The organism is Marinobacterium sedimentorum (assembly GCF_024267675.1).
In the GTDB taxonomy this organism is placed as follows: domain Bacteria; phylum Pseudomonadota; class Gammaproteobacteria; order Pseudomonadales; family Balneatricaceae; genus Marinobacterium_A; species Marinobacterium_A sedimentorum.
The window spans coordinates 1-57,671 of sequence record NZ_JALDYX010000027.1; the positions used below are offsets into that span (position 1 = coordinate 1).

Sequence of the window (57,671 nt, forward strand, 5' to 3'; positions counted from 1 at the left end):
GCGCACTTCATTGCGTACGCCACGGCGCAACTGCACGATGTTCGGGCCACCCTCTAGACTGTCAGTTCGATTTCAGTGCTCACAATGGTGGTATATACACTTGTCCGTGTACTCGCCGGGTGAAGAAGGCCTTGCCTTTTGCCTATTTAAAAACACATCAGTCTCGTTGTTTGCTTGTCCAGCGCTCCCGCGCTTTACGTAAGTGCCGGCCGGGGACCTTCAATTCAATGAAGCTGCAAACGTTTTAAAAGGCGGTAAAAATTACTCCGATTCATGCCGAGCTGGCGGGCAGTCTGCGCCTGGTTACCGCTGTTTTGTTCCAATAATGCCTGAATCCAGCGTCGCTGGAATTGGTCGATACCTTCTTTCAGCTTGAGGCCCTGAACATTGGCTAGCGCCACTGTCTCATCCATAGCTTCTTTGCTACCGGCGCGGACATTCGGAGACTCAACTTGATCATGGCTGATATCCAGATGTTCCGGAACAATCGAAATGATCGAATTCTGGTCTGTTCGCTTGTCACCACGAGCCTTAAGGAGCGCCCGGCTGATGCAGTGCTCCAGTTCGCGCACATTACCGGGCCAGGAATAGGTCAGTAATAGCCCCTCGCATTCGGGAGTCAATCTCGACTTGGGCAACCCCATGCGGCGACTGTTGCGTTCCTGAAAGTAACCACACAGCAGCAGGATATCCCGCCCACGATCCCGTAATGGAGGGACCTGAATCGGGTAAACACTCAGGCGGTGATAAAGGTCTGCCCGGAATCGACCGCTGGAAACTTCCGCCTTCAGGTCCCGATTGGTCGCTGCCACCACCCTGACATCCACTGTCAGATGCTTGTCACTGCCAACACGCTGAATTTCCCCGCTCTGCAGTACCCGTAACAACTTGCTCTGGGTTGCCAGCGGAATTTCCCCGATTTCATCCAGCAACAGTGTACCGCCATCCGCCAGTTCGAATTTACCCGACCGTGCTTCCGACGCGCCGGTGAAGGCCCCCTTAACATGACCGAACAATTCGCTTTCCACCAGATTTTCCGGCAGGGCAGCACAATTTACGTAAATTAAGGTGCTGTCCCTGCGGTGGGACTGATCATGGAGCGCCCTGGCCACGAGCTCCTTGCCAACGCCGGTCTCGCCACACACCAGCACCGTCAGATCCGATGCGGCGACTGTGGTAATTTCCTTTTTCAATGCCTTGATCGCAGGGCTGTGGCCTACCATGGACTGCTGGACATTGGCCTGCATTTCCCGCGCAATCAAATGTTCTTGCTGTACCTGGTGTTCCAGCTTCTGGATCAGCTCTGCCGCCTTAACGGTTGCTTCCGCCAGATGGATGAATGCATTCAATTGCACCATGTCCAGGGAGTCGAAGGTACCGGGTTCAAGGGCATCCAGGGTAATCACCCCCCAGGGAAGATCATCAATGTAAAGTGCGCAACCCATACAGTCATGCACATGGAGATTATCCTCTGCCATGGGAATCAGGCCGTCATAGGGATCAGGCAGAGGAGAATTCACCGCAAAGCGTATTGGCTGGCGGCTGCGGAGAATGCCTTCGAGCCGAGGATGATCGGCCATGGCAAATTGCCTGCCCCTGGCTTCCTCTGCCAAGCCGTCGATGGCAAGCGGAATCAACGCATCGCCCTCCAACCGCAACAGCGCCGTGGCATCACAGGGGAAGGTGCTGCGAAAGGTACCTAGCAGTCGCTGGTAGCGATCTTCCGGCGACAAATGCCGGGATAAATCGGCAACAATCTCGACGAAAGGTTCGGCAAACCGGCTTGTTGTCATATTGATACCAGTGTTGTGAAAATGACATCTTATCAGCCGTTGTCATAATTACAACATTGAAATAAAATCTATCAAAAACAATAAGATATAACTTGGCATACCATTTGCTTTAAAGCTGGTAACGCACCTTTGTGCCACACATTGTTGGTTACTCCCACAGGAGACGAAAAAATGGTCAGCCAGAAATCCAAAGACATTATTGCAGCTACCTTACCCGCCGTCAGAGAGAATGCGGTGAACATCACCAGCGCGTTCTACCCCCTGATGTTTGAGCGCTATCCGCAGGTCAAGGCCTATTTCAACGAAAGCCACCAGCGCGAAGGCACACAGCGCCAGGCCCTCGCCAACGCGGTGGTCGCCTACGCCGCCAATCTCGACCGGCTGGAAGTGCTGGGAGACGCGGTTTCTCTGATCGTTCAGAAACACGCTTCCCTGAACATCCTGCCCGAGCATTACCCCATCGTCGGGGAATGCCTGCTGGAAGCAATATCCATTGTCTTTGGCGACGTTGCCACGGACGAAGTGCTGTCTGCCTGGGGAGAAGCCTATCAGCAACTGGCGGATATCCTGATCAACGCCGAAGAAGCTGTGTATCAGGCCAACGAGCAAAAAGAAGGCGGCTGGCGCGGCGAACGGGAGTTTGTACTCAAGCGCAAGGAGAAAGAGAGCGAGGTCATCACCTCATTCTACTTCGAACCTGCCGACGGCGGTCCGGTGGCCGATTTCAAGCCCGGCCAGTATATCGGCATCACTCTGGACGTTGACGGTCAGGAGGTACGCCGCAACTACAGCCTCTCCAATTCACCTGGCGAGCGCTACTACCGGTTGAGTGTCAAACGGGAACATGACGGCAAGGCTTCAGCTTTACTGCACGACAGGTTAAATTTGGGTGACAGCGTCAAACTCACCCAGCCCGCGGGTGATTTTGTACTGGAACAGTCACAACGTCCTTTGATTTTGCTGACCGGCGGCGTCGGCATCACGCCCGCCATCAGCATGCTCGAACCGGCATTGCAAAGTGGTCGTCCGGTCCAGTTTTTCCACTGCGCCATCAACGGTGACCATCACGCGTTCAAGCAACATGTGGATGATCTGGCTGGCCGCTACGACAACCTGTCCGTCACTTACTGCTACAGCGAACCTTCGGCGATCGATAACAGCCACCTCACCGGCTTTATCCAGCAGGACATGATCGCTCCCCTGGTCAATGATTCGGCAGAGACAGATCTCTATTTTCTCGGTCCCAAACCTTTTATGGACAGCTGCCACCGGATAGCAAGCGGTCTTGGTATTCCTGCAGAGCGCGTACGCTATGAATTCTTTGGCCCGCTGCAGACACTGGATGCCAGCGAACTGGCCGCCTGATCCACGCTGTACAAGCGCAACTCACTCTGTGACATCACAGCGTGTGTTGCGCTATTGACCAGGGACGTTCATCTACCTGACTACTGAGGCATGAATGGCTGTAATTGATTGGCCCTCTGCAAACAGAGAATTTTGTAAAAGGAAGTGGCTGTGAAGCATTGGGTTAATACCGCCAGGCTCTACCTTGGTATTGAATCCGGCTCCACCACTCACCTCGAAAAAGCCGTATCCGGTCTCGGTGCATTCGTGGGGGTTTACCTGGTGTACGTCAATGCCGGCTGGACCTTCGGGCAGGGGTTGGCCGGCAATATAGCGACACTGCTGGTAGTCGGCTCCATGGGAGCCACCGCGGTATTGCTGTTTGCCGTGCCCCACGGGGTTTTGTCTCAACCCTGGGCAGTGCTGGGCGGGCACCTGGTGTCGGCATTTATCGGCGTTTCCTGCCACCGCTATGTACCCGCAGGCTATTTCATGCCCGCACTGGCGGTCGGCTTGTCGGTATTAGTCATGTATTACCTGCGGTGCATACATCCCCCAGGTGGCGCGACGGCGCTAACCGCCGTTGTCGGCGGTAACCAGATCACCGATCTGGGCTACGCTTACCTGTTCAACCCGATACTCCTCAACGTTGCGGCCATCCTTCTGGTGGCATTTGCCTTCAACTTTGCATTCAGGTGGCGTCGCTACCCGGCTCACATGGCAAGACGTCGTCACCTGCCGGTGGTACGACAATCGGAGAGGGTTCACGAACTGACCCATGAAGATTTCTCAGCAGCCATCCAGTCTGTCGACTCCTTTATCGACATCAGCGCCGAGGACCTCGCGGAGTTGCTGGAGCGCGCCAAATTTCACGCAGAAACCAATGCCGAGCACCCCGCCAAGATTGTTGAGGGAAAGTGTTACAGCAACGGAAAAATCGGCAACCTGTGGAGCATCCGCCAGGTGATCGATGCCGCCAACCACCCGGATCCCGCAAAAGACAAGGTGATCTACAAAGTCCTCGCCGGCGCCGGCAACTATGCAACAGACATGTGTAACCGCGATGAATTCAGATTGTGGACCCGCTTTGAGGTAGTACAGAAGGGCGCCCACTGGATCAAGCTGGTTGACGAATAAACATCAGGCCGGCAACCGCCTAATCTAACTGAACTGGACACGCTGAAACTGGTTGCTGAGGTGAATGGCGATGTTGTTGCACGGCTAAGGAACCTGCGAATATGTCCCAATGAGGCTCTGGCTTGCAGCGCGGGCCGGAATCGAGGCGCCGTTTCGAAGGCATGCTGGTGGCCTGTCGAGAAGCGGCAACAAAGAGTCCGGTTCGCGCTGCAAGCCCCGAAGGGCGGGCCCTGAAACATGCATCTGCTGTGTTGCAGTGCTTGAAAAGGACTACGGCCTAGGGTATTCCCTGCGCACTGCGCCTTGCAGCTGCACGCTTCAGGGCCCGCAGAGACCAAATGGGACTTGTTCGCAGGTTCCCTAATGGGTGACCCTGTGAACTCCGACCCTGTGAACCCGCGCCAATATGCCAGAATGGCCAGTTCCCCCTTGTGAGCAGAGAATTGCTCCTGCATTTTCTGGCGACCGGCCATCCATGGCCGTATGCCGGCGAGCACTGAGGGCATTGTGCGATCAGGCCCGAAGGGGCGATACAGGGACTGTATCGACGCCGATTAGCACATGGATGTGCCGGCTCTTCACCTTGAGGGCCGGCCGCCCTGAGCGCGATAGATAATTCCGTTAACCACCTGTAGGAGCCCACTCTGTGGGCGAATAATGCCATGCCGACCTCGATTCGCCCGGAGACCGAGCTCCTACAATGCTCCCGCCTGATCCGGCCTGGCCATGTATTCGCATGTCGTCCCTCATTTCAGCTGAAACATCAGAACGGCTCCGATCCCCCTATGAGCAGAAAATTGCTCCTGCATTTTCTGGCTACCGGCCATCCATGGCCATATGCCGGCGAGCACTGAGGTCATTCGGCGATCAGGCCCGAAGGGGCGCAACAGGGACTGATGCGCCTGCGATGAGGTACATGGATGTACCGTCAGCGCAGCCCGCCGAATGATCTCAGAGCGCAGCAAAAAGGCTCCATTGGGGCGCATTCTTCAAGGTAGAGAGCCTTTGCTTACTTTACTTCGGCCGTTCGAAGAAAAGTGAGTCGCCCAAGAGGGCGAAACCAGGATTATCCGACAACGGTAACACTCCATTAACTCGACATCTTTGAAAGAAGGCAGTGCACCCCTGCTGTTGGGTTACGACCCTTCGGATCTTCAACCTGCCCAGCTTTCAGCTTTCAGCTTCCGGCTTCCGGCTTCCGGCTTTCAGTGCCAAGCTTCCAACTTCCAGCTCTGCAGCGCTCAATCCCGTTCATAACACCGCAATAGCCGCGATAGCCCGATAGTCCGAATGCGGGATGCCGGCTGATGCCTGTTCTCTAAAATGGACCTTTGCACCGGCCGTCTAACGGCCGTTGCTGCATCATCCTCGACACTTCCGACAGCCGGAGAACAGCAATGACAATCACGGGTCGACAGACACTGACGCTGATGCTCGCGGCGAGCTTCGCGTCCACCATCGGCGGCCTGCCGTTCAATTCGCTGCCCATCCTGCTGGGTGCCCTGACAGACAGTTTCGGCTTCAGCGCCCAGCAGGCCGGCTTTCTGGGCTCAGCCTGCTTTGCCGGGTTCTTTGCCGGTACCCTGGCGGCGGTGTTTGTTATCGACCGGCTGTCCTGGCGGTTGCTGACGGCGATGGCCGCGATTGCGGCCTCGGCGGCGCTGCTGCTGTCCTCCCGTATGCCGGCGGCGGCGCAGCTGCCGCTCTGGGCGCTGATCGGCTTCTTCGCCGCGCTCATGACCTGCCTGGGGCTGCGCATCATGGGGGACATGGCCAACAAGGAGCGGGCACTGGGGTTGCGCCAGGGGATAGAGCTAGGTGTCACCGCGCTGGTGCTCTTCATCCTGCCGGCCTTCGTGATTGCCCGCTATCAGTACACCGGTGCGGCGATCACGCTGAGCCTGATCATCCTGCTGCTCAGCCTCAGTGCCTTTGCGCTGCCGCGCCGCAGCCTGGCGACAGCGCAGGCACCGCAGTTGTCCCTGGCGCAGCAACTCAGGTTGCCGGCGATTGCCTGGGGCGGGCTGTGCGTGTTCTTCCTGTTTCTTGTCGGTCAGATCGGGCTCTGGGCCTTTCTGGAGCGGATGGGGCACGCGCTGGAACTGCAACCGGCCGAGCTTGGCACTGTGTTCGCGGTGCTGAAACTGCTCGGCGGCGCTGCAGCCCTGGTGCTGGCGATTGTCGGCGACCGCCTGGGGCTGCGGCTGCCGCAGCTGATTGTCTTCGCCGTGATCTGCACCGGCTTGTTGCTGCTGTACCGCGCCGATGGTTTCCTGTCCTATGCCTTTGGTGCCTGGGTCTGGGAGGTGGGCTTCACCTGGGGCTGTGTCTTCCAGAGTGCGATGATCGCCCGACTCGATTCCCGGGGGCGCGCCATCATGCTGATTCCGGCGGCCTTTGCGGCCAGCTCGATGGTGGGGCCGGCGCTGGCCGGCACCCTGGTTGCCGAGGGTTTTGAGTCCCTGCTGTTGCTGGCGCTGGTCTGCGCTGCCACCGGTGCCGCCGCATTCGGCGTCTATATAGCGCGACGCGCCACTGCAGCTGCGCCCGAACAGGGTTCCGCTGGCATAGCGGTGGCCAGCCTGTCCTGAGGAGGCTTGTCGTGTAGCCGGTCGCCTTCGAATGATCCTGTGCCTTTAACCCCGCCTTTGCGGGGTTTTTTTCATGTTAAGCCGTGTGAGGTCTTCGGCACTCTGGGGCTGATCGCCACCCAGAGCGAAGAGCAGCATCTGGATGGGGAACTCGGATGGGAAACTCGGCAGGTGGCCCGAATTCCTGCGCAGGGCTTATTAACCCAGCGATGCATCAGCACCCTTGATGCTTGCCCCAGGCTTCTCGCTGGCGGCGCTAAACGGCCTGGATTATCGGTCTGGCTACTTGTGCCGGACATGGCTTGCTTTATATTTTTTGCAGGGTATGATTCATTTTAAATATTCATTCTTTGGCGATGCTGAATATGTATTTATTTTCCGCGAAAAATATCACCTTCCTGACTTAAGCCGGAGAATAAAAACTCTCCGGCTGATTTACAGCGTTTATCATCTCGGAGGGTTTGATGTGAGCTGTTTTGTTCCTGCATCCTTTAAAAGTATTTCTGAGCGTTTAAGTTACTGTTTTCTGACCGAAGAAGGCTTCAGTTATACGAGCCCTCTGAACCTATTGGTTGCTCTCAGCAGGCTAGAACAGCTTGACCATGGGGAGTCAGGGCAGGTGTCATCTGTACGCCCAGGTGCAAAACTTTTGGTAAAGCTGCTGCAAACAGGGGATAAAACCACGCTGCTGCTGGTAGATCCTGCGGATCCTGCAGAGGCTGGCATTTCGGTACACCGAATCTCGGTATTGTCGCCCTTAGGGTCGGCCTTGCTTGGCAGGGTCCCGGGAGAAGTTTTTAAAGTTCGTATTTTCTGGGCGGTACTTGACTTTGAACTGCTTTCAATTCTGTATTAATTAATATTGGGAGGATATTGCTTTGAAGACTTTCTGATGCCTTGTGCATCTCTCCTTGTAAATATATGGCGGATTACCGGTGGGCGAATTTTTCGTGCAGTCGATAGTGTCTATTTTTTAAATTAACGGAGAAACTGAAATGAGCAAAGGCAAGGATAAAAAACAGGCAAGCAAGACGTTAAAGGAAAAACGTCGCGAGAAGCGTGACAAGAAAAAAGATAACGCTTAAGCGCTTTTATTAACCCTGCGGATACTAACCCGCGGGGTTAATTTCTAGCCCGCATTTTTACACAGACACCCCTCTGGCGCTACGGCGCCCTGGGTGGCTGTCCGACAACACTTAGCCTACTGTACCTACTGTTGAGAGCAGCGCAGTATTTTCGCTTGTCTATTTACCGGGGACTATGCTTTCCCAACTGGATTTTCACGTGAACAAGGTCACAGTTGTGTTGAGATGGCGCGAACTGTCTCCAGCAGGAGGGTCGTAATTTTCTCAAACTCGTTGTCCGAGTAGCGATACTTTGGTGTACTGACGCTGATTGCGCCTACCGGTTCACCGTCGCTATCCGTAATAGCCGCGCCGAAGCAGCGAATTTCGGCCTCATTTTCCTCATCACCGATGGCATAACCCCTTTGCCGGCATAGGTCCAGCTCTCGTCTGAATGTTGGGAAGTCGGTGATCGTGTGTTCTGTTTGAGGGGTGAGATCCAGTCGGTCGAGTATTTTTTCACACTCGGCTGTACTTAATGTGGCCAGATAGGCTTTACCGACCGCAGTGGAGTGCAGCTGAATCCGTGTGCCAATTCGGGACACCATACGCACGGCCTGAGGACTCTCTATTTTATCGATGAATGTCATTTCTGCGCCATTGTATATCGCGAGATGGATGGTTTCACCGGTCTTGTCCCGCAGGTCTATCAGGTAGCGCTGTGCCACCAGCCTTAGGTCTTGCTGCTCCAGCGCGCTCTTGGCCAGGCTGATCAGCCGTGGTCCGAGGGTAAAAGCGCCTTTGTGCTTGTCTTCTGCGATCAACCCTTCAGCAACCAGTGCGGCAGTCAGTCGGTAGATTGTCGAACGGGGGTAAGACACGCGTTTGCACAGCTGTGCGATATCGATTTCGGGGGTGTCAGAAATGGCCTCCAATACGTTGATGAATTTGGAAAAGGCGGCGGTGCCTTGTACCTGGGGTTTGGCATCACATTTCGTAGTGGACATACGCTCTCCTGGCCCTTCGCGCGATTCCGCTCGGGTGCTTTTCTATCTTTGCTTACCGAATTATACCGACCAGAGCAGGCACCGTTACAGGGTTTCAGCTCTTTGGCGGGTCGCTCAATGGTAATTAAATCTTGAATCTTCCCGTCATCATCTCTTGACAGGCGGGATAGATCTGCGCAAATATTATTCCACATTGTGACTTTGTTGTCCACATTGTGGATACTAATTAAATGCTTTGTATTAAAACGGTGGATTCGAGCAGGGCGCGTTACCGCTCTTCCGGCCGCGTCTGAGCAACAAAAGCAATCTACAGCAGTACCAAATCGAGGTCAGTGTATGAAATACGCTTTAGTAACGGGGGGGACGCGTGGCATCGGCGCAGGTGTTGTCAGGTCTTTGGTGCGCGCAGGTTATCGAGTGGTGGCGACAGGTGTGAGCGATGAAGAGGTGGCTGAGTTCACGCCGATGGACGGTGTTCAGGCGTGCAAGCTGGATGTCAGCTCTCAGGCTGAAATCGACGCGCTGGTTGCATCCATGGAACAAATTGATGCGGTGGTCAACTGCGCCGGGATGGTAGTGCGAGGGGAGGGGGAGTTTGACCCCGTGAACTTCGCCCGCACTGTAGATGTGAACCTCACAGGCTCCATGCGGGTATGCGTCGCCGCTAAAGAGAAATTGGCGAGTGGTAGTGGTGCAATCGTGAATACCGCCTCGATGCTTTCCATTTTCGGGTCCGCGACAGTTCCTGGTTACTCGGCATCCAAAGGTGGTGTGTCCCAGCTGACCAAGAGTCTTGCCGCAGCCTGGGCGCAGGACGGTATCCGCGTTAACGCCGTCGCGCCGGGCTGGATAGCCACCGAGTTAACTCGATCACTTGTTAACGATGAGGAGCGCTCAGGCGCCATTTTTGCTCGAACGCCGATGGCGCGCTGGGGCGAACCGGATGAAGTCGGTGATGTGGTGGCCTTTCTGCTTTCTCACCAGGCACGTTTTGTGACTGGTGTTGTGCTTCCCGTAGATGGCGGCTATTCCGTCGTCTGATAATCATCAGCTCACAACAGGGCCAGGAAAAATGAGTAACGTAGGTCTAGAAATGTTGAACAGTGAAAAGTGGCAACCCTACCGGCACGCACAACCGGCCGAGGCGGCGAAGGAGCTGGTCATTCCCAATGCCATGCCCGACGACGAACGGGTCTGGGTGCCCGTCGATGACAATGTTTGCTTCCGCCCCCTGTGCCTCTCGGCGTCCAGCGGATACTGGGTGAACCTGCTTCGAGTACGCAAGGCCGGCGTGCTGTCCAGGCACCGTCACCCGCAAGCCGTACACGGCTTCGTACTCAAAGGAGAATGGCGCTATCTCGAACATGACTGGGTGGCGCGTGAAGGGGGCTATGTCTATGAGGCGCCCGGCGAAACCCACACCCTGGTGGTGGATCCCCATGTCGAGGAAATGATCACCCTTTTCCAGGTCAATGGCGCCATGATCTATGTCGATCCGGATGGTAACAACGTCGGCTACGACGATGTCTTCACCCGCATCGCCAAGTGCCGCGCCCACTACGAGGAAAACGGCTTAGGTGGTGGCTATATCGATCAATTCATCCGCTGATACGGAATGATTGACCACCCGGCGACTTGCGCGCTGGGATGAATACCCTAATAAATAGAATGAAGGACAAATGCACAATGACTAATAATAAAATTGTAAAAGCTGTATCAACTTCCATGTTCATGCTGGCTCTGGGTGCCGGGGCGGCACAGGCCGGATACCCGGAAAAGCCGATTCAGCTCATCGTGCCCTGGTCCGCCGGCGGCGGCACGGATGCGGTCGCGCGCCAGATGGCTGCAGGGCTAGAGCAGGAACTGGGGCAGCCTGTTAACGTCGTCAACCGTACTGGTGGTGGCGGTATCGTCGGCCACACTGTCATGACGATGGCGCGTCCTGATGGCTATACCCTGGGCCTGGCAACGGCCGAGATCGGGACATTTCGTCATATCGGATCGGCCTCGATCAGCTACGAGGACCTGACCCCCATCGCGTTGATCAACTTTGACTCAGCTTCAATTAACGTCAATGCCGACTCCAAGTGGAAAACTCTTGATCAGGCGATGAGTGATATCAAGGCTCACTCGGGCGAATACACCATGTCTGGTACCACCGCCGGTAGTGCTTATCATCTCGCCTTTGCAGGTTTCCTCAGTAGCGAAGGTATCGATCCCAACTCAGTCAGACTGGTACCGAGTGAAGGCGCCGCTCCAGCGATGCAGGAGCTGGCCGCCGGTGGTGTCGATATTGTCTACAACTCACTGCCGGAATCGGAGTCCATGGTTAAGGCCGGGCACGTACGCTCGCTGGGAGTCTTCGCCGAACAGCGTCTGGATGCCTTCCCGAACGTTCCCGCTACCATAGAGGTTACGGGCAATAAATGGGCTGCCGGTACTTGGCGCGGGCTGGCGGGACCCAAAGGGTTACCCGATGAAGTCGTCCAGAAAGTGTCTCAAGCCGCTAAAAGGGTCTGGGAGTCTAACGAGTTTCAGTCTTTCATGGCCAGCCGGGGCTTCGGTACTCAGTGGAAAGGGCCGTCTGATTTTGGCGCTTTCATGGCGGAAAGCGACGCAAATAACGGTGTCATCATCGAAAAACTGGGACTGGCTCAGTAAGCCAATCTCAGCAACCCCGTAGCAGGAGTTTTTCGATGCGTATCAATGATTGGTTCCTGGGGCTGCTTCTAGCAGCCCTGGGCGTCGCCACCCTGGTGGCGGCTCAAGCGTTTCCTACTATTCCCCGGCAAGAGTACGGAGCAGGGACTTTTCCCGCCATTATCGGCAGCTTGATGACGGCACTTGGCAGTCTGCTGGTACTCAGCGGTTGCCGTCAGCATATGCCCTTTTTTTCCTGGCATAGCAAGGTGTCGCTGTCGCGATCATTCGCGTGTTTTGCTGCGGTTATCGCATTTGTTCTGGCTTACCTATTGCTCACACCCTTACTTGGCTTTCCCATTGTGGCGCCGGTGCTACTGGCGTTGATGATCGGATGGTTGAGTGGAGGGCGCTGGGTTATGGCTGTATCTGTGGCCACGGTGATGTCCGCCATGGTCTGGCTCGCATTCGCTGAACTTTTGCATGTTCCTCTCTCATTGGGTGTTCTAGAGGAGGTGATCTACTGATGTCTGAATTACTCACTGCACTAGGAATGGTCTTCAGTTGGGATGTGATTCTGGTGGTTCTCGGAGCCTCACTGTTTGGTCTCTTTATCGGTGCAATTCCGGGGCTGTCGGCAACTATGGCCACGGCGCTGCTGGTCCCACTGACGTTCTTTATGGATCCCCTACCTGCTGTGGCGTCCATTGTCGCCGCGACGGCCATGGCGATCGTGGCGGGTGATATACCCGGTGCTTTGCTGCGAATACCGGGTACTCCGGCTTCTGCTGCCTATACGGAAGAGGCCTACCAAATGGGCCAGAAGGGGTTCCTGGGTCAGGCACTGGGGGTCAATCTGCTGTGTTCAGCTACGGGCGGTCTGATTGGTGTTGCGGTGCTGGCGGGGTTTGCACCCCTTATTGCTGAGTTTGCACTGAGTTTTACCAGTGACGAATATTTCTGGCTGGCACTGTTGGGGTTGTCCTGTGCCGTGCTGGTTTCCGGTGGGGTGCCGCTGAAAGGTGCGCTGTCGATGCTGCTTGGTCTGATGATCTCGATGGTGGGCATGGACTCTGTGTCGGGACAGGTTCGTTTCACCTTCGGGGTATCAGAGCTGATCGGAGGGGTTTCTATTCTACCGGTCCTGATCGGTCTATTTGCGGTCACCGAGATCCTGCGGCGCCTGCCGGAGATAGGTCGGGACGTCATACCCCAGGTACCCGAGGTTGGCAATCCTTTCAGGGGCGCCTGCTCTCTGATGTGGAAATACAAGGGCGGTGTGGTGCGCGGCGGTCTGCTGGGAACTGTAATAGGTGCTCTACCGGGTGCGGGGGCGGATATTGCGTCCTGGGTCAGCTATGCGCTGGCGCGGCGCTTTTCACGCACGCCGGAGAAGTTTGGCACCGGTCATCCGGAAGGGTTGGTTGCTGCCAGTTCGGCCAACAATGCGGCCCTGGCCGGGGCCTATGTGCCCGCGTTGGTATTCGGTATTCCGGGGGACACCATAACCGCAATTATCATTGGCGTGTTAATGATGAAAGGGATAACGCCAGGGCCCGATGTCTTTACCACCGATAGTACATTGGTTATGGCAATCTTCCTCGTTTTCCTGCTGGCCAACTTATTGCTGCTGCCGCTGGGGCTGTTGGCCGTGAAGAGTACCCGGCACCTGCTCGCACTGCCGACATCAGTGCTTTATCCGTTGATCCTCCTGTTCTGCATTGTCGGCGCCTATGCCGCTAATAACAGCTTGCTCGACGTGGGCTTGATGCTCGTGCTGGGATTGCTGGCATATGTCATGACGGAGAATGGCTTTCCGATCGGCCCGATGATACTCGCGGTCATCCTTGGGCCTGTGGTTGAGAGCAATTTCATGCGATCGATGATCAAGAGTAATGGTGATCTCTCGATGTTGTTCGATCGCCCTATTGCGGCGGCATTGGGGGCACTAGCGTTATTAGTGTGGGGCAGCATCATTCTTGGCAGTGTCAGGAGCGCGTTAAGCCAGCGCAAAAATGGATCGGGTGACGGGAAGGCTGGCGTATGCTCGCAATAATGCGACGAACCGGGCCAGTTAGGCATGTTGTCTGTACCTGCAGCCATGGGCCTGGCGGAACTCCTTGCCATCCATGAAATAGAGGCTCACCGCATTTAAGTGTCCACGGTGGAAGCTTGGGAGAGAGCCACATCTGTGTGGTCTGGAGCCGCATGCTAGTTATCCCATTGTTTAACCAAAGCGGTGTACTAACCCAACCCGGTTAATACATGAAGCAGGGACGCTTCATCATTGGCCGCAGGCCAATGCTAACGCCATCTTTTCGCTTTAATAATGCCAGCAAGTCTACGCACTAATGCCCATTCTTTTAGGCTAAATAGTTATGGCATGACGGATAAGTAGGGCGGGAGCCTATTTTTCTACCAAGTTATTAACCCGTCGAGTTAATACATGAAGAATGGACGCTTCATCATTGGCCGCAGGTTAATACCAGTCATAAAAATGTGTCTGAGGATCATGCGAGCAGGGGTTGGTATAGGTGATAGCACTGTTCAGCAGTGCATCAATGAACCTGTGACTCTGAATGTATTACACAAAGAGGCGGCAGCTCGCCGCAAGTATTCAACATTAATAGGAAGCGAAGAATGAATTACGATCGTAAAATCATCAATCCCCGTCCGACAGTGAATAATGATTTGGTAGCGCGCTGTCGTGAAATGAGTTCTGTCTTGAGTGTGTCGGCGGTATTCAGCGATGCCCAGAAACGGGATGGCGTCATGGATCATGAGATCAAGTTCCGCAGCATCAATAAGCCGTTTATCGGCACCGCTCTGACCGTGAAGCTGAAGCCCGGTGACATCGTCGATTGCCTGCCGATTTTCGATATTGCCCAGCCGGGTGATGTGATAGTGATCGATGCTGACGGCACGCCCAATACCTCAATTTGGGGTGGCCTTATGTCCGGGCTTGCCCGCGCAGCGGGGGTGGCGGGTGCGGTGATCGACGGATCGGCGCGGGATACTGACGAATCGAAACTGCTGGAATTTCCCATCGCTTCCCGTTCCGTTTCGCCGCGTTCGGCACACTCGGCCGAGTCCGGCCGCACGACGCCGATCGAGATCAATGTGCCCGTCGTGTGCGGGGGGCAAATCGTGAATCCGGGAGACCTGGTCGTTGCCGATGAGATCGGTGTAACCGTTGTGGCGCAGGATAATTTGGAGGTTGTCTACGAAAGAGCCCGACAACTAGCCGCCAATGAGGAAAAAGTGCGGGAAGATATCCTCTCTGGGGCGACTGTTGAGCAGCTATTGGCCAAGTATGGGCGAATATGAACGCTGTCTGAGAACCAACCCCGTCAGTGACTCTGGAGGGAGGAGCCTGTCTGGAGCGCTCCCGCGTCGGGATCCTCCTGTGCTGCATCCTTGTGGCACCGGATCTATTTGATATTGGAGAGTCAAAGTGAAAGCACTTGTCTATACCGGCCCGAAATCCGTCGAGCTTCGCGAGGTCGCTGAGCCGGAGGCCGCTCCGGGTGAGGTAATGCTTAAGATGCGACTATGCGGTGTTTGCGGTACGGATATCGGCATCTTTGGGGGTACACACCCACGCGCTGTCGCCCCCTTGATCATGGGGCACGAGTTCGTTGGTGAGATTGTCGGGGAGTCCAGTCGTTTTGCCAAAGGTCAGCGTGTCGTGGCCTATCCTTTGATCTCCTGTGGCGACTGCCATCCTTGCCGCACGGGCCAGCCGCATGTCTGCGCCAAACTCAGGTTGATCGGGATCGATGGCGCGGGCGCCATGACTGAGTATGTAGCGGTCGCCGAGAATGTGCTTTTTCCTGTGCCTGAGGATATGGATGACCGCATCGCTGCTTTGGTGGAACCTCTGGCGGTTGCTGTACGAGTGGTCGAGCAATCCGGTATGAGCATCTCCGATCGCGTGGTTGTGCTTGGAGCTGGCCCGATAGGGCTTCTGACTGCAATCGTTGCGCGTCATGCTGGAGCTGAACGGATACTGATCTCCGATATCGACCCAGCGCGGCTGAAGCTTGCTGCCGACCTGGGTTTTACTGCGATCAACGTAGGAAAAGAAGATCTCGATCAGTGGGTTATGACGGTGACAGACGGCGACGGTGCCGACGTAGTGTTTGAATGCTCTGGTGCGCCTGTCGCAGCTCTGGATATGACTCGGATCGCAAGGCCGGGAGCTACTATCTGTCTTGCCTCAATGCACAAGCAGTCGAATCCTGTGGCGTTGCTGGATATAGCGTTCAAGGAGCTTTCCGTGATTGGATCTCGAGTCTATACCCGCGAGCAGTTCGGTCGTAGCATCGAACTGGCTCAGGTCCTCGCTGAGCCACTTCAACGATTGATTACCCTGACCTTACCGCTGAGTGCTGCGGGAGATGTATTCAATATTATCCAGGACCCTGCAAGAAACGACGTCAAAATCCTTATCGATTGCACCGAGTAAAGAGGCGAGACAGTGCAGGTCAGGGCCCAGTTGCGAGGCATCCTCATACTGGGACCCCGTTCGTGCGCTGTGCCATACGGACCCAGTTTTTAGATTGGCATAGATTAATGGCCGGTAGTCGAAGGCGGCAGTGCTCAAAAATCTTTCAAAGAGGCCTGTTGCGTCCGACTACTGATCCAGTTCGAGATCGGATTCAACAAGCGCGGGTTAGTAACGCCTAGCGTTCTCGCGCAAAAAGTCCTCATTGATGCTGAAGCCGTGCCCATATCCTTGGGGCAGAGTCACAATACCCTGGCATTGCTCTATCGGCTTGGTGACGAGATCTGAGCGAAACGGGTGTGATGAGGTGTCGTACTCGAATATAGGCCCCTCGGCGCAAAGCGTGGGGTTAACCAAAGGCGTTGCCGCAATTGCATGGAGCGAGGCATACTGCCCGATTGCGGTTCCCCAGACATGCGGGTTTACCTGAATGCCATTGGCCAATGCCAGCGTGGTGATATGTTGCATCGCCGTCAGCCCGCCCGCCATGGCCACATCTGGTTGCGCTATATCGATGCAGCGGCTGCTAACCAATTCGCGAAAACCGTACATTGTGAACTCGGCCTCGCCCGCTGCGAGCGGAATTAGAGTCTTCTGGCGCAACAAGCGAAACCCTTCCTTGTCGTCCGGATTAACCGGTTCCTCGAGCCAACGAAGCTTGAAGGATTTGAGCCCGTCCGCCAGACGCGCTGCTTCGCTGGCCGTATAGGCATGGTTCACGTCTACCATTAGTTCAATATCCTCGCCAACTGCATCGCGGATATCGGTCATGACACGGACGTCATGGTCTATGCCGAATCCCAGCTTGACCTTCATCTTGCTGAATCCCGCTTCTACATGACGCTTGGCCTCGTCGACCAGCGCCTCGGTGTCGCGATCCAGGCTTGTTCTGAAAAAGCCCGTTGCGTATGCCTTGATTTCGCTTCGAAATGCACCGCCCAACAGAGCGTAGGTGGGTTGTTGGGCATATTTGCCTTTCAGATCCCACAGGGCGATGTCGATCGCGCTAATAGCAGCGATCACCACACCCTTCCTTCCATAGTCGCGAGTGTGATTGTAGAGCGTATGCCATAGCACTTCGGTCTCGAACACATTGCGACCGATAAGCAGAGGCGTCAGAACATGCTTGATGACCGATGCAGCGAGCTCGGGTTCGAGCAGTCCGGCGCATAGCGCTTCTCCCCACCCGCTGACACCGTCTTCAGTAACCACTTGCACAATGGTTGCCGAACGCCGCTTCACCCACTGCTGGGAAAAGGCAAAGGACTGCGGTAGTTCAGATTTCATGGTATAGATATGGATGTCTTTTATAATCATAAAAAATCCCCTCGTGAGTTAATTTTTTGATCTTTAGGCTTACGCGAATTTTATTTAATAGCGATTGTTACATATCGAATTACGTTGAGGTAAATCGAAATGACGTATAGTGTTTTTACGCCTCCGGCTTAGGTGTTCGTGTATTCAGCGTATTAACACAACAGATGTGGAACTCTTCGCGCCTAAATAAAATGGGGCTACATTGCGTGTTCGAAATTAAATATGAAATCCTGGCGGGTCTTTAGTGACGCGTCCGCCATCAATACTCATAAAAATAAAGGGCGGCTTACGCCGCCCTTGGCTCTACAGGATTATTGCGCTTCTTTAATAGCGGTCATCCAGCTATCATAGATATCAGAGCCAACTTTATCTCGATAGGATTCGCGAACAGATTCAGTATTTTCGACGAACAGGTTTAGTTCCTCAGGGGAAAGAGTATTTACTTTCACACCAGCTTTCTTGATTTCATCGAGTTGTGAAGCCTCTTCCGCATTTATCAGATCTTGCTGATAGCTTTCGGCGGTCTTGATAGCTTTTCTGAAAATATCCTGGTCGCCCTCTGAAAGCGTATTCCAGAAATCCAAACTAACAACCGGGATATAAAATGTAAATACATGCCCGGTCAGGCTCATATAATCTTGAACTTCGAAAAAGCGTTGAGAGAAAATATGAGCTATAGGGTTTTCTTGCCCGTCAATGACACCTTGCTGAAGACCTGAATACACTTCGCCAAAGTTCATTGGCGTCGCATTTGCCCCTAGCGTGTTGAACGTTTCAACGTGCGCAGGGACTTTCATCGTACGAATCTTAATTCCATCAAGATCCTTTGGTTCGTGGATAGGACGCTTGCTATTCGTAACATGCCTAACACCATTTTCAAACCATCCCAATCCTACGAGGTTAAGGTCAGCCAATCGTTCTAACATCTTGTCGCCAGCTTGACCATGCACTGTGTTAAGTGCTACTTCTTTGCTAGGATATATGAACGGCAGTTCGATTACGTCAAAAGCTTTATCCCAATAAGTATAGAATGAAGATGGAGATACAGCCATCTGCAAGACTCCAGACTGTACACTTTCAATCATTTCACGATCAGGACCAAGCTGGGATGAAGGGTAAATATTGATATCGAACCGACCTTCTGTTTTACTTCCCACCTCGTCCTTGAACTTTTCAAGCGCTCTGTGTAAGTGGTAATTCTCATTAGCGCCGTGACCGATACTGAAAGTAGTAGCAGCGCTAACAGCCATGGACGATACCATCATGGCACATCCCATGGCGGTGATAACTTTTTTAATAGATTTCATTATGTTAAATCCCATAATTATTAATTTATTTTTGGTTCACAAAACAAGGTTCTATTTTTAGTGTGCTCCTTTATCGTCTTTTAAACTATATTAATATTGTATGTTAATTTTTTCTTCACATAGAGACAAATTAATTTGTCATTTCCCCTGAACGAGTCCAGAAATCAAACCGGATTTTTTTGCCACAGCAATCGCCCCCGTGCCGGAAAGAGGCTTGTCTTCCTCATAAACATGCCTGCTGATTGAAGCGTTTTTGAATGTATCCTTTAAGCAAAGATAAAGAGCATCACTGAAAACACCATGTCCCGCTACCACTATACTAAAGCTCTCAGAGTCTCTCTGTTCATATTTTCCTAGCAATGCCTGTACATCAGAAGCAATTACTACACCTAAGGAAAAGCTGGTAAGTTCTTCAATCGCTTCTCCAGCTTGAATATCAAGAGCCCTTACAGCGAAAAGGGATCTTGAAACTCCGAATTCCATAGACATCCGAAAGCCTTTTAATAAAGATTCTTTGCGGAGGTCCGAGCAAAATGATTTTTCTAATGAGCTTGATAGAATCGTATTAGTCGTTACAACTTCCAGAATCTCACCGGCCATAGTAGTAAAACATGAGACGATACGACCTTTTCGGTCGATTTCGACGTATTTGCTGTGTGAGCCAGGAAGCGCAATAATTGTCTGATTATCAACACTTATCTGCGGAATCATTCCAATCACCTCGACCTCTTCACCCCGCATAAAGTCATTGCGATGTAAATTGACGGAGTCAAAAAAATCTATGTTTTTCACGCCAGGAATAAAGTATATAGGATTCGATCTGGATATTAGATCAAACCTTTTAGATGTTATCGATTTTGAAAACTCATCAAGGCCGACAGGAGCCACCAGATGCGGAAGATCAACCAACCCCAAGTTAGACGTGATCATTCCAGAGGCAAGGATTAAATCTACATCAGAATCATGCAGATTATTTCGATCAATTAATTCAGAATACGCAGATCCAATGGCAGAAATAATTTTATTATTATTTCCATCAATACTTGTGTTTCGAACTCCAACAGATCGCTTCTCGTGATCTAAGCATAGGTCATCTCTCCATAGATAAACTCGTGTATTTGTTGTGCCTGTATCAATCGTAATTATATTCATAGGAAAATACGTACGGTAATTAAATGGGTTCTGATAAATTATTCATTTGCTATAAAATAATCTGAAGTGTCAATGAGCAAACCGCAATAGACACATCCTTGTGTACTAATGAAGAGGCGGTATGAAAATCTAACCTAGATACGACCGAATTTCTCAAGTAACTCGGCTACTGTAGCCCCGGAAAGAATTTCTTTTCGGACTTTCTCTTCATTACTGGCGAGCTCTATAGCTGCTTCATAAACTGCCTCCAAATTCTCATATTTGACGACAGTTACTCCGATTTCATCGGCAACGATAAGATCACCAGGATTCACGATCTGGCCGCCACAAACTACTGGTACATTAATCTCGATAGGCGTGGTACGTCCAGACTCAGCCGAGTGTGCAGCTCGTGGTGACACAGAACGGGACGCGATGGGAAAATCAAGTAGCTTAGACTCATCGGTGTCCCTAGCTGAACCGTCGATTACAGCGCCTGCAACTCCAGCAGCTCTCGCTAGACCAGACATAAGTCCTCCCCAAATTGAGGTATTGGCAGTGCCATTAGCATCAATAACCACGACATCCCCTGGTTGAGCAATATCGAAGATGGGCAGACAATCTACGATATCTCCTGGGCTCAGCTTTACGGTTAGTGCTGTTCCAATAAATGGCTTATTTACACTCCTGAATTTTATTTCATGGTCCATAACCCCGTCTCGTTTCTGAGCATCGCTAAAAACTGCAGATGCACTCATCACTCCAACCATTTCACGACATTTTTTCACCAGGTTGTCATCAATTGATGGACGATTATTAATAATTTTACGATTGTATTCCATTTTTATACCTATTACTTTTCGATAGAGTTAATGAGTAGTTCAGCTCGATTCTTTATTTCGATAAAATCTAAAGTTTCATTTATTTTTGAATCAACCAGGCTGGCACCTATACCTAAAGCGAAAGCGCCGCTTTCAAGGTATTCAACAGCATTCAAGTGAGATATCCCACCTGTAGCTACAAGTTTTATAGTAGGGAAAATTTTTTTTAATGTGGAAATATACTTAGCACCCATACTATCAGCGGGGAATATTTTTATACAATGCGCACCAGAATTATGACCCCTCATGACTTCACTAGGAGTCATAGCCCCAGGAATAGAAACGAGGCCACTGCTAACAGAAAATTCAATAACCTTTTCGTCGGTATTTGGCGAAACAATAAATTCACCACCGACATCCTTGACCGCATTCACCTGGGTTAACGTTGTTACTGTTCCTGCACCAACAGTGACAATATCACCAAACTCCTCGCGAATAAGTCGGATAGATTTTATTGTATTTTCTAGCTCATCTTTGGATCGAAATGTTACTTCAAGTAAATTTACGCCACCTAAAACTAGATTTTCTGTTACACGAAGAACATTGTCAGCTTTAATTCCTCTCAATATCGCAAAGAATTTCTTTTTCTCAATGTCCGAAATAACTTTCTCGACAGAGCTCATAAATAATTCTCAATTAACAGGATTTATTGGATTGTTACCCAGTAATACTGCTTTCGCATTCTCGGCAGCTACTCGACGACACTCGGAAAACGCCTCAGATGATACGTATGCAACATGTGGTGTGATTAAACAGTTATCAAGACCAAAAAGTGGGTTTTGATCAGGAGACCAATTATCTAACTTTGCGGGTTCTTCCTCGGGATCATCCAATCCGGCCGCGAAAATCCCTCCGGAGCTTAAAGCATCAAACAAAGCTTTATTATCAATTAGCTTACCGCGAGCACCATTTATGAGAATAGAATCATTTTTCATTAACTGAAGTTCTTCTTGCCCTATAAGACGATCAGTTTCTGGTGTGTGAGGACACATCAGATTTACGACATCACTTGTTTCTAATAGCTCATGTAAAGTTACTTTTTCAACACCAAAAGTTCCAGCTAAAGATTTTGATACATAGGGATCAAAAGTAATGACCTTAAATCCAAACGCTTGGAGCTTTCGCGCTATATTTTGTGAAATTCGCCCAAAGCCAACAAGTCCCCAAACACAACTTCTAAAGCGCTTCGGAAGCACACAGCCGATATTCCAGTGCCAATTTCCACTTGCTGCAGCAGTGTTATACATCGGTACTTTTCGAAGAAGAGTAAAACCTAGAGCGATCGAGTGGTCCGCTACTTCATCGAGGCAATAATCAGGAACATTACTAACGGCCACACCAAATTCTTTACAAGCTTTCAGGTCAAGGATGTCGGTCCCAATACCATAACGACAAATTACCTTGCAGGATTTCAATTTAGAAATTGTATCACGGTCGATTTTTGCGTACTGCTGTAATATAGCGTCAGCATCATAAGCAAGGTCCCCTAGGCCTTCGCCACTTTTGCACTGGAGGCCAATAACTTGCGCCCCAATTGGCTCAAGAATACTGCGTTCAATTTCTAGATCAGGATAATCGTAATCACTGATGTAGACCTTAAATTTATAACCGGAGCTACTAGATTCCATATTTTCCTCGCAAATTAACAATACAACCGCGCACAAAGGATAGCTTCATCAGAATACCTGCATTTAACGGTGCTACAGAGAGCAATCCTGGAAGGTTGCTGGCAGCTGATATCTTAGATCTCATGCTAATAAAGTGGGCTTTGAAACGCAACATGATGGCAGAAAAAAAATCGAATGTTTTACATAAATGAACTTAACATATTGATAATTAATGTAAAAATATTACTTTTTTGTTTTGGTTTTCATGTCTTGAATCTAAGATTCTAGTGATGTATAGTTCTGTAATCGCAAGAAGAATAAGAGGGTGTTTGTATGATTTTGCTTTTAAGGTGGTTTGATAGAAATATCGAAGCGGCCGCTATAGCGATACTTTTATCACTGATAGTTGGATCGATACTTCTACAGATTTTCATGCGCTATGTTTTACAAGACTCATTTTCTTGGACAGAAGAGCTCACTCTTTGGCTCTTTGCCTGGTTCATCTGGATAGGAATTAGCTACGGATTTAAAACGCAGCAGCATATTAGTATTTCATTCTTTCAAAATTTATTTAGTGAAAAAATCGGGCGATTTATACAGTTAACCATCAACATGTTGATTCTGGTTTTTTTTGCCATACTGATTTATCAATGCGTAGATATGATTACTATGCCATACATTCTTAAACAGAAGTCCGTAGTGTTGCAGCTACCTATATCATATCTATATTCTTCTGCTCCTGTAGGAGCCACGTTGTGTTGTTTGCGAATTTTTCAAAATAGTAAAATTTTGTTAAACGATTTTAGTAAACCTAATCTGGCTAAGGTAGGGAACTCAAAATGAGTACTTATATCCTATTTTTTGTTCTAGCTTTTCTCTTGGTTTTTGGGGTGCCTATCGCACTTTGTCTCGGAATTGCTTCAATGGCGGTTCTTCTTTTTGTGGATGGTGCCCCTCCTTTAAATCTGCTTTCCAGATCAGTTGTTACGGGTGTCGACTCCTTTCCACTTGTAGCCGTTCCGCTTTTTATTCTGGCTGGCGATCTTATGCAGAAGGGCGGGCTATCAAAGAGAATTATTGGTTTTACTGCTTCTCTAGTCGGGCATATTAGGGCCTCACTCACATATATAAACGTATTGGCTTCAATGTTTTTTGCTGCTATATCGGGATCGGCCCCTGCGACAGTAGCAGCGATTGGATCAAACCTGATACCTGAAATGAAAAAAGAAGGGTATCCCAAGGATTTTAGTGCAGCTCTTACAGCTTCTGCTGGAATTATTGGTGTACTTATACCGCCTAGCATTCCCTTCATTATTTATGGAGTTACCGCAGAGGTCTCAATTGGTAAACTTTTTCTTGCTGGTGTAGTACCAGGGGTTTTTCTTGGGTTGATTTTTATGGTTTTGGCAAGAGTCATGTCGAGAAAGTTTTTACTTAATGAAAATAAAAAGGAAAGTTTTTCAGCTCAGAAAGTTATTTATTCATTTAGGGAGTCTTTTTGGGCGCTGTTAATCCCAGTGATAATTCTCGGAGGAATCTATGGTGGAATATTTACTCCGACTGAAGCTGGTGCTGTAGCGGTGCTTTACTCAGCTATCTGCGGGCTGTTCATTTATAAAGATATTAAGATTGGCGATTTTAAAGAGATTCTTATAAAAAGCTCCCTTACTGCTTCAACTGTATTAGTCCTTGTTGTTTTCTCTACAGCATTCGGTCGAATTATCACTATTGAACAGATTCCTAGCCAACTAGCAGAAATTATGCTTAGCCTGTCAGACAACCCTATTGTAATCCTGCTCTTTGTTAATGCGTTATTGCTCGTTGTTGGTATGTTTATGGAAACTATTTCATCTATAATTATTCTAACGCCAATACTTCTACCTGTGATGGTGACTTTAGGTGTTGATCCTATACTCTTCGGGGTAATCATGACCGTCAATCTTGCTATCGGATTTTGTACGCCCCCTCTAGGCGTTAATATATTCGTTGCAAGTCAGATATCAAACACACCTATTGAAACTATATCAAAGAGAATAATTCCATTTGTAATCTCAATGTTGATGGTTTTGATGCTTGTGACATTCGTCCCAAGTTTTTCACTGGCGCTTCCAAATCTAATAAATTAATAATATCGCACATGCCCCTATTTTAAAGTAGGGGTTTTGTTATTTTCTGTAAATTTTGATTGTATTTTAATTAATAAAATTATAGAACGCCATTGTGATATCTGATATTCTATGAGGGTAGTCTATCCTTAAATTGGCATATTTTTTTTAATAGTTGAATTTAATTGGCGTATAAGAATCATGACCACTTCAAAAGTCGAGAAGATAAAACGACCGAAATCATTAGCAGAAATAGTTACAGATCAGCTCAGAACGGAAATAATGGAAGGGAATCTAGAGTTAGGTAAGGCTCTCTCTGAAATAAAGCTAGCCGATAAATATGGTGTAAGCAAAACGCCTGTTCGGGAAGCTTTTTTTAGGTTGAAACAAGAGGGAATTGTAGACATTATTCCGCAGAAGGGAAGTTTTGTTTATTATCCAACTTCTGAAGAAGTTAGCCAGCTTTGCGACTTTAGGGCATATATTGAACCCCTTGCTTTTCGTGAGTCCTATGTATATGGGAATATAGAGTTCTTAGACCAGTTAGAGATTGTTGTTACAAAAATGCGTCGAGTTTTGGTACGTGAAGATTACGTTGAGTACTTAAGGTTGGATTCGCAGTTTCACCAAGCATTTTTTGACTATTGTAAAAATAGGCACCTGAAAGAATCATACATGCTAATCTCCGCAAAAGTTGCCGCGCTGCGAAGCCATATGTCTATGAATAAAGCTAAAGCAGAAGATTCCAATTCGCAGCATATTCAAATTGTAGACCTCCTGAATGATAAAAAAATAGATGAGGCTGTGCTTCTCCTAAAGAAACACATACTTGATATAAAAGATGCTTACGTTTCTTGTATCTAAAGATGTAAGGAGTAAGTGTTTCTATTTTGATACCTCCAGAACGAACACATCAATTAGCCCTATAATTTCTGGGGGTAGCGTTGCTTCGATTTTGCTTTTTAGTTCCCGGGCGCTTCTGATACCGTTTTTTTAAGCCGCGCAACTTTTTCGTCCGCGCCGCGCCTGGGTATCTCAGGCAAAAACCAGCACCAACCAAAGCGTCAGTGCCAGCATTGTCACCAGGCTGTCGCGGCATCGGATGTACTTAAGCCGAGCAAGACGCGGACTTTGGCGGCGCGCTGGCAGCCTCCGCCGTCGGCACCGCCATCACCCCCGCGTCAGTCAGTGCCTGGCATTGCGCTTCGTCATAGCCGGCCTGCAGCAGTATTTCAGGGCCGTGTTCGCCCAGTGCCGGCACCTGCGCCAGCCCCGGTTGCGGTACCGTATCGGCAAAACCGAACGGCAACCCGGGCACCTGAACCTCGCCACCGACGCCGTCCAGTACCGACTTGAAGATGCCGCAGGCACGCACATCAGCACTGGCCTGGACCTGGGCATAATCGCGCACTACGCCGACGACGACGCCGAAAGATTCCAGGCGTGCCCGCACTTCCTCACCGGCGAGTTCTCCGAGAGCGGCATGCAGGATGGCGATCAGCTCAGGACGGTGCTGTACCCGCTGGTTACTGCTGGCAAAGCGCGCATCGGTCGCCAATTCCGGCTGGCCAATGGCCGCACAAAGGCGCTTCCAGTGATCCTCCATATAGGCCGACAGCACGATGTAGCCGTCTTTGACTTCGATCAGGTCAGCCGCCGGCGCGACCAGTGGCTGGGCATTGCCGACCCGTTGCGGCAACCGATGGGAGCAGCCGTATTCTGCCCAGATCTGTGCCTGCAGCGCGATGGCAACCGACAGCAGCGAGGTTTCGATCGTGGCACCCTCGCCACGGCGGGCATGGCGGAAGAGTGCCGCCAGAATCGCATTGGCCGTCGCCGTCGCCGTCGCGGCATCCACCACGGCAAAACCGGTCTTGAGGGGCGATCCACCCGCTTCCCCCGTCAGTGACATCATGCCGCTTTCGGCCTGGGCGGCGATATCCAGCCCCGGTCTTGCGCTGGAGGGGCCGGCGGTGCCAAAACCCGAGATGGAGGCGTAGATCAGCGCCGGCTTTTCCTGGCGCAGGGTGGCAGCATCCAGCCCTATGGATGCCATCACACCGACGCGGGTATTCTGCACCACCACGTCCGCTCCCAACGCGAGCTTGCGGGCAACGGCAACACCTTGGGCGCAACGCAGATCCAGCGCGATGGAGCGCTTGCCGCGGTTATAGGCGATAAACATGCCGCTGCGTCCCTTGCTGGCGTCATTGACCCCGAAGCGACGACCGTTGTCGCCGTTGGGGCTTTCAATCTTGATGACATCGGCGCCAAGATCAGCAAGGATCTGGGTTGCCCCCGGGCCTGCTATAAATTGGCCGAATTCCACCACCCGGATACCGGCCAGCGGCCTGTTATCTTGTATTGTCTGCATGACTCGCCTCTTGCAATGTTGCTATGCCCTGTCAGGCACGCAGGCAGCCGCCATCGCAGGCCGCCTCGTACAGGGTGTTAATTCAGGTTTTTCGGTCAGCGGCCTTTTCGGGCAGCAGCCTTTTCGGTAAGTATCAGTGCCGGTATTGGCGCTTCTGACCGTCGTTAGTCGCCCGAGACCGGGTGACCATGGGTGCCGCTGCGCCGGCGGCCGCGCCACCAGCCATAGAGTGGCCAGAGCAGAAACAGTCCGGTCAGCAGGAACAGCACCGCCGCAATAGGACTGGCGCCAAAAGCCCAGAAATTGTCACCGGTCAAGATCATGCCCTGGCGCAGACTGCCTTCAATCATCGGGCTCAGCACGAAGCCGATAACGACCGGTGCCAGCGGGAACGCCAACCAGCGCAGAACAAATCCCGCCAGTCCGGCCAGCAGTACGATGCCCAGATCGAAGGCGCTGCTGTTAACCGAATAGGTGCCGACGGTCACCAGCACCACCACCGACGCCATCAAGAGCGGTTCGGGCAGTTTCAGCAGCCGGCTGAACGCGGGCGCCAGCAAGGCCCCCAGAACGAACATCGCCAGGTTGACGGCAATCAGCGCCAGGAACAGGTAGGTCACCAGGTCGCCGTTCTCACTGAACAGGCGTGGACCCGGCGTGATGTTCTGGATCGTCAGCGCCCCCAGCATCACCGCCGTCACCGGATCACCAGGAACCCCCAGGGACAGCGTCGGCACCAGGGCGCCGGCCGTGACCGCATTGTTGGCAGATTCCGACGCCACTATGCCGTCGGGCTCGCCGCGACCGAAGCCTTCCTTTCGTGGCGACGTGCGCTTGGCTTCGGCATAGCTGACCAGGGAGGCTGCCGTGGCACCGATACCCGGCAGCGTACCGATGCCGGTACCAATCAGGGAGGATTTGACCATCAGCCAGAACCGCAGCCGTAGTTCGCCAAAACCCGGCAACTCAAACCCGGCTTTCATGATGCTGGCGCCCCCGGGTTCGGCGGGGCCGGCAATACGCCAGAGCACTTCCGATACCGCGAACAGCCCCACCAGCAAGGGCACCAGGGAAATACCGGCGCTCAGCTCGAAAGAACCATAGTCAAAGCGCATGGCGCCGGTCACGGGATCCTGACCCACGGTCGCCAGAAAGAGGCCGAACAGGCCGGCCAGCAACCCCTTGAGCAGACTTTCCCGGGCCACCGAAACGATACAGCTCAGTGCAAACAGCCCCAGGGCAAAATACTCTATCGGGCCAAAACGCAAACCAAAGCGCGCCAGCGCAGGCGCCGCCACAATCAGGATGCCGCAGGCCAGAAGGCCACCGAAGGTAGAAGCGACCGTCGCCCAACCCAGGGCCAGGGCCGGACGGCCGCTACGGGCCATGGGATAGCCATCCAGCACCGTTGCCGCGGACTGCGGCGTGCCCGGTGTATTGATCAGGATGGCGGAAATGCTGCCACCGTAAACGGAACCGCAATAAGTGCCCAGCAGCAGGGCGATACTGGTGGTCTGATCCAGCATATAGGTAAAGGGCAGGATGACGGTGATGCCCAGTACCGAACCCAGGCCAGGCAAGGCCCCGACCAGGATTCCGAACAGGGTGCCCCCCATGACCGCCATCAGCGCTGCCGGCGTCGCCAGCATCATAAGCGCGGTAATTAAGCTATCCATAGGACCTCCTACAGGTTATCGACGTGCCAGTGCCGACCTTAAAAGGGCCAGTCCCGCAGCGGAATGTGCAGCAGCTGGGTGAACACCAGCCAGACCAGTGACGTGACGATCAGTGTCACCAATGCCACCTCAACGGGCTTGCGATGGCCCAGGCCCCAGCTCAGCGCCGGGATAAACAGCAGCGTTGCTGCCCAGTAGCCGACAAACCAGAAACCGGCCACGTAAAGGCAGATGGCCAGCAGGCCTGCGCCCATGCGTGCGGGTCTCACTCCCGCCGATACATTGCTGCTGCCGGTGCGGCTCAGCAGTGCCGAGGCGATCAGCCCCAGCCCGCAGATCATTGCCATTACCAGCAACAGCCAGGGATACCAGGCCGGATTCATGGCGATAGACGTCGCCATGCCATCCGTTTTCGGCAGGCCCGTGGTATAGAGCAGTGCCGCCAGTAGCAGCACTACTGCGCCTATCCAGAGGTCAATGAATCTTTTCATGGCCGCCACCCTTACTGGGCCAGGCCCAGCTTATTGATTAGCCGGGCATTGGTCGCCGACATTGTGTGCACATAGTCCTGGAAGGCCTCCGCGTCACGGTAAGCGACATTGGTCCCCAGCGATTTGAGCTGCGCCCTGAAGGCTTCGCTAACGGCCACCGTATGACAGGCCTCTGCCAGGCGGGCCTTGTGTTCCGGCGCCAGCCCCCTGGGCGCAATCAGGCCACCCCACAGATCGGCGTTCAGCTCATAGCCCTGCTCGGTGGCGGTAGCCAGATCCGGCAGTCCCTCGATACGGCTATCGGCAAATGCAGCGACCGCGGGCAGCTCTTTCTCAGACACTACGGTTCCCGTTGCCAGGTAGAGATCGATATGCCCGCCCATCAGCGCCGTGACACCCGGCGCGTCACCCGTAAAGGGCACATGGCGCAGCTGCAGATCAAGCACATCCAGTAACTGTTCCATTGCCAGATGCGGCAATGTGCCCGGCCCCGGTGTGCCATAGGACAGTTCACCGGGATGCGCCCGGGCATAGTCGACCACCTCATTCAGCGTCCTGAACGGCGAATCCGGTTTGGTCGCCAGCACCAGCGGGCTGCTGAACAGCTGGCAGATGTAGTCAAACGAATCCGCATCATAGGGCAGTCGACGCAGGTTTGGCTGGTTCACCAGCGGCGCCGCCGGTACCACCGCAACGGTGTAGCCATCGGCCTTGGACTTGGCAATCTGCGCCATACCGATGGTGCCGGCTCCGCCCTGCTTGTTGGTAACGACGACATTGGCCCCCAGCACCTCGCCCAGCTGCCTTGCGGTGGCCCGGCCCAGGGTGTCGGTCACGCCGCCGGCTGGAAAGGGGATGACCATGGTCATCGGTCTTGAGGGGTAGCTCTCGGCCTGGGCCAGTGTCGCGGTGGCGCTCAGCACCAACCCGGCGATCAGCGTGCGAAGGCTTCGTTTGAAGGTTGTATTGATCATTGGATCACTCCGATATTGTTGTTATGGGATTATCTATCCTGGCCGGGGGCTTGATGGCTCCCGGCACTGCACAGCCCCTGCAACCGCCGGGGCTAGATGTACTCAGGCGGCGCTGCTTGCTTCGGCGCTGCGCAAAAGATGTTTGGCAATATTGATCTGATGCATCTGACTGGTTCCCTCGTAGAGGCGAAACAGCCGGACATCGCGATACAGACGCTCGATGCAGCTGTAGTTGGCGACATAACCGGACCCACCAAATACCTGCACCGCCCGATCCGCCACGCGCCCGCACATTTCCGATGCGAAGTATTTGCAGATTGACGCCTCCTTGGAGACATCCTCGCCGCGGTCACGCTTGCGCGCTGTTTCAAGGATCAGTGCCCGCGCCGCCTGGATTTCGGTTTCGCTGTCGGCAAGCATGGCCTGCACCAGTTGAAAGTCCGCCAGGCGTTCACCGAACTGGCGCCTTTGCACGGCGTGCGTGATCGCCTCATCCAGCATGCGGATGGCTGGCCCGGTGCACAGTGCCGCCAGATGAAGACGCTGCTTGTTCAGCACCTTCATGGCGGTACGAAAGCCCTGACCTTCAACATCACCGATCAGGTTGGCCGCCGGTACCCTGCAGTTTTCAAAATAGACCTCGGAGACTGGCGATCCGGCCTGGCCCATCATCTGGTAGGGCTCGCCCGTGCTCAGCCCGGGTGTACCGCGCTCCACCAGAAAGGCACTGATGCCCCGGTGACTCGGATCATTCGGGTTGGTGCGGGCAAGCACCGTAAACAGGTCGGCAATGGGTGCATTGGTAATAAAGCACTTGGCCCCGTTGAGCACGTAACTGTCGCCATCGCGAACAGCCGAAGTCTGCAATGCCGTGGCGTCGGACCCGGCTTCCTTTTCGGTCAGCGCAAAACAGCCGGTCCATTCGCCCGATGCCAGTTTCGGCAGATAGGCGCTCTTTTGCGCCTCGGTGCCATCGGCGACCAGTGCTTCTGAACCGATGCCGGTGTTGGTGCCGACCCTTGCCCGGAAAGCCACCGAACACTGTGACAATTCCAGTGCCGCCTGTATCAGCTCCTCGGTGGTCAGCCCGCGACCGCCATAGGCCGCTGGAATACTCCAGCCAAAAAAACCACGCCGGCGCATGTCCTCGACGAGTTCCGCCGGTATCGCAGCATCGCGCGCCACCCGATCTTCGTTGGGAATCGCCACAGTGCGCACCCAGTCACGTACATCGGCAAGCAAGTCCTGCTGACGCTGTTCATCACAAATCATGGTTGTCTCCTCTGAACTTTGACGCATGGCTAACTGCCGGCATCAGCCCGATAACCGGCATCGGCCAGAGTGCGACGCAACTGCGTTGCCATCTTTTCCAACTGCGCACGGTCGGTACGAAACGCCGGCAAAACGATACTGATGGCGGCTACAAGCTGCCCCTGGGGCCCGCAAATGGGTACTGCAACACCGGCGGCGCCCTCGACGCGTTCACCCATGCTAATGGCGTAGCCATCGTGACGAATTCGGTTGAGCATCGGTTGGATGCTGCTCGCCTCAGGCACGTAATCCGTATTGGGCACCAGGTCGGCCTGATCCAGATAGCGGCGGGCATCGGCTGCCGGCATGTAGGCCAGCGCAACCTTGCCCGCTGCACCGAGGTATAACGGGAAAGAACTGCCGACGCCCAGGACGTAACGAATGGGCTGGGGGCTTGGCAGCGACACCACCACCGTCTGGCGCTCGCCACTGATACGATAAAGCAGGACCGTCTCGCGGGTTTCGCGCCGCAGGGTTTCCATCAACGGTTGCAGATTCGCTGCCAGATCGTCCTGTGCGATCAGCGGTGACGCCAGCGCCAGGCAGCCATGGGCCAAACGCCAGTAGCCATCGCGCGATTCCTCGATCACGCCCTCGCTGCACAGTGCCTGCAGCTGACCTGCCAGATCCAGCGCCTGACAGCCAGACTGACTGGCCAGTTCAACCGTCGACAGACTCCCAGGGTAAATATCGCCCAGGGTTCGCAGGGTCACGACGGCACGCAGTACTGCGGCACTGTCATCCTGCGGCTGCATCAGGGCGCCATAGGTCTTGCCGGTCAGGTCCTGACGAATCTGTCCGCAGGCCTCCAGGGTTTTCAGAATGCGAAAAATGACCGTGGTCGGCTCACCGAGTTGACGGGACAGCTCCGACAGCGTCATGCCCGCCGATGCGGACTTCAGCAAGGCCAGTACTTCCAGTCCGCGTCCGAGTGTCTTGAGCTGATAGTTGTCTTTGTTGGTCATATTGTTGTCCTCTGAACGTGATCTTCCCTCTGGCGCCAAATGGGGTCAAAGGTGTTTTTCCGATTTTTGTAAATTTTTCCTATTATAGGAAAAATAGGTGATTTACACCCCGATCAAGACGCCTTCTGCGCGATTCAGCGGTATCCGGATCCCGGGTATTCAGATCGAACTAGCTCAAGCGAGGAGGGCAGAACGAGGGGGAGTCCGACAGGCGGGCCGGGTTCCTGCGCCGGCATTCGGTACCCGGCGATGCATCAGCACCACAGGCGCACATCAGCATCTGGCGGCAAGTCTGTTCCGGAGCATGAACGCTTAGAAGCGTGATGGGGACACTGATGGCGTATAAGGTTTACAAGGGGAAGTGACGCGGTCTGCTGAATTGGAACCTGCGCGGCTTGGCAAGCCTGTGAATGGCCCGCTTTTTAAGGGCAGCCTTTTGAGCGGTGAAGCATAACGGAGCCCGGGCGGGCTCCATTTGAGGGCGCCGTTGGATGGTTAGACGGCGATTGCGGCCTGCATGGCGGAGCGCAGGGCCCCTTCGATGTAGGCGACGTCGTTGCCGTCACCGATATTGACCACCGCTACTCCGCTGGCCGCGAGGCGGTCGGCGAGGTCGTGGTTGGTTTCGGCACCGGTGGCCAGCACCACCGAGTCGGCGGCCACCTCGTGGCTGTTGCCCTCGGCGTCCGTGTAACGGACGCTCTTTTTGCCAATGTCCGTGATGCGGGCATTTTTCTCGATCGCGACGCTGTGCTCCCCAAGATTATGCAGCACCCGCCAGCGGCGCACGATCGCAAGCTCCGCACCCAGGTCCGGACCCGGTTCCAGCACCTGCACTTCACGGCCGCGCTCGACCAGAAACTCCGCCAGCTCCAGCCCCACCAGACCACCGCCGATGATGGTGACCTTCTTGCCCAGTGGCATCCACAGCTTGGACAGGCTCTGGATGGCTTCAGTGCTGTTGGTGGCGCCGACCAGCGAGCCGGACTTCATCATCAGGCGCTGGGTAACGCTGAGCTTCTGTTTGGCGATATCGGCGCCTTCACCGGTCATCAGCAGGCGCAGCTCGTCGCCGGACCAGACGTGTTTCTGGTCGGCACCCGGGAGGTCGGGCTTGCTGCGCCGTGCGCCGACCGCGAGGATCACCTGGTCGGGCTTGAGTGTATCGATCAGGGCCGCATCGGCGTCGGTCTTGAGGCGTACCTCGATCGGCAGTTCCCGCACCTGCTTGATCAGGTAGTCGAGCAGCGGGCCGTTTTCGGGGTAGGCGAGGGCGGCGAAAAACAGCGTACCGCCCAGGCGCGCACTGCGCTCGACCAGGGTGACCCTGTGGCCGCGCAGGGCACTGATGCGTGCCGCTTCCAGGCCCGCCGGGCCGCCACCGATCACCAGCACATGGCGCGGCCGGTCCGAGGTGATGATCCGCAGTTCGGACTCATGGCCGGTCTGGGGGTTCACGGCGCATTTCACGCGCTCGTTGATGAAGATCTGGCTGACGCAGGCGTAGCAGTAGATGCAGGGGCGCACATCGGTGGCGCGGTTTTCCATCAGCTTGTTGGGCAGTTCCGGGTCTGCCAGCAGCTTGCGGCCCATGGCGACGAAGTCGCACTTGCCGTCGCGGATCGCCTTGTCGGCAATGTCCGGGTCCAGCCGGCCTGCGCTGGTAACCGGGATGTCCAGGTGCTTGCGAAAATGCGCCGCCCAGTCGAGAAAGCCGGCCGGCTTGTGGACGATGGGCGCTTCGGTGAAGGCGTCACCGCTGGTGATATTGGCGTAGGCGGACACGCTGACGGCATCGATACCCGCCTGCTGGGCCAGCTGTGCGGTGCGGGTGGCATCTTCCAGGCAGATGCCGCCGGGCAGTTTCAGTTCCAGCGCATCGAGGCGCAGCCAGACCGGGAAGTCCCGGCCCACCCGCTCGCGTATCGCCTGGATGACCTCCAGCAGAATGCGGGCGCGGTTTTCCAGCGGGCCGCCGTATTCGTCGTCACGCTGGTTGTAGTAGGGCGACAGGAAGCCGGCGAGGATGTAGGTGTGGCCGGCGTGAATCTCGACGCCATCGAATCCGGCGCGCTGGGCGCGCTCGGCGGCGGCGGCGAACCATTCGATCATCTGTTCGATGTCTGCCTTGTCCATCACGCGGATGCGCACGCCGCTTTTTTCGCGCCCCTTGGAGGAGCTGATAAAGCGCCCGAGCTCGGACTGAGTCAGTGATGCGAACAGGTCGGTCTTGACCGCTGGCGGCATCGACGGCACCCAGAGCTCGCGCCCCTCGGCGAGATCGCGCACCGAGGTCTTGCCGGCGTGCTGCAGCTGGATGGCGATTTTGGCGCCGTGCCTGTGAACGCGGTCGGTGAGCTGCTTGAGGCCGGGGATGAAGTCATCGGATGAAATACCGACCTGGTAGGGCTCGGCGGTACCGGCGGGGTAGGCGATGGAGCCGACCCCCATGGTCAGCAAACCGGCACCGCCTTTGGCGCGGGCTTCGTAGAACGCCTGGATACGCTCGCCGCACTGGCCGTCGGCTTCGGCAAAGTTGGAGCCCATTGGCGCCATCAGTATGCGGTTGCGCAGTTCCAGCGAGCCGATACGCCCCGGTGAAAGAAGATGTGGATAGGCTGCCATAGGGCATGTCTCCTGAGTCTGGTCAGAGTATGAGGCCTTAGAGCCTGTTTACAATCGATAGGCAATAGATCGTAAACAGGCTCTTAGCCCCGCTGCAGAAAGTCGAGGCAGCTGCGGTTGAACAGATCGGTGTGCTCGACCTGCACCCAGTGGCCGCAGCGGTTCAGCATCAGGAAGCGGGCCTGGGGCGCATGCTGCAGAAACTTGAACATGCCGGCCGGCGGGTTGAAGCGGTCGTTGCTGCCCCAGAAACCGAGAATCGGGCAGCGCAGTTCGCCCAGGCGCTCGGTCATGTTGGGCACCAGCATGGTGGAAAAGAGGTTGGCAGGCTGGGTGGCCGCCACGGCGGCGCGTTCGGCCAGCAGGCTGTCCTGGAGCTGGGAGGCATCAAACAGCTGCAGCTGCATGATCTGGCGCATCTCCTCAACGCCCATCGGGCCCTGGCTGTAAACCTCAACCATGCGCTTGATGCCTTCCATCTGGAAGTAGGTTTCGCGTTCCTCAACGCCACCCGGCGCCATCAGGATCAGCCGCTCGACGGTATCGGGATAGGCCAGCGCCTGCCCCAGCGCAATGGCGCCGCCCAGCGAGTTGCCCAGCAGGGTGCAGCGCTCGATACCGGTGGTCTCGAGGAACTGGTTCAGGCATTCGACAAAGAACTCGAGGCGGTACTCGATATCATCGGGCTTGTCCGAGCGGCCGAAGCCCGGCAGGTCGAGGATGATGTTGCGATAGCCGGCCTCGACAAATGCCGGGTAGTTGGTCTTGAAGTTGCTGTATCCACTGGCGCCCGGGCCACTGCCGTGCAGCCAGATCACCACCGGGCCTGTGCCCTCATCCAGATAATGCAGCCGTATGCCGTTGTTCAGATCGGCGTACTGGCCGACCGGGAGTGACAGGTCCTGCTGATTCATTTTCTTCTCCTTGTTCTGGGTGCTGGATTCTGGGTGCTGGATGGCCGCGCCCGACCGGGCCGCCACCATGACATGATCTCGCATGAATCCTCCTATTCCAGGCCGCCAGGAGCATCGTCCGTTCAGACCAGAGCTCAGTATTAGTCTTGATGGACGATGCCGGCCTTGCGTGGCTCATCGAAGATGGTCACACAACAAAAACCGGACAGCCTGCGCGCCAGGCACGGGAGGGTTAGAAATGAAACATCAGGACCAGGTTGTATTTGTCACCGGTGCAGGGCAGGGCATGGGGCGCGCCGTCGTGCAGTGCTTTGCCGCCCGGGGCGCCAAAGTTGTGGCGGTGGATATCAACCAGGCAGCGGCGCAGGCCACCGCAGAGTCGGCTGAGGGCGAAGTGATCGCCATCGGCTGCGACATCGCCAACAGCGAATCGGTCCGGGGGGCCATGGCGCAGGTGAAGGAGGTCTTCGGGCGTCTGGATGTGCTGATCAACAATGCCGGCATCGGCTCTGTAGACGCCTTCCTGGATACGCCGGACGAGAACTGGGCCCGCGTCATCAACGTCAACCTGACCGGCACTTTCCTGTGCTGTCGCGAGGGTGCGCGTCTGATGAAGGAAAACGGCGGCGGGGTGGTGATCAATGTGTCCAGCTCCGCCGTGTACTCCGGGGAAGGGCCCAGTCATTACGTGGCGTCCAAGGCAGGCGTGATGGGCCTGACCCGCAGCATGGCCCGCGAGCTGGCGCCCGAGGGCATCCGCGTCAACACCTTGGTGCCGGGGCCGACGAACACGCCGATGATGGCGGGTATCCCGGACGACTGGATGGGGCAGATGATCAAGGCCATTCCGCTGGGCCGTATGTGCGAGCCCGAAGAGGTGGCCCGCGTCGCCTCCTTCCTCGCCAGCGAGGATGCCGGTTTCATCACCGGCCAGAACATTGCCGTGAATGGCGGCATGGTCTTTGTCTGAGGTGCATATGGCTGAATTAACACTGGAACAGCGCATCGACCGCCTGGAGTCGACCGACGCCATCCGCCAGCTGGCGGGCAAGTACTCGCTGTCGCTGGATATGCGCGATCTGGACGCCCACGTCGGCCTGTTCGCGCCGGATATCCGCGTCGGCCGTGACAAGGTCGGCCGCGAGCACCTCAAGGTCTGGGCCGATAGCACGCTGCGCGATCAGTTCACCGGCACCTCGCACCATCTGGGCCAGCACATCATCGAATTTGTCGACCCGGACCATGCGATTGGCGTCGTCTACTCCAAGAACGAGCATGAAACCGGTGCCGAGTGGGTGATCATGCAGATGCTGTACTGGGACGACTATGAGCGCATAGACGGCCGCTGGTACTTCCGGCGCCGTCTGCCGTGCTACTGGTACGCGACGGATCTGAACAAGCCCCCCATCGGCGACATGAAGATGCGCTGGCCGGGCCGCGAGCCCTATGAGGGCACCTTCCACGGCCTGTTCCCATCCTGGAAATCCTTCTGGAACCATCGTCCCGATCCGTCCGTGCTGCCCGAAGTGGCGGCGCCGACGCCTATCGATCAGTTTCTCGTCACCATGCGCGGTGACACGCCGGCCCCCAGGATACGGGTGCGCTGAGTGTCTGCGACAACTCAACCGAAAGATAAGGAATGAGCGCATGAGTTCACAATTGTCCACTTCGCCGCAGGTCGCGGTCACGCGCGAGGAAACCCAGCGTCGGCTGGACCTGCGTGCCCGGGCGGCGGGGCTGATCAAGCCTCTGGATCACTACACCCTGGCCGACCGGCTGGAAGAAAAGGCCGCCAGCCAGGGCGGGCATACCTTTCTGATTTACGGCGATCAGCGTTTGAGCTACGCCGAGGTTGATGCGCGCGCCAATCAGGTGGCGCACGCCGCACTGGCGTCGGGTCTCAAGGCGGGTGATGTCTGTGGCCTCGCCATGGAGAACCGGCCGGCATTTTTCCATACCTGGTTCGGCCTGACCAAGATCGGTGTGGTGGTTGCCTTTATCAACACCCAGGTCAGTGGCCGAGCGCTTGAGCACGCCATCGAAGCGACCAGGGCCCGGGCAGTGATCGTGGGTGAAGAGTGTGCGCACAACTTTGCCCAGACCCAGGGCCTGACGGTTCCTCTGTGGCTTATGGCCGATGCCGAAAATCCGGCACAGGCGCAGGACCTTGGCTGTCTCGACAGTTGTTTTGCCGAACAGCTCGAACAGGCGCCGCGCACGGCGTTGGGCCCCGGTCTGCGCGCAGGCATTACCGCGGAAGCGCCGACCCTGCTGATCTTTACATCGGGCACCACCGGTTTGCCCAAGGCGGCGATCTACAGCCACATGCGCTGGCTGTGCTCGGGCGATGTCATGGAGGTGACCATCGGCGCCACGGCGGATGATGTGTTCTACTGCTGCCTGCCGCTATACCACGGTGCAGCCGCCACCTCGGTAACATCGACCGCCCTGAAGGCGGGGGCGGCTATTCTGATTCGGCGCAAGTTCAGTGTCAGCCGCTTCTGGCAGGATGTCGGGACTCATGGCGTGACCGTCTGCCAGTATATCGGCGAGATTTGCCGCTATCTGCTGAACCAGGATGGTGACCCCGGCGCGCACCGGCTGCGCTGTATGATGGGCGCAGGCCTGACGGCCGAATCCTGGCGTCGCTGGGTCGAACGTTTTGGCGAAATGGAAATCTACGAGGGGTGGGGCTCCACCGAGGCCAATACCAACCTGATCAATGTTGATAACCATATCGGCTCCTGCGGCCGGGTGCCGGACTGGAGCAGGACCAACTTCCGCCTGATCCGCTACGATGTCGAATCCGATACCCATCTGCGCGATGCACAGGGGCGCAGCATTCAGTGTGGCCCGGGCGAGGTCGGTGAGGGCATCGGCATGATCATCAATCATCCCGAGATCGGTGGCGGACGTTTCGAGGGCTATACCTCGAAGGAGGCATCCGAGCAGAAAATCCTGCGTGATGTGTTCGTTAAGGGTGATGCCTACTGGCGCTCCGGTGACCTGCTGCGCTACGACGACGAGGGTTACTTCTACTTTGTCGACCGTATCGGGGATACCTTCCGCTGGAAAAGCGAAAACGTCTCGACCCAGGAGGTGGCCAATGCGCTGGCGGACTACAGCGGTGCCGAGCTGATCAATATCTACGGCGTGCAGGTGCCCCGGCACGAGGGGCGGGCCGGCATGGCCGCGATCGTGATGCAGCCGGGGCACTGTTTCGACCCCGATGCCTTCTACGCTTTAACCGATGAGCGGGTACCGCGTTATGCCGCGCCGCTGTTCGTGCGGGTCAGTGCCGCGGCTGACATGACCTCCACCTTCAAGCTGCGCAAGGTGGATCTGCAGCGCCAGGGCTATGATCCGGTGAACTGCGCCGATCCGCTCTTTGTGCGTGACGACAGGGTCGCTAGCTACAGGCCCTATTCAGCCGAGGTACTGGCTGAGGCTGGGCTGCCGCCTTTTGAGTATCAGTGATAGTGACCGGGGGAATGATATGGGATTAAGAGGAGAGGCCGCGATCGTTGGAGCGGCACAGTACAAGCCGGAAAAATACGCCACCGCACCGCAGATGTTTCATCTGGAGCAGGTCGCCGATCTGGCGGCCCGGGCGCTGGAGGATGCCGGCCTCAAGGCCAGTGACCTGGATGGCCTGGTGATCAACGGGCCGCAGTTTCACGAAGCCTCGGTGTTCGTGCCGGCCATGGCCGCCGAGTACCTGGGCATTGAGGTGAACTTTGCCGAGGTCGTCGACCTGGGCGGCTGCACCTCGGTGGGCATGATCTGGCGCGCCGCGGCGGCCATCGAACTGGGCCTGTGCGAGGCGGTGCTGTGCGTGATTCCGATGCGCATGGCACCCTTTGCCCCGAACGAAGACCCGGCCTGGATGGCGCAGGCCATGCGCTTTGGTGGCCACAGTACCGCCTTCGGGGCACCGGAAGCCGAGTTCGATCTGCCCTACGGCCATCTGGGCCAGAACACCGGCTATGCCATGATCGCCCAGCGCTACGCGGCGCAGTATGGCTACGATCAGGCGGCGATGGCGAAGATCGCCGTCGATCAGCGCACCAATGCGCAGTACAACCCCGAGGCGATGTTCTGCGGCAAGCCGCTGAGTATCGAGGATGTGCTGGGCAGCAAGATGGTGGCGGACCCGCTGCATGTACTGGAGATCGTCATGCCGGTGGCCGGTGGCGCGGCGGTGATCGTGACCTCGAAAGAGGTGGCGGCGCGCAGCAGGAACCGCCCGGCCTTCGTCAAGGGCTTCGGCGAGCGGCTGTCGTTCAAGTCGCCGTCCTATGCCAAGGACATGACGGTAACGCCGCTGGCGGAAGCCGCCAGGCGAGCCTTCGCCATGGCCGGCGTCAAGCCCGGCGACATGGACGCGGCACAGATCTACGACTGCTACACCATCACAGTGCTGCTGTCGCTGGAGGATGCCGGTTTCTGCCCCAAGGGCGAGGGGATGCGCTTCGTGCGCGAAAACGACCTGACCTGGAAGGGCAACTTTCCGCTCAACACCCATGGCGGCCAGCTCAGTTTCGGGCAGTCCGGCAGTGCCGGCGGCATGTCGCAGGTGATCGAGGCCTTTGATCAGATTGCCGGCAATGCGGGCGCGCGTCAGCTTAAGCGGTGTGACCAGGTGTTCGTCTCCGGTACCGGCGGCGTGATGAGTGAACAGGGCGCATTGATTCTGCAGGGGGGCTAAGCATGGCAAGTCTGAAACCGATGCCAGTGATGACCGAGATTTCCAGGCCCTTCTGGCAGGGCCTTAACGACGGCGAGATCCGTATCCAGCAGTGCAACCAGTGCGAGGGCTGGGTGTTTTTCCCGCGCCGCCACTGCAGTCACTGCCTGGCGCATGATCTGGCGTGGCGCAAGGTCGACGGCAGGGGCACGCTGTACAGCTATACCCTGACCCGCATCCCGACGCTGCCGGAGTTTGCCGACGAGATGCCGCAGGCGCTGGCCGTGGTCGAGCTGGAGCAGGGCGTGCGCATCAACAGCACGCTGGTGGGGCTTGACGAAGACGAGATCCGAGTCGGCATGGCCGTGAAGGCGGTGCTCGATCGGGTCGATGCCAGGGGCAATACCCTGCTGCGCTTTACCGGGGCCGACAAGGCGCTGGAGTCCCTGCCCTATGTCGACCCGCTGGCTGAACTGCCGCGCAACGACAAGGGCCAGGTGCAGGTGCCTGTGACAAATCCGGCGGCGCTGCAGGCGCTGGTCAGTGATGAGTTTACCGGCTGGAGCGCGCCGATCGAGGTGAACCAGGCGCTGATCGACGCCTTCGCCGAGCTGTCCGGCGACGACTACTGGATCCACACGGATCCCGAACGCGCCGCCAAAGAGAGTCCCTTCGGTAGCACCATTGCGCACGGATCGCTGGTGCAGGTGCTGCAGTCGCGGCTCAACTTCGCGCTGCCGTTCGACATCACGGGCTTCTCGACCATGGTCAATTACGGCTCCGACCGGCTGCGCTTTCCGGCACCGGTTCCGGCCGGGTCCCGCATTCACGCCAGGGCGCGGGTCAAGTCGGTGCAGCAGTCCCGCAAGGGCACAGTGCTGACGCTGGAGGTCAATATCCACGTGCTAGGCAGTGAGCGCCCGTCGGTCATCAACGACCTGGTTATCCTGTACCGCTGATACGCACCTTTTTACATTTATATGCACCCTTCGTCGCCTCCAGCACTCGCTTGAGGCGGCTTTTTTTGTGTGCGGGAACATTGTGGGAGCCCGGTCTCCGGGCGAATTGAGGTCGGCATGGCATTATTCGCCCACAGAGTGGGCTCCTACAGGTGGTTAACGGACATATCTATCGCGCTCAGTGCGGACGCCATTGTGCGGGTGCCGACCTTCAAGGTTAAAGCCAGCACATCCTGTACATAATCGGGGGGTCGGCAGTCCCTGCCTCACCCCTTTGGGTCTGATCGGAACATAATCCCGGTGCTCGCCGGCTGCTGAGGGGATTGAGGCCGTTCTGATGTTTTGGTGGCGATTTTTCCGCACGACTGCCAGCCACTGATAACCTTTCGAGGGTGTTCGCTGATAAGCCTCCGGCTTTGCCGGAGGTTATTTCACTTGCTACCGGTCAGTAACCGGCTGTGGTATCCACAACCCCCTGCAGCGTTTCTCCCTCCAGCCAGCGATGTAGATTGGCAAAGAAGGCATGCAGCATTCGTTCATGGCTGAGTGGCGCATTCCATGAGGTGTGAGGGCTCAGCTTGACACGTGGGTGCGTATAGAGCCAATGCTCCCGCGGGAGTGGTTCCGGATTCACAACATCCAAAGACGCCCTGGCAATCTGTCCTTTATCAAGCACCTCCAGCAACGCAATATGGTCAATCAATATTGCACGGGAAATGTTGACCAGGTGGCTGCCTGCCTTCATCTCAGATAAACGACGAGCATCGAGTAGCCCTGCGCTCTGCGCAGTTGCCGGCAGTGCAAGAACCAGATGATCTGCCCTGGGAATCAGATCATCTATATTCTCCAGTAACTCCACCCCTGGCATACAGGATGGGCGGAAGCTGCGTACCGTAGCCAAAACCTTCATATCGAACGCCAGTGCACGCTTGGCAATGGCCTGGCCAATCTCGCCAAACCCGATGATTCCAAGAGTCTTGCCTTCAAGTGAGTCGAAATCGGCCATAAACCACTGTGCTGGAGGCTTATCAATCCAGCTACCCGGTAATCGCTTGGCATGTGCCAGGATCATCGCCATTACCCACTCGGCAATGGGGGGCGCTGTTGCCCCTTTGGAGCAGGTAACCAACCTCCCGGCCAACAGCTCCATTGGGTAGTCATCAACCCCGGTACCCAGAATATGTATCCACTGAAGCTGCGGGGACACCTCAAGCAAGCGCGCCAGTTGTTCACTGCCGCCCGGCGTGGCCAGCACCACGTCTACCGGGCCAATGTGTTCCAGTGGAGTATCTGGAGTGAGGATTACTACATCTGCCTGTGGCGCAACCTCGAGAATGCCATCCAGGAGAGTGGGTAGCTCGAATTGCAGTGCGATGCGCATCCGTTATTCCTCCAGCAATACCCGGCCCAATTGATGATCACCTTTAATGGTTGTGCGATTGATCCGCCGACGGACCCCAACCGGGGTTCCTGTGGCACAGTGCATCGCGCGCCAGTTATCCCATAACACCAGGTCACCAGGCTGCCACTGATGGAAGTAGTGGAACCCTGGATCACGGGTATGTGCTACAAGACGTTCCAAAAGCTCAATAGACTCATCGTTGGAGAGCCCCGCTTTATAGGGGGTAGATATGCGGTCAAGAAACTGTTCTACAACGCCCAGCACCTTGGCCCCCGTTACCGGGTGGGTCATGGCCGCGGGATAGACCGACTCTGGAAAGTCGGGGAATCTAACATCAGAGGGCTTTTTGGGGCTGTAAGGCCCAGGCTCATACCCTACCAGATCGACATAGCGCATATGGCGGCGCTGCATGCTGAATGCGTAGACAACTTCGATTTTGTCCAACAGTGTTTTGGTGTCTTCATCTAGCGCATCATATGCTTTGGCGAGATCCCCAAAGCCCGTCAAGCCACCTTCACCGGCTACCTCAACAGCGGTCAACACTGCGCCATGGTTGGGCTTGCCCGTATAGTGCAAATCGAAGTGCCAATCGAGACGACCAACAACCGTTTCGCCTTTGTAGGACGCAGTCATCGGTTTATCCTTTTCGCCCCCGCTTTCCACCTCAAACAATTCCGGATTAGCCGCCGAAACTGTTGCTTTAAGCGGATGCATCTCTAGCGGGCCAAAGATCCGGCTGAACTCAATCTGGCGCTCAGGCGTGACGTCCTGATTGCGCAATAGCACTACCCCGTGCTCATACCAAATCGAACGCAGCTGTTCTTTCAGTTCATCGGTATAGGGCTGGCAAATATCAAACCCCAGTAGTTCTACACCAATATTTTCAAGTGGCTTAATAGTAAGTGACATGCCTGGTTGCTCCTGATCAGTTCAGTACCGTTGGGTCACGTCGAAGTTCACGACGCGCCATCGCTTCCCACAGGAACGGGAATCCATTCGGATCAGGCAGACCCACCTGGTTGACAACCTCATCGGCAAGCGGCTGCGCCCCTCCGGCCAAACGCACTTCATAAGCTCTGCGGCAACGCCATTCCAGGGTTGCTGCACGTAGATGGGCCTGACGGAGGTCACGGCCAAGAACCAGCGCACCGTGATGGGCCAATAGCGCCCATTTTGCATCACCAATGCTTTCCACTGCTGTTAGGCTGGCACCTTCATCCTCGAAAGTACCCAGGTATTCGTTATAAATCGGTAACTCTAATCCACAATAGGCACCCGCCTGATCATAGATGGGAGGAATCTCCTGCAGGTTGGCCCAGATGCCACTCCATTTCGGGTGGTTGTGTATGACTACATTGACGTCTGGGCGAGCTTCATGAAGTTGTAGGTGGAGGCCTATCGCAGGCGTGGTGTTCCAGTCGCTATCGAGGATATTGCCCTTTTCATCCAGCGTAATGATGTCACTAGCGGTCACTTCATCCCAGGTTAGTTCCCAGGGGTTTGTCAGGATGGTTCCATCGGGCTGGCGCACAGTGATGTGTCCGGCAATATGATCATTCCATCCTTCGGCAAACAACATGCGACACATTAGTGCGACTTGAGCTTTTGGGGTTATTTCTGGGAGCAGCGCTCTGCTGCCTGGGCGAGGTGCAAACTTTGATAACATTTCAACATTGACGTAGTCAGTCTTCAACACGATTTTAATCCTTATTTTGCTGCAGTGTTGAGTCATGGTACCTCTGCCGAATAGTGATGAATTGGATAATGAGGCCAATAAACAGGCCTATACGGACAACTTGGTGGTTAAAAAAGAGGGCACTTCGAAAACCTCGCCGGTTGGCATAGGGATCAGTCCGATGGAATAAATCTTTATTCAGAATGGAATTAAAGTAAGGAATTAAATCGACTCCCATTGCTGTGACTGGCTCGGTTTCTCGATTTGGCGTCAATTACGGGGTTATCTAGCAGCCTGTCGGACTTACCACTGATCTACTGCAAAAAAGCCGATTTTGGTCATTTTTCGTCCTCTTTTTTGTTAAATAGAACCATTATTTGCCTCAAAATAGCTCAAAAACTGCCTCAAAACGGACTTTCCCTCGCTACGATCGGCCAAGTCCGATAGGCTGCTGGGGGCCCCAGAGTTTGGTGCGAAAATCAGTGGGTGTAAGCCCCGTCCATTTTTTGAATGCCTTAAGAAATCCAGAATGATCAGAATAGCCTAGCTGCAATGCAACTTGCGTAACCGATAGGGTAGGATCACTCAATACCCGGCTGGCATGAATCTCTCTAATCTGATCAATCAGCTGCTGATACTGCCATCCCTCGGACTGTAGCTTGCGGTGAAGTGTACGAGTGCTGCAGCACAGCGCCTGCGCTGCATCCGTCATATCAGGTGGGTTGGCAGGATCTTTGACTATTAACTGCCATAGTCGCCAGGCTACATTCCCCCCCTGGCGAGCAATGCTCTTCTCTTCACACACGGACGCATAGAGTCGTGCACTTTGAGGGCTGGCATTGGGAAGAGGTTGGTCGAGTATTGCTGCATCAAAAAATAACTGAATCACGGGTGTGTCAAATTGCATCGGGCAGTTAAATATTGCTCGATAGTCTTCTACATGGGGTGGCTCGGGATAGTCGCAACGCAATTGTGTCACTGGCAGTGGTTGGCCAAGAACCCATCGCGCGGTAGTCATGATATTGCTGAGCAGGTCTTCAACTGCCAGCAGCCTGAGCTCCTCCAGGTCTTCTTTTACGCTGACCTGATAACAGCCCTGACCGTCAATTTCACTGAAGGTTGTAATAATCGCATTGCCGGAAAAACGGCCGGGATAATTCTGGTACTTCAGGCCCTTCTCAGTGGCCTCTCGCAAGGTTGCGCAGCTCATTATCAGGTAAGCCAATTGATCATAGGTGGCTAGTGATCGTTGATACCCAAGTTTAAGCCCAAGCCCGCTTTCACCCGTCAACTGCAGCGCATCCGATAAGAGCGCTCTATGAGTTGCACCACTAATCGAAATATCGAGACGTTCAAGATCGGTCAGTTGGTGGATTCTGGACAATGATTCTATATCGACTCCCTTTCTAGCGAGAAAGTCGAGTAGCCAGATGATATAGCGGCTATCGGTATTGATTGGATGTACTCCATTCAAAAAATAATAGAGAACGTAAAACTAAGCGATGCAGCAGACACTAAGGAAAGCCAGCTACATTTAATGATGAAAGCAACCGAAACAATCAAGCTGGTGTGGCCTTCATAAATTCTCTTAGTATTTATTGAATATAATTGCTCGCCCGGTCAGAAAGGGCATCGTCCAAACGGACCATATGGTCATTCCGAATATGTACTCAATACGATCTATGCCACTGGCGCAAGGTTAACCCTGTGGGTTAATAGATGAAGCAGGGGTGCTCATCCCTGGTCTTTCGTTGAAACGAAGTACCCATGTGAGCGTCATCTCTTCTCCCCCCAGGAAGGCCAGGAAGGCCAGGAAGTGCAGCAAATGCAGCAAGTGCAGCAAGTGCAGCAAGTGCAGGTACCTGCGTCCCCGGTGCCAGTTGGAATCTAGGTTGGATGCAGCCCCGAAGGGGCGTAACCCAGCAATGAACCGCCGATTGATGGGTTCCCCGTCTCTTTCCCCGATTCTGTTTAGTCTCAATGGACGATGAGGTGCTGGCCGCCCGTTCCCATAATGGCTGTTAAAGAACAAGCCCCGGGAGGGATGTGATGATCGATATTCGTGAGTTGGGCTACTTTGTGGCCCAGGCCGAAAGCCTCGAGGAATGGCGGCACTATGCCGAGCAGGTGCTGGGGATGATGACCTCGAGCGCCCCGGATGGCGGTCTGTACATCAAGATGGATGAGCGCCCCTTCCGCATGCTCGTCGTCGAGGGCCCGGACAGCCGTTACCTGGCGTCGGGCTGGGAACTGGCCTCGGAAGAGGCCTTCGCCGCCGCCACCGCCGACCTGGATCAGCGTGGCATCGCCTGGGAGCAGGGCGATGCTGCGCTGTGTGATCAGCGCGGCGTGCAGGCGCTGGCCATGGTCAAGGACCCGTCCGGCAACCGTCACGAACTCTACTGGGGACATCGTTCCGACTGCCAGCCCTTTGTGTCACCCCAGGGCGTGCCGCGTTTTGTCACCGGCACCATGGGGCTGGGTCACACCGTGCTGCCAGCACCGAATTTCGATGAAACCCGCACCTTCCTGAAAGATGTACTGGGTTTTGGTCTGTCCGATGCCTTCAATCACCGCCCGGCCCCAGACGCAGATCCGCTGCGCATCCACTTCATGCACTGCAACAACCCGCGCCACCACAGCCTGGCGATCGCCGAGTTTCCGGTGTCGACCGGCTGCGTGCATGTGATGGTCGAGGTTGACTCCATGACCGAGGTGGGCCGTGCCCATGACCGTCACCAGGCGCAGGGCATCAAGCTGTCGGCGACCCTGGGCCAGCACCTGAACGATGAGATGACCTCGTTCTACATGAAGACCCCGTCGGGCTTTGATCTTGAATACGGCTACGGCGGTTTGCAACTGGACTGGGAACAGCACAGCGCCTTCGAATTCACCCGTGTCAGCCTCTGGGGGCATGACTTTTCGGTTGGCCAGCCACAAGGAGCAAACGATGAATAAGCAGATCACGGCCGCCGAGGCGGTCGCACAGTTGCGCGATGGCATGACCATCGGCTTTGGCGGCTGGGGCCCGCGCCGCAAACCCATGGCCATCGTGCGCGAAATTCTGCGCAGCGACGTGAAAGACCTGACGCTGGTGTCCTATGGCGGCCCAGAGGTCGGCATGCTCTGTGCGGCCGGCAAGGTGAAAAAGCTGGTGTTCGGCTTCGCCACCCTGGATGCGATCCCGCTCGAGCCCTGGTTCCGCAAGGTGCGTCAGGCCGGCGAGATCGAAGTCATGGAGCTGGATGAGGGCATGTTCCAGTGGGGCCTGCGCGCCGCCGGCATGCGCATGCCGTTTTTGCCGACCCGCTGTGGTCTGGCAACCGATGTAATCCGCCACAACAACCTCAAGACCATTCGCTCGCCCTACGACGATGGCGAAGAGCTGCTGGCCATGCCGGCGCTGAATCTGGATCTGGCCTTTGTGCACGTCAATGTCGCCGATCAGCTGGGCAATAGCCTGATCACCGGTACCGATCCCTATTTCGATCACCTTTTTGCCCGTGCGGCCAAGCGCTGCATCCTGTCCGCCGAACAGGTGGTGGAGCGTCTGCAGCTGGATGCCGACAGTGCCCGTGACAATACCTTTGAGCGCTACCTGGTGCAGGGCGTGGTTCACGCCCCCCTGGGTGCGCACCCGACGACCTGCGCGCCTGCTTATGGCTGGGACATGCAGCACCTCAAACGCTATGTCGACAGCGCCAGCCAGGACGGCGGCTGGGACATCTACATGAACGAGTTCATCCGTTCCGGCGAAGCAGGTTACCAGGCCGCCAACGGCGGCGCTGATGCGATGGGCAGCCTGCCGCTGCCGACATTTTAAGGAGAGGCACAATGACGACCAACAGTGATTTTACGCTGGCCGAACTGATGATTGTGGCCGCTTCCGAAGCTTTCCGCGGCGATGGCGAAATCCTGGCCTCCGGCCTGGGCATCATCCCGCGCCTGGGCGCCAGCCTGGCCAAGATGACCCACGCTCCGGAACTGCTGATGACCGACAGCGAAACGCTGCTGGTGGAGGAGCCGATCCCGGTCGGCCCGCGCGGTGACTATGTACCCAAGTACTCAGGCTACATGTCCTTTGAGCGTGTATTCGAGTGTGTCTGGGGCGGCCGGCGTCACGCCATGATAGGCCCGACCCAGATCGACCGCTTTGGCCAGACCAACCTGTCCTGCATCGGCGACTACGACAAGCCCAAGGTGGCGATGCTGGGCGTGCGCGGCCTGCCCGGCAACAGCATCAACCATATCAATTCGCTGTTCGTGCCCGCGCACAACACGCGGGTATTCGTGGCAGGCGAGGTCGATATGGTCTCCGGCGTCGGCTACAACCCGGCGCGCTGGATCGAGCACATGCGCCAGGACCTGATGGAGATCCGCCACATCGTGACCAATCTCTGCGTGATGGATTTCGAAGGGCCGGAGCATGCCATCCGTGTGCGCTCGCTGCATCCGGGCGTGACCTTTGAGGAGGTGCAGGCCAGCACCGGCTTTGAGCTGCTGCAGGCACCGGATATGGGCGAGACCGCGCAGCCGACAGATGAGCAGCTGGCGCTGATTCGCAAGCTGGACCCGCACAACCTCCGTGCCCGTCAGCTCAAGGACAATCCGCCGGGCGTTCGCGCTGCGACCACCGGCCAGTAAACGGGAGCCTGTCATGACTGCAGCCAATCAACCGCAGGACTTTGTTCAGCGTGAAGACAAGGCGGTTTACGAGACCGACGCGCCGGTGCTGTACCGGGCCGAGGCCGGTATTGCCACCATCACCATGAACCGCCCGGGCTTCAACAACGCGCAGAACTCGCAGATGACCTACGCCCTGGATGATGCCTTTCGCCAGGCCGTGGACGATGACAGCGTCAAGGTGATTGTGCTGCGCGGTGAAGGCAAGCACTTCTCGGCCGGTCATGACATCGGCACGCCGGGGCGGGATATCAACAAGGAATTCAAGCGTCGCCAGCTGTGGTGGGATCACACCAACAAGCCCGGCGGCGAGTACCTCTACGCCCGTGAGCAGGAAGTGTATTTGGGCATGTGTCGGCGCTGGCGCGAGCTGCCCAAGCCGACCATTGCCATGGTGCAGGGCGCCTGTGTGGCCGGTGGTCTGATGCTGGCCTGGGTCTGCGATCTGATCGTCGCCAGCGATGATGCCTTCTTCCAGGATCCGGTGGTGCGCATGGGCATTCCGGGGGTGGAGTATTTTGCCCATCCCTTCGAGCTGAACCCGCGCGTGGCCAAGGAGTTCCTGTTCCTGGGAGATCGCATGAGTGCCCAGCGTGGCTACGAGATGGGCATGGTAAACCGTGTCGTGTCCCGCGAGGCCCTGGCCGACACCACTTACGAGATGGCGGCCAAGATTGCCCGCCAGCCGCGCATGGGCCTGGCGCTGACCAAGCAGGTCATCAATCACATTGAAGACCTGCAGGGCAAGCGCACCGGCATGGAAGCGGCCTTCGCCTGGCACCACTTCGCCCATGTGCACAATGAGCAGGTCTCCGGAGACCTGCTCGGCGGTTACGACGCCAAGGGGATGGCCCGGGCCAACAAGGCCGAGGCAAAAGACCGGGGAGAGCCGGCATGAGCCGCGTAAAAGCCCTGCTGCAGACCGAGCTGACCCGCCGGCTGGGCTGTCGCTACCCGATTGTGCAGACCGCCATGGGCTGGGTGTCGGATGCCAATCTGGTGATCGCCACCACCAAGGGCGGCGGCTTCGGCTTTCTGGCCGGCGCCACCATTGAGCCCGCCCAGCTGGAAGGCGAGATCCGCAAGGTGATCGATGCCACCGGCGGCAGCAACTTTGGCCTGAACTTTCACATGTTCCAGGAAAATGCGCTGCAGTGCGTCGAGCTGGCGATCCAGTACCGGCTCAAAGCCGTGAGCTATGGCCGCGGCCCCGACCAGGAAACCATTGGCCGGCTCAAGGCCGCCAAGGTGCTCTGTATCCCCACGGTAGGTGCGCTCAAGCACGCGATCAAGGCGGTGGAGCTGGGCGCGGACATGATCACGATTCAGGGTAGTGAGGGCGGCGGCCATACCGGCGCCGTGCCCACCAGCATCCTGCTGCCCCAGGTGCTGGATGGCGTGGATGTGCCGGTCATCGCGGCCGGCGGCTATTCCACCGGCCGTGGCCTGGCTGCAGCACTGGCCGCCGGTGCCTGCGGCATCGCCATGGGCACCCGCTTCATGATGACCACCGACTCACCAACGCCGGAGCAGACCCTGGCGCGCTACCTGGCGGTGCAGGATACCCAGAAGATCCGCGTGACCACGGCGGTGGACGGCATGCGCCACCGCATGGTCGAGAACGTCTTCATTCGCAAGCTCGAGGGCGCGAGCCCGATGCGCAAGCTGTGGATCGCGCTCAGCAGCGCGCGCCAGTGGAAGCGCGAGACCGGCATGACCTTCGGCCACATGCTGAAGGTGTTTTTCAGGGCGGTGAAGGAGGACCCGGCGCAGATGTCGCAGGTGGTGATGTCGGCCAACCAGCCGGTGCTGCTGCAGCGCTCCATGGTCCAGGGGATTCCGGACGAGGGCATTCTGCCCAGCGGTCAGGTGGCCGCCGCAATCAATGAATTAGTCAGTGCACCGCAGCTGATCGCAACGATCGCCGGTGACGCTGAAAACTGTCTGGAGGCACTGTGCAGCCGTATCGCCTGTGCGCAGACACTGGAGGAGGCATCCTGATATGAGCAGAGCCCATTCGATACAGATAGAAAACGGCATCGCCGAACTGGTGATCGACAAAGCCCCGGTCAACGCCCTCGATAGCCGTGAGTGGTTCGAGCTGGCGCAGGGCATCGATGCCCTGGGCAGTAATCCGGATGTTCGTGTCGTCGTGATCCGCGCCCAGGGGCGGGGTTTCTGCGCCGGCGTGGATATCAAGGAGCTGGATCAGCATCCCGAGCGCATCATCGAGGTCAACGCCGGCAACTACGCCACCTTCAAGGCGGTACACCGCTGTGCCGTACCGGTGATCGTGGCCGTGCACGGCTATGTGCTCGGCGGTGGTATCGGTATCACCGGGGCGGCTGACATAGTGCTGGCCTCCGACTGCGCCACCTTTGCCCTGCCGGAGGTGGACCGCGGCGCCATGGGCGGGGGCGCTCACCTGCAGCGCCTGTTCCCGGTACAGAAGGTGCGCCACATGTTCTTCACCGGCGAAACGGTGACTGCGCTCCAGGCGGATCGCTATGGCTTTATCGAACGCATCCTTCCCAAGGCGCAGCTGCGCGAAGCGGCACTGGAGATTGCCGCCAAAATCGCGGCCAAGAGCCCGGCCATGATCCGAATTGCCAAGGAGGCGCTGAACGGCATCGAGGATGGCAATCTGGAAGACAAGTACCGCTGGGAGCAGGGTTTCACGCTGCAGGCCTACACCAGTCCGGACTCGGCCGAAACCCGCCGGGCCTTTGTCGAAAAACGTGACGCAACCTTCTGAGGCGCGATATGGATCTGACCTATACCCCCCGACAGCAAGCCTTTCGTGCCGAAGTGCGGGCCTGGCTGGCGGCCAATCTGCCGGCTGAAAAGCTGGCCAGTTACGACACCCGCGAAGGCTTCGAGCAGCACCGCGAGTGGGAGCGCAAGCTGTTTGATGCGCGCCTGTCGATGGTGATGTGGCCCCAGGAACTGGGCGGTCGCGGCTGCGACCTGACCGAGTGGCTGATTTTTGAAGAGGAATACTACGCCGCCGATGCGCCTATGCGTGTCAACCAGAATGGCCAGCTGCTGCTGGGCCCCACGCTGATGGAATTTGGCACCGAGGCGCAGAAAAAGCGCTTTCTGCCGCGCATGGCGGCCAGTGACGACATGTGGGCCCAGGGCTGGTCCGAACCCAACGCCGGCTCCGACATGGCCGCCGTCTCCAGCAAGGCGATCCGTGACGGGGATCACTATGTAATCAACGGCCAGAAGACCTGGTCCACCCGTGCCAGCTTCGCCGACTGGGTGTTCGGGCTGTTCCGCAGCGATCCCGGCTCCAGCCGTCATCACGGTCTGTCCTACCTGCTGGTGCCGCTGGATGCCGAGGGCGTAACCATTCGTCCGATCAAGGCCCTGAACGGCAAGGATGCCTTTGCCGAGATCTTTTTCGACGACGTGCGGGTGCCGGTGGAGAACCGCATCGGCGACGAGGGGCAGGGCTGGAAGGTGGCGATGGCGACGGCCGGTTTTGAGCGTGGCCTGCTGCTGCGCTCACCGGCCCGTTTCCAGCAGCCGGTACGCAAGCTGATCGAGCTGTACAAGGCGCATCAGACCGAGGCGGATCGTGATCCCGGCATCCGTGATGCGGTGCTGGAAGCCTGGGCCGGCGCCGAGGCCTATGCGCTGTCCGCCTACCACACCGTGGGACGCATCGCCCGCGGCGACAAGATTGGTGCCGAGTCCAGCATCAACAAGATTGTCTGGTCGGAGCTGGATCTGAAAATCCATGAAACCGCCATGCGGATTCTGGGCGCGCGCGGCGAGCTGCTGGCCGGTGCGCCGCAGAGCGGCGATGCCGACGGCTGGCTGGAGGGCTTCCTGTTTGCCCAGGCCGGCCCGATTTACGCCGGCGCCAACGAGATTCAACGCAACATAATCGCTGAGCGCATGCTCGGCCTGCCAAAAGCCTGAGGTTCGCCATGGATTTCACTTTTACTGATGACGAGCTCAGCTTCCGGGAAGCGATCAGCCGCTTCCTCATGACCGAGGCCGCGCCCGAAACGCTGCGCGAAATCTGGGAAACCGACTCCGGCCGCTCGCCGGACCTGCGCCACAAGATCGCCGAGCAGGGGCTCACGGCGCTGTCGATCCCCGAAGAGGCCGGTGGCCTGGGGATGGGGGATGTGGCCTGGTCGCTGATGACCCAGGAGCTGGGCTACTACGGCATTCCCGATTCCCTGGCCGATACCGCCTATGTCAGCGCCGGCCTGATCAGTGCGCTGCCAGACAGCGTGAGCGACCGCCAGGGCTGGCTGGAGCAGATCGCCGAGGGCAGTCTGCGCATCGCCATCGGTCATCCGGTCAATCCGCTGGTGGCCGATGCTCACCTGGCGGATTTCACGCTGCTCAATCACGCCGGCGAGATTCACGCCGTGCCGCGCTCGCTGATCGATGTCGAGCACAACCCCAGCATCGACTCGTCACGCCGCCTGTGCCGCGTGATGTGGGAACCGGGCAGCGCGACCCGTATTGCCGATGCCGCTACCGGTCAGCCGATCTGGGATCAGGCACTGAACCGCGGTGCGCTGTCGGTGGCGGGGCAGCTGCTGGGGCTGGCGCAGCGGATGCTGGATCTGTCGGTCGATTATGCCGCCCAGCGCAAGCAGTTCGGCAAACCGATTGGCAGCTTCCAGGCCGTGAAACATCATCTGGCCGATGTGGCCGGAAAAATCGAATTCGCCAAGCCCGTGCTCTACCGCGCGGCCTACTCGCTGCAGCACGGCGATGTCGATGCTCCGCTGCATGTGTCGCTGGCGCACCAGGCCTGCGCTGAGGCCGCGCATCTGGCGGCCCGCCATGGCATCCAGGTACACGGCGCCATGGGGTACACCTGGGAGGTGGACCTGCAGATGTTCATGAAGCGCAGCTGGGCACTGGAATCCGCCTGGGGTGGTCGTATTTTCCACAAGGCCCGCATCAGTGCGGCGGTATTGAGCGATGGTGCCGCCCTGGGCCCCGGTCATGTATTCGGGAGGTCGTGATGGCTGAAGCTTATATAGTCGATGCCCTGCGCACGCCCACCGGGCGGCGCAAGGGCGGTTTGTCCCATGTGCATGCCATCGACCTGGGAGCGCACGCGCTCAGGGCGCTGGTGGAACGTAACGTCATACCGGCCGACGAGTACGACGATGTGATTTTCGGCTGTGTCGATACCATCGGCTCCCAGGCCGGCGATATCGCCCGCACCAGCTGGCTGGCGGCCGGTTTGCCGCTGAATGTGGCCGGCACTACGGTGGACCGCCAGTGCGGTTCCTCGCAGCAGGCGCTGCACTTCGCGGCCCAGGCGGTGATGAGCGGTACCCAGGATGTGATCGCCGTCGGCGGCGTGCAGACCATGACCCAGATCCCCATTGCCTCGGCGATGCTGGCTGGTCAGCCGCTGGGCTTCAGCGATCCCTTCTCCGGCAGCAAGGGCTGGCAGGCGCGCTTTGGCGATGCGCCGGTGAACCAGTTCTATGCCGCCCAGCGCATTGCCGATCACTGGGGTATCAGCCGCGCCGATATGGAGGTCTTCGCGCTGGAAAGTCACCGCCGTGCACTGGCGGCGATCGAGGCCGGCTACTTCGAGCGCGAGATCGTGTCGCTGGAAGGCGTCAGCCGCGATGAAACCCCGCGTCAGACCACGCTGGCAAAGATGGCGGAGCTGGAGCCGGTGGCACCGGAGTACCCGTCCATCACGGCCGCCGTGTCGAGCCAGACCTGCGATGCCTCGGCCGCCATGCTGGTGGTGTCCGAAGCCGCGCTCAAACGTTACAAGCTGAGGCCGCGCGCGCGTATTCACCATATCAGCGTCTGCGGCGACGACCCCATCTGGCACCTGCGGGCGCCGATTCCGGCCACCGCTGCGGCGCTGAAAAAGGCCGGCATGCACCTCGATGAGATCGACCTGGTCGAGATCAACGAGGCCTTCGCCTCGGTGGTCATGGCCTGGCAGCGGGAAACCGGCTACAGCCCTGATCGCATTAACGTCAATGGCGGCGCCATCGCCCTGGGGCATCCGCTGGGTGCGACCGGCGTGCGCCTGATGACCGGGCTGCTGCATGAACTGGAGCGCCGTCAGGGCCGCTTCGGCCTGCAGACCATGTGCGAAGGTGGCGGCCAGGCCAACGTGACGATTATCGAGCGGCTGGGCTAAAGCCGAATCGTACCGGTGTGAGTTCTGTGCAACGGGCACATTCGAGCCGAATTCATGGCCTGCGCCGCCGGTGCGGGTCATTGCAAGTTTAGGGGGAAACTATGTCTATTTTACAAGGTCGAGTGGCCATTATTACCGGTGCTGGCGGCGGTCTGGGCGCGGCCCACGCAAAAGTGTTTGCGGCACAAGGCTGTGCCGTGGTCGTCAACGATATCAATGCAGCTGCGGCGCAAGCCGTCGTGGATGACATCACTGCGGCAGGCGGCCAGGCGGTGGTCAACACCTCCGATATCACACACTACCAAGACAGCGCCCGGGCGGTGCAACAGGCCATCGATACCTTTGGTGACCTGCATGTGGTGCTGAACAATGCCGGCGTCAATCGCGACCGCATGTTTGCCTCCATGACCGAAGCGGACTGGGACAGCATCATGGCGGTCCATCTGAAAGGCCACTTCTGCATCAGCTCCCACGCCGTGCAGTACTGGCGTGACCAGTCCAAAGCCGGCAAGGCGGTCAATGCCCGCATTATCAACACTACTTCCGGTGCCGGTTTGCAGGGCTCCATCGGCCAGTCCAACTATGCCGCCGCCAAGGCCGGTATTGCTGCGCTGACCCTGAACCAGGCGGCAGAACTGGGCCGTTACGGCATTACCGCCAACGCGGTGGCGCCAGCAGCGCGCACCGGCATGACTACGGCGGTGGAATCGATGGCGACCCGCATGGCCAAACCCAACGATGGCAGCTTTGATTACTGGGCGCCGGAAAATGTCTCCGCTGTGCTGGCCTGGCTGGCGACGGAGGAGGCCGGGGACGTGACCGGCAAGGTGTTTGAATCGGAAGGCGGAAAAATCTCCATCTGTGACGGTTGGCGCTCGACTCAGGGCGTCGACAAGGGCGCAGCCTGGAAGCCCGAAGACGTCGGGGATGCGGTATACAAATTGATTGCACAAGCCGTACCGGCACAGAAAGTCTGGGGCAGCTGAGGAGCACGATTGTGAGTAATAGCATGAGCAAGATTCCCGCATACGTTGAAGGTCATGGCCTGCTCAAGGGCAAGTCGGTTCTTATTACCGCTGCCGCCGGTGCCGGTATCGGCTTTTCCGCCGCCCGCCGTGCCGCCGAAGAGGGCTGTCGGGCGCTGATGATTTCCGATATCCATCCGCGCCGACTGGAAGAGGCGGTGGCGGCGCTGAAACAGCAAACCGGGCTGGATGAGATCTACGGTCAGCTGTGCAACGTCACCAAAGAAGAGGAGGTGCAGGCACTGGTTGCTGCGGCCGAAGCGCAGCTGGGCGGAGTCGATGTGCTGATCAACAACGCAGGCCTTGGCGGCCAGAAAAAGATCGTCGACATGAGCGACGACGAATGGCACCGGGTACTGGACATCACCCTGACCGGCACCTTTCGCATGACCCGCGCCATGCTGGTGCACATGCAGGCCCGCGGTCGCGGCACCATCGTCAACAACGCCTCGGTGCTGGGCTGGCGCGCGCAGAAGGAACAGGCGCACTACGCCGCGGCCAAGGCCGGTGTGATGGCGCTGACCCGCTGCAGTGCGCTGGAAGCGGCCGAGCATGGCGTGCGCATCAATGCGGTATCGCCGTCGATCGCCCTGCACGACTTCCTGAAAAAGGCCTCCAGTGAAGAGCTGCTGGCGCAGTTGTCCAGCCGTGAAGCCTTTGGCCGTGCCGCCGAGGTCTGGGAAGTGGCCAACGTAATGATGTTCCTGGCCAGTGATTACGCCTCCTACATGACCGGCGAAGTCGTCTCGGTCTCATCGCAGCAAGCCTGAGGACACTGTTATGGCTAATGACATCACTGTGACCGGGGTCAGTAGCGCTGGCCGTGACGCCAGCAACTATGTTCCTCCCTTTAGCATGACCGGCGAAGTCGTCTCGGTCAGTTCCCAGCAGGCTTAAGGAGATCGAGATGGCGAACCAAACCTTTGCCAGTGCCCAGGCACTGCTGGCGGCGCAGGGCATGGACCTGGGCTTTACCGACTGGCTGGAGATCACCCAGCAGCGGATCGATCTTTTTGCCGAGGCCACCGGTGATCACCAGTGGATTCACGTTGATCCGGTACGCGCAGCCGAGGGCCCCTTCGGTCGCTGCATTGCGCACGGTTTTCTGACCTTGTCGCTGGCCAACTTGTTCCTGCCCCAGCTCATGGAGGTTCAGAACCTGGAGATGGCCGTCAACTACGGTTGCGACAAGGTGCGCTTCCCGGCGGCGGTGCCGGTGGGTTGCCGCATCCGCGGTCGTGGCGAAGTGCTTTATGTTGAAACGATCAAGCAGGCGGTGCAGGCCACCGTGCGCGTCACCGTCGAGATTGAGGGTAGCGAGCGCC

General features: G+C 56.5%; 51 protein-coding genes (1 of these 51 running past the window's edge). 31 read left to right on the plus strand and 20 right to left on the minus strand.

All coding sequences use genetic code 11. The annotated features are described in order from the left end of the window. Nucleotides 1-224: 224 nt before the first annotated feature. Nucleotides 225-1,793 (minus strand): nitric oxide reductase transcriptional regulator NorR, encoded by a 1,569-nt coding sequence (norR, locus tag MRS74_RS18145; protein ID WP_254581690.1) that lies wholly within the window; start codon nucleotides 1,791-1,793, stop codon nucleotides 225-227. 171 nt (nucleotides 1,794-1,964) lie between these two features. On the opposite strand from norR, the gene hmpA reads away from it, so the two are divergent. The 4 genes from hmpA to MRS74_RS18165 all read left to right on the plus strand — a co-directional run bounded on the left by hmpA (nucleotide 1,965) and on the right by MRS74_RS18165 (nucleotide 7,721). Continuing rightward, the gene (gene hmpA, locus MRS74_RS18150) at nucleotides 1,965-3,158 is read left to right on the plus strand and encodes an NO-inducible flavohemoprotein (RefSeq protein ID WP_254581691.1); all 1,194 of its coding nucleotides are present in this window, start codon (nucleotides 1,965-1,967) and stop codon (nucleotides 3,156-3,158) included. A 150-nt stretch (nucleotides 3,159-3,308) separates the two neighbouring features. Next, a complete protein-coding gene (locus tag MRS74_RS18155; protein WP_254581692.1) occupies nucleotides 3,309-4,274 on the plus strand; it encodes an HPP family protein in 966 nt (321 codons plus the stop codon). 1,397 nt (nucleotides 4,275-5,671) lie between these two features. Then, nucleotides 5,672-6,865 (plus strand): MFS transporter, encoded by a 1,194-nt coding sequence (locus MRS74_RS18160; RefSeq protein WP_254581693.1) that lies wholly within the window; start codon nucleotides 5,672-5,674, stop codon nucleotides 6,863-6,865. Between the two features lie 226 nt (nucleotides 6,866-7,091). Next, on the plus strand, nucleotides 7,092-7,721 hold the full coding sequence (locus MRS74_RS18165) for a GreA/GreB family elongation factor (RefSeq protein WP_254581694.1): 630 nt from the start codon (nucleotides 7,092-7,094) through the stop codon (nucleotides 7,719-7,721). 438 nt (nucleotides 7,722-8,159) lie between these two features. Here MRS74_RS18165 and MRS74_RS18170 read toward each other — a convergent pair whose 3' ends face one another. Further along, nucleotides 8,160-8,936 (minus strand): IclR family transcriptional regulator, encoded by a 777-nt coding sequence (locus MRS74_RS18170; RefSeq protein WP_254581695.1) that lies wholly within the window; start codon nucleotides 8,934-8,936, stop codon nucleotides 8,160-8,162. 336 nt (nucleotides 8,937-9,272) lie between these two features. Here MRS74_RS18170 and MRS74_RS18175 point away from each other — a divergent pair, with 336 nt between their 5' ends. The 7 genes from MRS74_RS18175 to MRS74_RS18205 all read left to right on the plus strand — a co-directional run bounded on the left by MRS74_RS18175 (nucleotide 9,273) and on the right by MRS74_RS18205 (nucleotide 16,044). Next, entirely contained in the window at nucleotides 9,273-9,977 is a 705-nt protein-coding gene (locus MRS74_RS18175) for an SDR family NAD(P)-dependent oxidoreductase (protein ID WP_254581696.1), read from the plus strand. A 52-nt stretch (nucleotides 9,978-10,029) separates the two neighbouring features. After that, nucleotides 10,030-10,545 carry a 2,4'-dihydroxyacetophenone dioxygenase family protein gene (locus tag MRS74_RS18180; RefSeq protein WP_254581697.1) on the plus strand — a complete coding sequence of 172 codons (516 nt, stop codon included), beginning with the start codon at nucleotides 10,030-10,032 and terminating at the stop codon, nucleotides 10,543-10,545. A 77-nt stretch (nucleotides 10,546-10,622) separates the two neighbouring features. Next, nucleotides 10,623-11,597, plus strand: coding sequence for a tripartite tricarboxylate transporter substrate binding protein (locus tag MRS74_RS18185; protein ID WP_254581698.1), 975 nt, complete (start codon nucleotides 10,623-10,625; stop codon nucleotides 11,595-11,597). Nucleotides 11,598-11,632: 35 nt separating this feature from the next. After that, the gene (locus tag MRS74_RS18190; protein WP_254581699.1) at nucleotides 11,633-12,103 is read left to right on the plus strand and encodes a tripartite tricarboxylate transporter TctB family protein; all 471 of its coding nucleotides are present in this window, start codon (nucleotides 11,633-11,635) and stop codon (nucleotides 12,101-12,103) included. Continuing rightward, nucleotides 12,103-13,632 (plus strand): tripartite tricarboxylate transporter permease, encoded by a 1,530-nt coding sequence (locus MRS74_RS18195; RefSeq protein WP_254581700.1) that lies wholly within the window; start codon nucleotides 12,103-12,105, stop codon nucleotides 13,630-13,632. Before MRS74_RS18190 ends, MRS74_RS18195 begins: the two co-directional genes overlap by 1 nt. Nucleotides 13,633-14,216: 584 nt before the next feature. Further along, on the plus strand, nucleotides 14,217-14,903 hold the full coding sequence (locus MRS74_RS18200; RefSeq protein ID WP_254581701.1) for an RraA family protein: 687 nt from the start codon (nucleotides 14,217-14,219) through the stop codon (nucleotides 14,901-14,903). A gap of 127 nt (nucleotides 14,904-15,030) precedes the next feature. Then, on the plus strand, nucleotides 15,031-16,044 hold the full coding sequence (locus tag MRS74_RS18205; RefSeq protein ID WP_254581702.1) for a zinc-dependent alcohol dehydrogenase: 1,014 nt from the start codon (nucleotides 15,031-15,033) through the stop codon (nucleotides 16,042-16,044). A gap of 207 nt (nucleotides 16,045-16,251) precedes the next feature. On the opposite strand, the gene MRS74_RS18210 is transcribed toward MRS74_RS18205, so the two are convergent. From MRS74_RS18210 to MRS74_RS18235, 6 genes are all read right to left on the minus strand, one after another. Beyond that, nucleotides 16,252-17,400, minus strand: coding sequence for a mandelate racemase/muconate lactonizing enzyme family protein (locus MRS74_RS18210; protein WP_254581703.1), 1,149 nt, complete (start codon nucleotides 17,398-17,400; stop codon nucleotides 16,252-16,254). 311 nt (nucleotides 17,401-17,711) lie between these two features. Continuing rightward, on the minus strand, nucleotides 17,712-18,707 hold the full coding sequence (locus MRS74_RS18215; protein ID WP_254581704.1) for a TRAP transporter substrate-binding protein: 996 nt from the start codon (nucleotides 18,705-18,707) through the stop codon (nucleotides 17,712-17,714). Between the two features lie 138 nt (nucleotides 18,708-18,845). Further along, nucleotides 18,846-19,859: a 2-dehydro-3-deoxygalactonokinase gene (locus tag MRS74_RS18220; RefSeq protein WP_254581705.1), complete on the minus strand. Its 1,014-nt coding sequence runs from the start codon at nucleotides 19,857-19,859 to the stop codon at nucleotides 18,846-18,848. A 134-nt stretch (nucleotides 19,860-19,993) separates the two neighbouring features. Then, nucleotides 19,994-20,680, minus strand: coding sequence for an RraA family protein (locus MRS74_RS18225; RefSeq protein ID WP_254581706.1), 687 nt, complete (start codon nucleotides 20,678-20,680; stop codon nucleotides 19,994-19,996). A gap of 11 nt (nucleotides 20,681-20,691) precedes the next feature. Beyond that, on the minus strand, nucleotides 20,692-21,342 hold the full coding sequence (locus MRS74_RS18230; protein ID WP_254581707.1) for a bifunctional 4-hydroxy-2-oxoglutarate aldolase/2-dehydro-3-deoxy-phosphogluconate aldolase: 651 nt from the start codon (nucleotides 21,340-21,342) through the stop codon (nucleotides 20,692-20,694). A 9-nt stretch (nucleotides 21,343-21,351) separates the two neighbouring features. Next, nucleotides 21,352-22,347, minus strand: a complete 996-nt coding sequence (locus MRS74_RS18235; RefSeq protein ID WP_254581708.1) for a C-terminal binding protein — start codon at nucleotides 22,345-22,347, stop codon at nucleotides 21,352-21,354. Between the two features lie 312 nt (nucleotides 22,348-22,659). Between MRS74_RS18235 and MRS74_RS24255 the strand changes: the two genes are divergently transcribed. The 3 genes from MRS74_RS24255 to MRS74_RS18245 all read left to right on the plus strand — a co-directional run bounded on the left by MRS74_RS24255 (nucleotide 22,660) and on the right by MRS74_RS18245 (nucleotide 25,295). Beyond that, on the plus strand, nucleotides 22,660-23,169 hold the full coding sequence (locus MRS74_RS24255; RefSeq protein ID WP_368671297.1) for a TRAP transporter small permease: 510 nt from the start codon (nucleotides 22,660-22,662) through the stop codon (nucleotides 23,167-23,169). Further along, entirely contained in the window at nucleotides 23,166-24,452 is a 1,287-nt protein-coding gene (locus MRS74_RS18240; RefSeq protein ID WP_254581709.1) for a TRAP transporter large permease, read from the plus strand. The genes MRS74_RS24255 and MRS74_RS18240 overlap by 4 nt, the downstream gene beginning before the upstream one ends. Before the next feature lie 180 nt (nucleotides 24,453-24,632). Then, nucleotides 24,633-25,295: a GntR family transcriptional regulator gene (locus tag MRS74_RS18245; RefSeq protein WP_254581710.1), complete on the plus strand. Its 663-nt coding sequence runs from the start codon at nucleotides 24,633-24,635 to the stop codon at nucleotides 25,293-25,295. 244 nt (nucleotides 25,296-25,539) lie between these two features. On the opposite strand, the gene MRS74_RS18250 is transcribed toward MRS74_RS18245, so the two are convergent. From MRS74_RS18250 to MRS74_RS18285, 8 genes are all read right to left on the minus strand, one after another. Beyond that, nucleotides 25,540-26,805, minus strand: a complete 1,266-nt coding sequence (locus MRS74_RS18250) for a CaiB/BaiF CoA transferase family protein (RefSeq protein ID WP_254581711.1) — start codon at nucleotides 26,803-26,805, stop codon at nucleotides 25,540-25,542. 164 nt (nucleotides 26,806-26,969) lie between these two features. Further along, nucleotides 26,970-28,481 (minus strand): tripartite tricarboxylate transporter permease, encoded by a 1,512-nt coding sequence (locus MRS74_RS18255; RefSeq protein WP_254581712.1) that lies wholly within the window; start codon nucleotides 28,479-28,481, stop codon nucleotides 26,970-26,972. A gap of 38 nt (nucleotides 28,482-28,519) precedes the next feature. Further along, nucleotides 28,520-28,972: a tripartite tricarboxylate transporter TctB family protein gene (locus tag MRS74_RS18260; protein ID WP_254581713.1), complete on the minus strand. Its 453-nt coding sequence runs from the start codon at nucleotides 28,970-28,972 to the stop codon at nucleotides 28,520-28,522. A gap of 11 nt (nucleotides 28,973-28,983) precedes the next feature. Continuing rightward, nucleotides 28,984-29,946: a Bug family tripartite tricarboxylate transporter substrate binding protein gene (locus tag MRS74_RS18265; RefSeq protein WP_254581714.1), complete on the minus strand. Its 963-nt coding sequence runs from the start codon at nucleotides 29,944-29,946 to the stop codon at nucleotides 28,984-28,986. 102 nt (nucleotides 29,947-30,048) lie between these two features. After that, complete coding sequence (locus tag MRS74_RS18270) at nucleotides 30,049-31,218, minus strand: acyl-CoA dehydrogenase family protein (protein ID WP_254581715.1); 1,170 nt, start codon at nucleotides 31,216-31,218, stop codon at nucleotides 30,049-30,051. Nucleotides 31,219-31,247: 29 nt separating this feature from the next. Next, complete coding sequence (locus MRS74_RS18275) at nucleotides 31,248-32,222, minus strand: IclR family transcriptional regulator domain-containing protein (protein ID WP_254581716.1); 975 nt, start codon at nucleotides 32,220-32,222, stop codon at nucleotides 31,248-31,250. A 495-nt stretch (nucleotides 32,223-32,717) separates the two neighbouring features. Next, nucleotides 32,718-34,847, minus strand: coding sequence for an oxidoreductase (locus MRS74_RS18280; RefSeq protein ID WP_254581717.1), 2,130 nt, complete (start codon nucleotides 34,845-34,847; stop codon nucleotides 32,718-32,720). 83 nt (nucleotides 34,848-34,930) lie between these two features. Next, the gene (locus tag MRS74_RS18285) at nucleotides 34,931-35,845 is read right to left on the minus strand and encodes an alpha/beta fold hydrolase (RefSeq protein WP_254581718.1); all 915 of its coding nucleotides are present in this window, start codon (nucleotides 35,843-35,845) and stop codon (nucleotides 34,931-34,933) included. Between the two features lie 154 nt (nucleotides 35,846-35,999). Between MRS74_RS18285 and MRS74_RS18290 the strand changes: the two genes are divergently transcribed. The 5 genes from MRS74_RS18290 to MRS74_RS18310 are packed head-to-tail and all read left to right on the plus strand — an operon-like array spanning nucleotide 36,000 to nucleotide 41,407. After that, nucleotides 36,000-36,731, plus strand: coding sequence for an SDR family NAD(P)-dependent oxidoreductase (locus tag MRS74_RS18290; protein ID WP_254581719.1), 732 nt, complete (start codon nucleotides 36,000-36,002; stop codon nucleotides 36,729-36,731). A gap of 7 nt (nucleotides 36,732-36,738) precedes the next feature. Continuing rightward, the gene (locus MRS74_RS18295) at nucleotides 36,739-37,368 is read left to right on the plus strand and encodes a nuclear transport factor 2 family protein (RefSeq protein ID WP_254581720.1); all 630 of its coding nucleotides are present in this window, start codon (nucleotides 36,739-36,741) and stop codon (nucleotides 37,366-37,368) included. 40 nt (nucleotides 37,369-37,408) lie between these two features. Continuing rightward, a complete protein-coding gene (locus tag MRS74_RS18300; protein WP_254581721.1) occupies nucleotides 37,409-39,238 on the plus strand; it encodes a long-chain-acyl-CoA synthetase in 1,830 nt (609 codons plus the stop codon). 19 nt (nucleotides 39,239-39,257) lie between these two features. Next, nucleotides 39,258-40,469: a thiolase family protein gene (locus MRS74_RS18305; RefSeq protein WP_254581722.1), complete on the plus strand. Its 1,212-nt coding sequence runs from the start codon at nucleotides 39,258-39,260 to the stop codon at nucleotides 40,467-40,469. A 2-nt stretch (nucleotides 40,470-40,471) separates the two neighbouring features. Further along, the gene (locus MRS74_RS18310) at nucleotides 40,472-41,407 is read left to right on the plus strand and encodes a bifunctional OB-fold nucleic acid binding domain-containing protein/MaoC family dehydratase (RefSeq protein ID WP_254581723.1); all 936 of its coding nucleotides are present in this window, start codon (nucleotides 40,472-40,474) and stop codon (nucleotides 41,405-41,407) included. Between the two features lie 445 nt (nucleotides 41,408-41,852). On the opposite strand, the gene MRS74_RS18315 is transcribed toward MRS74_RS18310, so the two are convergent. From MRS74_RS18315 to MRS74_RS18330, 4 genes are all read right to left on the minus strand, one after another. Beyond that, nucleotides 41,853-42,788: an NAD(P)-dependent oxidoreductase gene (locus MRS74_RS18315; RefSeq protein WP_254581724.1), complete on the minus strand. Its 936-nt coding sequence runs from the start codon at nucleotides 42,786-42,788 to the stop codon at nucleotides 41,853-41,855. 3 nt (nucleotides 42,789-42,791) lie between these two features. Then, on the minus strand, nucleotides 42,792-43,718 hold the full coding sequence (locus MRS74_RS18320; protein ID WP_254581725.1) for a TauD/TfdA dioxygenase family protein: 927 nt from the start codon (nucleotides 43,716-43,718) through the stop codon (nucleotides 42,792-42,794). Between the two features lie 16 nt (nucleotides 43,719-43,734). Next, a complete protein-coding gene (locus tag MRS74_RS18325) occupies nucleotides 43,735-44,505 on the minus strand; it encodes a class II aldolase/adducin family protein (RefSeq protein ID WP_254581726.1) in 771 nt (256 codons plus the stop codon). 403 nt (nucleotides 44,506-44,908) lie between these two features. After that, a complete protein-coding gene (locus MRS74_RS18330) occupies nucleotides 44,909-45,958 on the minus strand; it encodes an AraC family transcriptional regulator (RefSeq protein ID WP_256558000.1) in 1,050 nt (349 codons plus the stop codon). A 575-nt stretch (nucleotides 45,959-46,533) separates the two neighbouring features. Here MRS74_RS18330 and MRS74_RS18335 point away from each other — a divergent pair. The 12 genes from MRS74_RS18335 to MRS74_RS18390 form a co-directional block, all read left to right on the plus strand. Next, a complete protein-coding gene (locus MRS74_RS18335; RefSeq protein WP_254581728.1) occupies nucleotides 46,534-47,442 on the plus strand; it encodes a VOC family protein in 909 nt (302 codons plus the stop codon). After that, entirely contained in the window at nucleotides 47,435-48,307 is an 873-nt protein-coding gene (locus MRS74_RS18340) for a CoA transferase subunit A (protein ID WP_254581729.1), read from the plus strand. Before MRS74_RS18335 ends, MRS74_RS18340 begins: the two co-directional genes overlap by 8 nt. 11 nt (nucleotides 48,308-48,318) lie before the next feature. After that, complete coding sequence (locus MRS74_RS18345) at nucleotides 48,319-49,128, plus strand: CoA-transferase subunit beta (protein ID WP_254581730.1); 810 nt, start codon at nucleotides 48,319-48,321, stop codon at nucleotides 49,126-49,128. 13 nt (nucleotides 49,129-49,141) lie between these two features. Then, nucleotides 49,142-50,065 carry an enoyl-CoA hydratase gene (locus MRS74_RS18350; protein WP_254581731.1) on the plus strand — a complete coding sequence of 308 codons (924 nt, stop codon included), beginning with the start codon at nucleotides 49,142-49,144 and terminating at the stop codon, nucleotides 50,063-50,065. Next, nucleotides 50,062-51,168: an NAD(P)H-dependent flavin oxidoreductase gene (locus MRS74_RS18355; protein WP_254581732.1), complete on the plus strand. Its 1,107-nt coding sequence runs from the start codon at nucleotides 50,062-50,064 to the stop codon at nucleotides 51,166-51,168. The genes MRS74_RS18350 and MRS74_RS18355 overlap by 4 nt, the downstream gene beginning before the upstream one ends. 1 nt (nucleotide 51,169) lies before the next feature. Then, nucleotides 51,170-51,922, plus strand: a complete 753-nt coding sequence (locus tag MRS74_RS18360) for an enoyl-CoA hydratase family protein (protein ID WP_254581733.1) — start codon at nucleotides 51,170-51,172, stop codon at nucleotides 51,920-51,922. An 8-nt stretch (nucleotides 51,923-51,930) separates the two neighbouring features. Further along, nucleotides 51,931-53,097, plus strand: a complete 1,167-nt coding sequence (locus tag MRS74_RS18365; RefSeq protein WP_254581734.1) for an acyl-CoA dehydrogenase family protein — start codon at nucleotides 51,931-51,933, stop codon at nucleotides 53,095-53,097. An 8-nt stretch (nucleotides 53,098-53,105) separates the two neighbouring features. Continuing rightward, nucleotides 53,106-54,167, plus strand: a complete 1,062-nt coding sequence (locus MRS74_RS18370) for an acyl-CoA dehydrogenase family protein (RefSeq protein WP_254581735.1) — start codon at nucleotides 53,106-53,108, stop codon at nucleotides 54,165-54,167. Next, nucleotides 54,167-55,321, plus strand: coding sequence for an acetyl-CoA C-acetyltransferase (locus tag MRS74_RS18375; RefSeq protein WP_254581736.1), 1,155 nt, complete (start codon nucleotides 54,167-54,169; stop codon nucleotides 55,319-55,321). Before MRS74_RS18370 ends, MRS74_RS18375 begins: the two co-directional genes overlap by 1 nt. Nucleotides 55,322-55,422: 101 nt before the next feature. Beyond that, nucleotides 55,423-56,307: an SDR family oxidoreductase gene (locus tag MRS74_RS18380; protein ID WP_254581737.1), complete on the plus strand. Its 885-nt coding sequence runs from the start codon at nucleotides 55,423-55,425 to the stop codon at nucleotides 56,305-56,307. 23 nt (nucleotides 56,308-56,330) lie between these two features. Beyond that, nucleotides 56,331-57,116, plus strand: coding sequence for an SDR family oxidoreductase (locus tag MRS74_RS18385; RefSeq protein ID WP_254581738.1), 786 nt, complete (start codon nucleotides 56,331-56,333; stop codon nucleotides 57,114-57,116). A 137-nt stretch (nucleotides 57,117-57,253) separates the two neighbouring features. After that, nucleotides 57,254-57,671: the 5' portion of a MaoC family dehydratase gene (locus MRS74_RS18390; protein ID WP_254581739.1), read on the plus strand. 53 nt of this gene lie beyond the right edge of the window; the window shows 418 of its 471 coding nt (coding positions 1-418); it begins with the start codon at nucleotides 57,254-57,256; its stop codon lies beyond the right edge, outside the window.

Bases quoted from the DNA above. Each gene is read 5' to 3' on its own strand.
- norR (WP_254581690.1), bottom strand. From the start codon at position 1,793: ATGACAACAAGCCGGTTTGCCGAACCTTTCGTCGAGATTGTTGCCGAT.
- hmpA (WP_254581691.1), top strand. From the start codon at position 1,965: ATGGTCAGCCAGAAATCCAAAGACATTATTGCAGCTACCTTACCCGCC.
- MRS74_RS18160 (WP_254581693.1), top strand. From the start codon at position 5,672: ATGACAATCACGGGTCGACAGACACTGACGCTGATGCTCGCGGCGAGC.
- MRS74_RS18165 (WP_254581694.1), top strand. From the start codon at position 7,092: ATGCTTGCCCCAGGCTTCTCGCTGGCGGCGCTAAACGGCCTGGATTAT.
- MRS74_RS18170 (WP_254581695.1), bottom strand. From the start codon at position 8,936: ATGTCCACTACGAAATGTGATGCCAAACCCCAGGTACAAGGCACCGCC.
- MRS74_RS18175 (WP_254581696.1), top strand. From the start codon at position 9,273: ATGAAATACGCTTTAGTAACGGGGGGGACGCGTGGCATCGGCGCAGGT.
- MRS74_RS18180 (WP_254581697.1), top strand. From the start codon at position 10,030: ATGTTGAACAGTGAAAAGTGGCAACCCTACCGGCACGCACAACCGGCC.
- MRS74_RS18185 (WP_254581698.1), top strand. From the start codon at position 10,623: ATGACTAATAATAAAATTGTAAAAGCTGTATCAACTTCCATGTTCATG.
- MRS74_RS18190 (WP_254581699.1), top strand. From the start codon at position 11,633: ATGCGTATCAATGATTGGTTCCTGGGGCTGCTTCTAGCAGCCCTGGGC.
- MRS74_RS18195 (WP_254581700.1), top strand. From the start codon at position 12,103: ATGTCTGAATTACTCACTGCACTAGGAATGGTCTTCAGTTGGGATGTG.
- MRS74_RS18200 (WP_254581701.1), top strand. From the start codon at position 14,217: ATGAATTACGATCGTAAAATCATCAATCCCCGTCCGACAGTGAATAAT.
- MRS74_RS18210 (WP_254581703.1), bottom strand. From the start codon at position 17,400: ATGATTATAAAAGACATCCATATCTATACCATGAAATCTGAACTACCG.
- MRS74_RS18215 (WP_254581704.1), bottom strand. From the start codon at position 18,707: ATGAAATCTATTAAAAAAGTTATCACCGCCATGGGATGTGCCATGATG.
- MRS74_RS18220 (WP_254581705.1), bottom strand. From the start codon at position 19,859: ATGAATATAATTACGATTGATACAGGCACAACAAATACACGAGTTTAT.
- MRS74_RS18225 (WP_254581706.1), bottom strand. From the start codon at position 20,680: ATGGAATACAATCGTAAAATTATTAATAATCGTCCATCAATTGATGAC.
- MRS74_RS18230 (WP_254581707.1), bottom strand. From the start codon at position 21,342: ATGAGCTCTGTCGAGAAAGTTATTTCGGACATTGAGAAAAAGAAATTC.
- MRS74_RS18235 (WP_254581708.1), bottom strand. From the start codon at position 22,347: ATGGAATCTAGTAGCTCCGGTTATAAATTTAAGGTCTACATCAGTGAT.
- MRS74_RS24255 (WP_368671297.1), top strand. From the start codon at position 22,660: ATGATTTTGCTTTTAAGGTGGTTTGATAGAAATATCGAAGCGGCCGCT.
- MRS74_RS18240 (WP_254581709.1), top strand. From the start codon at position 23,166: ATGAGTACTTATATCCTATTTTTTGTTCTAGCTTTTCTCTTGGTTTTT.
- MRS74_RS18245 (WP_254581710.1), top strand. From the start codon at position 24,633: ATGACCACTTCAAAAGTCGAGAAGATAAAACGACCGAAATCATTAGCA.
- MRS74_RS18250 (WP_254581711.1), bottom strand. From the start codon at position 26,805: ATGCAGACAATACAAGATAACAGGCCGCTGGCCGGTATCCGGGTGGTG.
- MRS74_RS18255 (WP_254581712.1), bottom strand. From the start codon at position 28,481: ATGGATAGCTTAATTACCGCGCTTATGATGCTGGCGACGCCGGCAGCG.
- MRS74_RS18260 (WP_254581713.1), bottom strand. From the start codon at position 28,972: ATGAAAAGATTCATTGACCTCTGGATAGGCGCAGTAGTGCTGCTACTG.
- MRS74_RS18265 (WP_254581714.1), bottom strand. From the start codon at position 29,946: ATGATCAATACAACCTTCAAACGAAGCCTTCGCACGCTGATCGCCGGG.
- MRS74_RS18270 (WP_254581715.1), bottom strand. From the start codon at position 31,218: ATGATTTGTGATGAACAGCGTCAGCAGGACTTGCTTGCCGATGTACGT.
- MRS74_RS18275 (WP_254581716.1), bottom strand. From the start codon at position 32,222: ATGACCAACAAAGACAACTATCAGCTCAAGACACTCGGACGCGGACTG.
- MRS74_RS18280 (WP_254581717.1), bottom strand. From the start codon at position 34,847: ATGGCAGCCTATCCACATCTTCTTTCACCGGGGCGTATCGGCTCGCTG.
- MRS74_RS18285 (WP_254581718.1), bottom strand. From the start codon at position 35,845: ATGCGAGATCATGTCATGGTGGCGGCCCGGTCGGGCGCGGCCATCCAG.
- MRS74_RS18290 (WP_254581719.1), top strand. From the start codon at position 36,000: ATGAAACATCAGGACCAGGTTGTATTTGTCACCGGTGCAGGGCAGGGC.
- MRS74_RS18295 (WP_254581720.1), top strand. From the start codon at position 36,739: ATGGCTGAATTAACACTGGAACAGCGCATCGACCGCCTGGAGTCGACC.
- MRS74_RS18300 (WP_254581721.1), top strand. From the start codon at position 37,409: ATGAGTTCACAATTGTCCACTTCGCCGCAGGTCGCGGTCACGCGCGAG.
- MRS74_RS18305 (WP_254581722.1), top strand. From the start codon at position 39,258: ATGGGATTAAGAGGAGAGGCCGCGATCGTTGGAGCGGCACAGTACAAG.
- MRS74_RS18310 (WP_254581723.1), top strand. From the start codon at position 40,472: ATGGCAAGTCTGAAACCGATGCCAGTGATGACCGAGATTTCCAGGCCC.
- MRS74_RS18315 (WP_254581724.1), bottom strand. From the start codon at position 42,788: ATGCGCATCGCACTGCAATTCGAGCTACCCACTCTCCTGGATGGCATT.
- MRS74_RS18320 (WP_254581725.1), bottom strand. From the start codon at position 43,718: ATGTCACTTACTATTAAGCCACTTGAAAATATTGGTGTAGAACTACTG.
- MRS74_RS18335 (WP_254581728.1), top strand. From the start codon at position 46,534: ATGATCGATATTCGTGAGTTGGGCTACTTTGTGGCCCAGGCCGAAAGC.
- MRS74_RS18340 (WP_254581729.1), top strand. From the start codon at position 47,435: ATGAATAAGCAGATCACGGCCGCCGAGGCGGTCGCACAGTTGCGCGAT.
- MRS74_RS18345 (WP_254581730.1), top strand. From the start codon at position 48,319: ATGACGACCAACAGTGATTTTACGCTGGCCGAACTGATGATTGTGGCC.
- MRS74_RS18350 (WP_254581731.1), top strand. From the start codon at position 49,142: ATGACTGCAGCCAATCAACCGCAGGACTTTGTTCAGCGTGAAGACAAG.
- MRS74_RS18355 (WP_254581732.1), top strand. From the start codon at position 50,062: ATGAGCCGCGTAAAAGCCCTGCTGCAGACCGAGCTGACCCGCCGGCTG.
- MRS74_RS18360 (WP_254581733.1), top strand. From the start codon at position 51,170: ATGAGCAGAGCCCATTCGATACAGATAGAAAACGGCATCGCCGAACTG.
- MRS74_RS18365 (WP_254581734.1), top strand. From the start codon at position 51,931: ATGGATCTGACCTATACCCCCCGACAGCAAGCCTTTCGTGCCGAAGTG.
- MRS74_RS18370 (WP_254581735.1), top strand. From the start codon at position 53,106: ATGGATTTCACTTTTACTGATGACGAGCTCAGCTTCCGGGAAGCGATC.
- MRS74_RS18375 (WP_254581736.1), top strand. From the start codon at position 54,167: ATGGCTGAAGCTTATATAGTCGATGCCCTGCGCACGCCCACCGGGCGG.
- MRS74_RS18380 (WP_254581737.1), top strand. From the start codon at position 55,423: ATGTCTATTTTACAAGGTCGAGTGGCCATTATTACCGGTGCTGGCGGC.
- MRS74_RS18385 (WP_254581738.1), top strand. From the start codon at position 56,331: ATGAGCAAGATTCCCGCATACGTTGAAGGTCATGGCCTGCTCAAGGGC.